Source organism: Robertmurraya siralis (genome assembly GCF_005502275.1).
In the GTDB taxonomy this organism is placed as follows: domain Bacteria; phylum Bacillota; class Bacilli; order Bacillales; family Cytobacillaceae; genus Robertmurraya; species Robertmurraya siralis.
Window position 1 is genome coordinate 226,908 of the sequence record NZ_SWLZ01000004.1, and the last position, 53,356, is coordinate 280,263.

Annotated in this window: 95 protein-coding genes and 1 pseudogene (1 of these 96 running past the window's edge); 95 read left to right on the forward strand and 1 reads right to left on the reverse strand. The window is 30.9% G+C overall.

All coding sequences use genetic code 11. The annotated features are described in order from the left end of the window. Positions 1–71: 71 nt before the first annotated feature. From FCJ93_RS07950 to FCJ93_RS08045, 26 genes and pseudogenes are all read left to right on the forward strand, one after another. The gene (locus tag FCJ93_RS07950) at positions 72–452 is read left to right on the forward strand and encodes a hypothetical protein (protein WP_137743336.1); all 381 of its coding nucleotides are present in this window, start codon (positions 72–74) and stop codon (positions 450–452) included. A 28-nt stretch (positions 453–480) separates the two neighbouring features. Next, positions 481–618, forward strand: a complete 138-nt coding sequence (locus FCJ93_RS24880; protein ID WP_170211246.1) for a hypothetical protein — start codon at positions 481–483, stop codon at positions 616–618. Positions 619–710: 92 nt separating this feature from the next. Beyond that, positions 711–911, forward strand: coding sequence for a hypothetical protein (locus tag FCJ93_RS07955; protein ID WP_137743337.1), 201 nt, complete (start codon positions 711–713; stop codon positions 909–911). Between the two features lie 86 nt (positions 912–997). Further along, complete coding sequence (locus FCJ93_RS24885; protein ID WP_170211247.1) at positions 998–1,162, forward strand: hypothetical protein; 165 nt, start codon at positions 998–1,000, stop codon at positions 1,160–1,162. 12 nt (positions 1,163–1,174) lie between these two features. After that, on the forward strand, positions 1,175–1,945 hold the full coding sequence (locus FCJ93_RS07960; protein WP_137743338.1) for a SprT-like domain-containing protein: 771 nt from the start codon (positions 1,175–1,177) through the stop codon (positions 1,943–1,945). A gap of 38 nt (positions 1,946–1,983) precedes the next feature. Beyond that, entirely contained in the window at positions 1,984–2,430 is a 447-nt protein-coding gene (locus tag FCJ93_RS07965) for a hypothetical protein (RefSeq protein WP_137743339.1), read from the forward strand. 47 nt (positions 2,431–2,477) lie between these two features. Next, on the forward strand, positions 2,478–2,657 hold the full coding sequence (locus tag FCJ93_RS07970; protein ID WP_137743340.1) for a hypothetical protein: 180 nt from the start codon (positions 2,478–2,480) through the stop codon (positions 2,655–2,657). A 281-nt stretch (positions 2,658–2,938) separates the two neighbouring features. After that, the gene (locus FCJ93_RS07975; RefSeq protein WP_137743341.1) at positions 2,939–3,202 is read left to right on the forward strand and encodes a group-specific protein; all 264 of its coding nucleotides are present in this window, start codon (positions 2,939–2,941) and stop codon (positions 3,200–3,202) included. A gap of 271 nt (positions 3,203–3,473) precedes the next feature. Continuing rightward, a complete protein-coding gene (tnpA, locus tag FCJ93_RS07980; RefSeq protein ID WP_137743342.1) occupies positions 3,474–3,875 on the forward strand; it encodes an IS200/IS605 family transposase in 402 nt (133 codons plus the stop codon). Positions 3,876–3,881: 6 nt separating this feature from the next. Further along, positions 3,882–4,748: pseudogene (gene tnpB / locus FCJ93_RS07985) on the forward strand (IS200/IS605 family element RNA-guided endonuclease TnpB); the annotation flags it as partial. 223 nt (positions 4,749–4,971) lie between these two features. Next, entirely contained in the window at positions 4,972–5,607 is a 636-nt protein-coding gene (locus FCJ93_RS07990; protein ID WP_170211248.1) for an HNH endonuclease, read from the forward strand. A 29-nt stretch (positions 5,608–5,636) separates the two neighbouring features. Next, positions 5,637–5,891: a DUF7662 domain-containing protein gene (locus FCJ93_RS07995; RefSeq protein WP_137743344.1), complete on the forward strand. Its 255-nt coding sequence runs from the start codon at positions 5,637–5,639 to the stop codon at positions 5,889–5,891. A gap of 28 nt (positions 5,892–5,919) precedes the next feature. Then, positions 5,920–6,111 (forward strand): hypothetical protein, encoded by a 192-nt coding sequence (locus tag FCJ93_RS08000; protein ID WP_137743345.1) that lies wholly within the window; start codon positions 5,920–5,922, stop codon positions 6,109–6,111. A 71-nt stretch (positions 6,112–6,182) separates the two neighbouring features. Further along, positions 6,183–6,329, forward strand: a complete 147-nt coding sequence (locus tag FCJ93_RS24890) for a hypothetical protein (protein ID WP_170211249.1) — start codon at positions 6,183–6,185, stop codon at positions 6,327–6,329. Between the two features lie 99 nt (positions 6,330–6,428). Continuing rightward, on the forward strand, positions 6,429–7,586 hold the full coding sequence (locus tag FCJ93_RS08005) for an AimR family lysis-lysogeny pheromone receptor (RefSeq protein WP_137743346.1): 1,158 nt from the start codon (positions 6,429–6,431) through the stop codon (positions 7,584–7,586). 22 nt (positions 7,587–7,608) lie between these two features. After that, positions 7,609–7,752, forward strand: coding sequence for a hypothetical protein (locus FCJ93_RS24895; RefSeq protein WP_170211250.1), 144 nt, complete (start codon positions 7,609–7,611; stop codon positions 7,750–7,752). A gap of 166 nt (positions 7,753–7,918) precedes the next feature. Next, entirely contained in the window at positions 7,919–8,101 is a 183-nt protein-coding gene (locus tag FCJ93_RS08010) for a hypothetical protein (RefSeq protein ID WP_137743347.1), read from the forward strand. Positions 8,102–8,247: 146 nt separating this feature from the next. Next, entirely contained in the window at positions 8,248–8,421 is a 174-nt protein-coding gene (locus FCJ93_RS24900) for a hypothetical protein (protein WP_170211251.1), read from the forward strand. Between the two features lie 2 nt (positions 8,422–8,423). After that, positions 8,424–8,615, forward strand: coding sequence for a hypothetical protein (locus tag FCJ93_RS08015; RefSeq protein WP_137743348.1), 192 nt, complete (start codon positions 8,424–8,426; stop codon positions 8,613–8,615). Positions 8,616–8,781: 166 nt separating this feature from the next. After that, the gene (locus tag FCJ93_RS24905; protein WP_170211252.1) at positions 8,782–8,958 is read left to right on the forward strand and encodes a hypothetical protein; all 177 of its coding nucleotides are present in this window, start codon (positions 8,782–8,784) and stop codon (positions 8,956–8,958) included. A gap of 33 nt (positions 8,959–8,991) precedes the next feature. Then, complete coding sequence (locus FCJ93_RS08020; protein ID WP_137743349.1) at positions 8,992–9,219, forward strand: hypothetical protein; 228 nt, start codon at positions 8,992–8,994, stop codon at positions 9,217–9,219. Positions 9,220–9,410: 191 nt separating this feature from the next. After that, positions 9,411–9,629: a hypothetical protein gene (locus FCJ93_RS08025; RefSeq protein WP_137743350.1), complete on the forward strand. Its 219-nt coding sequence runs from the start codon at positions 9,411–9,413 to the stop codon at positions 9,627–9,629. A 19-nt stretch (positions 9,630–9,648) separates the two neighbouring features. After that, on the forward strand, positions 9,649–9,984 hold the full coding sequence (locus FCJ93_RS25235; protein WP_211344096.1) for a hypothetical protein: 336 nt from the start codon (positions 9,649–9,651) through the stop codon (positions 9,982–9,984). Positions 9,985–10,212: 228 nt separating this feature from the next. Then, on the forward strand, positions 10,213–11,259 hold the full coding sequence (locus FCJ93_RS08035; RefSeq protein WP_170211253.1) for a tyrosine-type recombinase/integrase: 1,047 nt from the start codon (positions 10,213–10,215) through the stop codon (positions 11,257–11,259). Positions 11,260–11,310: 51 nt separating this feature from the next. Then, positions 11,311–12,675, forward strand: a complete 1,365-nt coding sequence (locus tag FCJ93_RS08040) for a DNA sulfur modification protein DndB (RefSeq protein WP_137743352.1) — start codon at positions 11,311–11,313, stop codon at positions 12,673–12,675. A gap of 1 nt (position 12,676) precedes the next feature. Beyond that, on the forward strand, positions 12,677–13,654 hold the full coding sequence (locus tag FCJ93_RS08045) for a tyrosine-type recombinase/integrase (protein ID WP_137743353.1): 978 nt from the start codon (positions 12,677–12,679) through the stop codon (positions 13,652–13,654). Positions 13,655–13,929: 275 nt separating this feature from the next. Here FCJ93_RS08045 and FCJ93_RS08050 read toward each other — a convergent pair whose 3' ends face one another. Continuing rightward, positions 13,930–14,142: a helix-turn-helix domain-containing protein gene (locus FCJ93_RS08050; protein WP_137743354.1), complete on the reverse strand. Its 213-nt coding sequence runs from the start codon at positions 14,140–14,142 to the stop codon at positions 13,930–13,932. A 249-nt stretch (positions 14,143–14,391) separates the two neighbouring features. On the opposite strand from FCJ93_RS08050, the gene FCJ93_RS08055 reads away from it, so the two are divergent. The 69 genes from FCJ93_RS08055 to FCJ93_RS08360 form a co-directional block, all read left to right on the forward strand. Beyond that, positions 14,392–14,598 (forward strand): hypothetical protein, encoded by a 207-nt coding sequence (locus FCJ93_RS08055; RefSeq protein ID WP_137743355.1) that lies wholly within the window; start codon positions 14,392–14,394, stop codon positions 14,596–14,598. A 270-nt stretch (positions 14,599–14,868) separates the two neighbouring features. Continuing rightward, on the forward strand, positions 14,869–15,054 hold the full coding sequence (locus FCJ93_RS08060) for a hypothetical protein (RefSeq protein ID WP_137743356.1): 186 nt from the start codon (positions 14,869–14,871) through the stop codon (positions 15,052–15,054). Between the two features lie 94 nt (positions 15,055–15,148). Continuing rightward, the gene (locus FCJ93_RS08065; RefSeq protein ID WP_137743357.1) at positions 15,149–15,403 is read left to right on the forward strand and encodes a hypothetical protein; all 255 of its coding nucleotides are present in this window, start codon (positions 15,149–15,151) and stop codon (positions 15,401–15,403) included. A gap of 24 nt (positions 15,404–15,427) precedes the next feature. Next, a complete protein-coding gene (gene yyaC, locus FCJ93_RS08070; RefSeq protein ID WP_137743358.1) occupies positions 15,428–16,030 on the forward strand; it encodes a spore protease YyaC in 603 nt (200 codons plus the stop codon). Between the two features lie 46 nt (positions 16,031–16,076). Then, complete coding sequence (locus FCJ93_RS08075) at positions 16,077–16,727, forward strand: DUF3920 family protein (protein WP_137743359.1); 651 nt, start codon at positions 16,077–16,079, stop codon at positions 16,725–16,727. 36 nt (positions 16,728–16,763) lie between these two features. Next, positions 16,764–16,940 (forward strand): hypothetical protein, encoded by a 177-nt coding sequence (locus FCJ93_RS24910; RefSeq protein ID WP_170211254.1) that lies wholly within the window; start codon positions 16,764–16,766, stop codon positions 16,938–16,940. 226 nt (positions 16,941–17,166) lie between these two features. After that, positions 17,167–17,331 (forward strand): hypothetical protein, encoded by a 165-nt coding sequence (locus FCJ93_RS24915; protein ID WP_170211255.1) that lies wholly within the window; start codon positions 17,167–17,169, stop codon positions 17,329–17,331. Positions 17,332–17,351: 20 nt separating this feature from the next. Further along, positions 17,352–17,567: a hypothetical protein gene (locus FCJ93_RS08080; RefSeq protein WP_137743360.1), complete on the forward strand. Its 216-nt coding sequence runs from the start codon at positions 17,352–17,354 to the stop codon at positions 17,565–17,567. 50 nt (positions 17,568–17,617) lie between these two features. Beyond that, positions 17,618–17,992 (forward strand): hypothetical protein, encoded by a 375-nt coding sequence (locus FCJ93_RS08085; RefSeq protein WP_137743361.1) that lies wholly within the window; start codon positions 17,618–17,620, stop codon positions 17,990–17,992. A 17-nt stretch (positions 17,993–18,009) separates the two neighbouring features. Continuing rightward, positions 18,010–19,209, forward strand: a complete 1,200-nt coding sequence (locus FCJ93_RS08090; protein WP_137743362.1) for a hypothetical protein — start codon at positions 18,010–18,012, stop codon at positions 19,207–19,209. A gap of 44 nt (positions 19,210–19,253) precedes the next feature. Continuing rightward, the gene (locus FCJ93_RS08095) at positions 19,254–19,655 is read left to right on the forward strand and encodes a hypothetical protein (RefSeq protein ID WP_137743363.1); all 402 of its coding nucleotides are present in this window, start codon (positions 19,254–19,256) and stop codon (positions 19,653–19,655) included. Positions 19,656–19,705: 50 nt separating this feature from the next. After that, complete coding sequence (locus FCJ93_RS08100; RefSeq protein WP_137743364.1) at positions 19,706–20,524, forward strand: DNA-methyltransferase; 819 nt, start codon at positions 19,706–19,708, stop codon at positions 20,522–20,524. A 152-nt stretch (positions 20,525–20,676) separates the two neighbouring features. Beyond that, the gene (locus FCJ93_RS08105) at positions 20,677–21,471 is read left to right on the forward strand and encodes a DNA-methyltransferase (protein WP_137743365.1); all 795 of its coding nucleotides are present in this window, start codon (positions 20,677–20,679) and stop codon (positions 21,469–21,471) included. A gap of 133 nt (positions 21,472–21,604) precedes the next feature. Further along, positions 21,605–22,045 carry a hypothetical protein gene (locus FCJ93_RS08110; protein ID WP_137743366.1) on the forward strand — a complete coding sequence of 147 codons (441 nt, stop codon included), beginning with the start codon at positions 21,605–21,607 and terminating at the stop codon, positions 22,043–22,045. Between the two features lie 58 nt (positions 22,046–22,103). Further along, positions 22,104–22,328: a hypothetical protein gene (locus tag FCJ93_RS08115; RefSeq protein ID WP_137743367.1), complete on the forward strand. Its 225-nt coding sequence runs from the start codon at positions 22,104–22,106 to the stop codon at positions 22,326–22,328. Next, positions 22,318–22,482 carry a hypothetical protein gene (locus FCJ93_RS24920; RefSeq protein WP_170211256.1) on the forward strand — a complete coding sequence of 55 codons (165 nt, stop codon included), beginning with the start codon at positions 22,318–22,320 and terminating at the stop codon, positions 22,480–22,482. Before FCJ93_RS08115 ends, FCJ93_RS24920 begins: the two co-directional genes overlap by 11 nt. 396 nt (positions 22,483–22,878) lie before the next feature. Further along, positions 22,879–23,091 (forward strand): hypothetical protein, encoded by a 213-nt coding sequence (locus FCJ93_RS08120; protein WP_137743368.1) that lies wholly within the window; start codon positions 22,879–22,881, stop codon positions 23,089–23,091. Positions 23,092–23,117: 26 nt separating this feature from the next. Then, positions 23,118–23,426 carry a hypothetical protein gene (locus FCJ93_RS08125; protein ID WP_137743369.1) on the forward strand — a complete coding sequence of 103 codons (309 nt, stop codon included), beginning with the start codon at positions 23,118–23,120 and terminating at the stop codon, positions 23,424–23,426. A gap of 163 nt (positions 23,427–23,589) precedes the next feature. Then, a complete protein-coding gene (locus tag FCJ93_RS08130) occupies positions 23,590–23,946 on the forward strand; it encodes a DUF2493 domain-containing protein (RefSeq protein WP_137743370.1) in 357 nt (118 codons plus the stop codon). A gap of 63 nt (positions 23,947–24,009) precedes the next feature. Beyond that, positions 24,010–24,837 carry an ATP-dependent DNA ligase gene (locus FCJ93_RS08135; protein ID WP_137743371.1) on the forward strand — a complete coding sequence of 276 codons (828 nt, stop codon included), beginning with the start codon at positions 24,010–24,012 and terminating at the stop codon, positions 24,835–24,837. Positions 24,838–24,891: 54 nt separating this feature from the next. After that, entirely contained in the window at positions 24,892–25,248 is a 357-nt protein-coding gene (locus FCJ93_RS08140; RefSeq protein ID WP_137743372.1) for a hypothetical protein, read from the forward strand. 320 nt (positions 25,249–25,568) lie between these two features. Beyond that, on the forward strand, positions 25,569–25,736 hold the full coding sequence (locus FCJ93_RS24925; RefSeq protein WP_170211257.1) for a hypothetical protein: 168 nt from the start codon (positions 25,569–25,571) through the stop codon (positions 25,734–25,736). 210 nt (positions 25,737–25,946) lie between these two features. After that, a complete protein-coding gene (locus tag FCJ93_RS08145; RefSeq protein ID WP_137743373.1) occupies positions 25,947–26,246 on the forward strand; it encodes a hypothetical protein in 300 nt (99 codons plus the stop codon). Positions 26,247–26,290: 44 nt separating this feature from the next. Beyond that, entirely contained in the window at positions 26,291–26,848 is a 558-nt protein-coding gene (locus tag FCJ93_RS08150) for a hypothetical protein (RefSeq protein ID WP_235879435.1), read from the forward strand. Between the two features lie 85 nt (positions 26,849–26,933). Continuing rightward, complete coding sequence (locus FCJ93_RS08155) at positions 26,934–27,350, forward strand: hypothetical protein (protein ID WP_137743374.1); 417 nt, start codon at positions 26,934–26,936, stop codon at positions 27,348–27,350. A 198-nt stretch (positions 27,351–27,548) separates the two neighbouring features. Beyond that, on the forward strand, positions 27,549–27,725 hold the full coding sequence (locus FCJ93_RS24930) for a hypothetical protein (RefSeq protein WP_170211258.1): 177 nt from the start codon (positions 27,549–27,551) through the stop codon (positions 27,723–27,725). Positions 27,726–27,764: 39 nt separating this feature from the next. Then, positions 27,765–27,938 carry a hypothetical protein gene (locus FCJ93_RS24935; RefSeq protein ID WP_170211259.1) on the forward strand — a complete coding sequence of 58 codons (174 nt, stop codon included), beginning with the start codon at positions 27,765–27,767 and terminating at the stop codon, positions 27,936–27,938. Between the two features lie 37 nt (positions 27,939–27,975). Beyond that, a complete protein-coding gene (locus FCJ93_RS08160) occupies positions 27,976–28,344 on the forward strand; it encodes a hypothetical protein (protein WP_137743375.1) in 369 nt (122 codons plus the stop codon). A 57-nt stretch (positions 28,345–28,401) separates the two neighbouring features. Next, positions 28,402–29,271, forward strand: coding sequence for an RNA ligase family protein (locus tag FCJ93_RS08165; RefSeq protein ID WP_137743376.1), 870 nt, complete (start codon positions 28,402–28,404; stop codon positions 29,269–29,271). 39 nt (positions 29,272–29,310) lie between these two features. Continuing rightward, complete coding sequence (locus tag FCJ93_RS08170; protein ID WP_137743377.1) at positions 29,311–30,003, forward strand: HNH endonuclease; 693 nt, start codon at positions 29,311–29,313, stop codon at positions 30,001–30,003. 37 nt (positions 30,004–30,040) lie between these two features. Next, the gene (locus FCJ93_RS08175) at positions 30,041–30,298 is read left to right on the forward strand and encodes a hypothetical protein (protein ID WP_137743378.1); all 258 of its coding nucleotides are present in this window, start codon (positions 30,041–30,043) and stop codon (positions 30,296–30,298) included. A 38-nt stretch (positions 30,299–30,336) separates the two neighbouring features. Next, positions 30,337–30,462, forward strand: a complete 126-nt coding sequence (locus tag FCJ93_RS25650) for a hypothetical protein (protein ID WP_268951578.1) — start codon at positions 30,337–30,339, stop codon at positions 30,460–30,462. Positions 30,463–30,681: 219 nt separating this feature from the next. Beyond that, on the forward strand, positions 30,682–31,068 hold the full coding sequence (locus FCJ93_RS08180; protein ID WP_137743379.1) for a hypothetical protein: 387 nt from the start codon (positions 30,682–30,684) through the stop codon (positions 31,066–31,068). A gap of 134 nt (positions 31,069–31,202) precedes the next feature. Beyond that, positions 31,203–31,460, forward strand: coding sequence for a hypothetical protein (locus tag FCJ93_RS08185; protein WP_137743380.1), 258 nt, complete (start codon positions 31,203–31,205; stop codon positions 31,458–31,460). 14 nt (positions 31,461–31,474) lie between these two features. Beyond that, positions 31,475–31,717, forward strand: coding sequence for a hypothetical protein (locus FCJ93_RS08190; RefSeq protein WP_137743381.1), 243 nt, complete (start codon positions 31,475–31,477; stop codon positions 31,715–31,717). Next, entirely contained in the window at positions 31,714–31,884 is a 171-nt protein-coding gene (locus tag FCJ93_RS24940; RefSeq protein ID WP_170211260.1) for a hypothetical protein, read from the forward strand. Before FCJ93_RS08190 ends, FCJ93_RS24940 begins: the two co-directional genes overlap by 4 nt. A gap of 36 nt (positions 31,885–31,920) precedes the next feature. After that, positions 31,921–32,121, forward strand: a complete 201-nt coding sequence (locus tag FCJ93_RS08195; RefSeq protein WP_137743382.1) for a hypothetical protein — start codon at positions 31,921–31,923, stop codon at positions 32,119–32,121. Between the two features lie 437 nt (positions 32,122–32,558). Further along, entirely contained in the window at positions 32,559–32,966 is a 408-nt protein-coding gene (locus FCJ93_RS08200; protein WP_137743383.1) for a hypothetical protein, read from the forward strand. 142 nt (positions 32,967–33,108) lie between these two features. Then, positions 33,109–33,429, forward strand: coding sequence for a hypothetical protein (locus FCJ93_RS08205; protein WP_137743384.1), 321 nt, complete (start codon positions 33,109–33,111; stop codon positions 33,427–33,429). A 40-nt stretch (positions 33,430–33,469) separates the two neighbouring features. Then, positions 33,470–33,664 (forward strand): hypothetical protein, encoded by a 195-nt coding sequence (locus FCJ93_RS08210; protein WP_137743385.1) that lies wholly within the window; start codon positions 33,470–33,472, stop codon positions 33,662–33,664. A gap of 21 nt (positions 33,665–33,685) precedes the next feature. After that, positions 33,686–34,180, forward strand: a complete 495-nt coding sequence (locus FCJ93_RS08215) for a hypothetical protein (RefSeq protein ID WP_137743386.1) — start codon at positions 33,686–33,688, stop codon at positions 34,178–34,180. 36 nt (positions 34,181–34,216) lie between these two features. Further along, positions 34,217–34,594: a hypothetical protein gene (locus FCJ93_RS08220; RefSeq protein WP_137743387.1), complete on the forward strand. Its 378-nt coding sequence runs from the start codon at positions 34,217–34,219 to the stop codon at positions 34,592–34,594. A 26-nt stretch (positions 34,595–34,620) separates the two neighbouring features. After that, positions 34,621–34,941 carry a hypothetical protein gene (locus FCJ93_RS08225; protein ID WP_137743388.1) on the forward strand — a complete coding sequence of 107 codons (321 nt, stop codon included), beginning with the start codon at positions 34,621–34,623 and terminating at the stop codon, positions 34,939–34,941. A 28-nt stretch (positions 34,942–34,969) separates the two neighbouring features. Next, on the forward strand, positions 34,970–35,167 hold the full coding sequence (locus FCJ93_RS08230) for a hypothetical protein (protein WP_137743389.1): 198 nt from the start codon (positions 34,970–34,972) through the stop codon (positions 35,165–35,167). A 33-nt stretch (positions 35,168–35,200) separates the two neighbouring features. Then, on the forward strand, positions 35,201–35,476 hold the full coding sequence (locus FCJ93_RS08235) for a hypothetical protein (RefSeq protein WP_137743390.1): 276 nt from the start codon (positions 35,201–35,203) through the stop codon (positions 35,474–35,476). 37 nt (positions 35,477–35,513) lie between these two features. After that, a complete protein-coding gene (locus FCJ93_RS08240; RefSeq protein ID WP_137743391.1) occupies positions 35,514–36,125 on the forward strand; it encodes a hypothetical protein in 612 nt (203 codons plus the stop codon). A 157-nt stretch (positions 36,126–36,282) separates the two neighbouring features. Then, complete coding sequence (locus FCJ93_RS08245) at positions 36,283–36,669, forward strand: hypothetical protein (protein WP_137743392.1); 387 nt, start codon at positions 36,283–36,285, stop codon at positions 36,667–36,669. 22 nt (positions 36,670–36,691) lie between these two features. Then, on the forward strand, positions 36,692–36,925 hold the full coding sequence (locus tag FCJ93_RS08250) for a hypothetical protein (protein WP_137743393.1): 234 nt from the start codon (positions 36,692–36,694) through the stop codon (positions 36,923–36,925). Positions 36,926–36,936: 11 nt separating this feature from the next. After that, positions 36,937–37,251 (forward strand): hypothetical protein, encoded by a 315-nt coding sequence (locus tag FCJ93_RS08255; protein WP_137743394.1) that lies wholly within the window; start codon positions 36,937–36,939, stop codon positions 37,249–37,251. A gap of 17 nt (positions 37,252–37,268) precedes the next feature. Then, positions 37,269–37,478, forward strand: coding sequence for a hypothetical protein (locus FCJ93_RS08260; protein ID WP_137743395.1), 210 nt, complete (start codon positions 37,269–37,271; stop codon positions 37,476–37,478). A 55-nt stretch (positions 37,479–37,533) separates the two neighbouring features. After that, entirely contained in the window at positions 37,534–37,932 is a 399-nt protein-coding gene (locus FCJ93_RS08265; RefSeq protein WP_137743396.1) for a beta-sandwich lipoprotein, read from the forward strand. After that, a complete protein-coding gene (locus FCJ93_RS08270) occupies positions 37,925–38,221 on the forward strand; it encodes a DNA ligase LigA-related protein (RefSeq protein ID WP_137743397.1) in 297 nt (98 codons plus the stop codon). The genes FCJ93_RS08265 and FCJ93_RS08270 overlap by 8 nt, the downstream gene beginning before the upstream one ends. Positions 38,222–38,288: 67 nt before the next feature. Next, on the forward strand, positions 38,289–38,657 hold the full coding sequence (locus FCJ93_RS08275) for a hypothetical protein (RefSeq protein ID WP_137743398.1): 369 nt from the start codon (positions 38,289–38,291) through the stop codon (positions 38,655–38,657). A 114-nt stretch (positions 38,658–38,771) separates the two neighbouring features. After that, complete coding sequence (locus FCJ93_RS08280) at positions 38,772–40,025, forward strand: hypothetical protein (protein ID WP_137743399.1); 1,254 nt, start codon at positions 38,772–38,774, stop codon at positions 40,023–40,025. 39 nt (positions 40,026–40,064) lie between these two features. Then, positions 40,065–41,180, forward strand: a complete 1,116-nt coding sequence (locus FCJ93_RS08285; RefSeq protein ID WP_137743400.1) for an AAA family ATPase — start codon at positions 40,065–40,067, stop codon at positions 41,178–41,180. A 58-nt stretch (positions 41,181–41,238) separates the two neighbouring features. Continuing rightward, on the forward strand, positions 41,239–41,778 hold the full coding sequence (locus FCJ93_RS08290) for a hypothetical protein (protein WP_137743401.1): 540 nt from the start codon (positions 41,239–41,241) through the stop codon (positions 41,776–41,778). After that, positions 41,778–44,312 carry an LAGLIDADG family homing endonuclease gene (locus tag FCJ93_RS24945; RefSeq protein WP_170211261.1) on the forward strand — a complete coding sequence of 845 codons (2,535 nt, stop codon included), beginning with the start codon at positions 41,778–41,780 and terminating at the stop codon, positions 44,310–44,312. The genes FCJ93_RS08290 and FCJ93_RS24945 overlap by 1 nt, the downstream gene beginning before the upstream one ends. 8 nt (positions 44,313–44,320) lie before the next feature. Further along, the gene (locus tag FCJ93_RS08305) at positions 44,321–45,337 is read left to right on the forward strand and encodes a hypothetical protein (RefSeq protein ID WP_137743402.1); all 1,017 of its coding nucleotides are present in this window, start codon (positions 44,321–44,323) and stop codon (positions 45,335–45,337) included. A gap of 12 nt (positions 45,338–45,349) precedes the next feature. Next, the gene (locus FCJ93_RS08310; protein ID WP_137743403.1) at positions 45,350–46,432 is read left to right on the forward strand and encodes a PD-(D/E)XK nuclease family protein; all 1,083 of its coding nucleotides are present in this window, start codon (positions 45,350–45,352) and stop codon (positions 46,430–46,432) included. 9 nt (positions 46,433–46,441) lie between these two features. Further along, a complete protein-coding gene (locus FCJ93_RS08315; protein ID WP_137743404.1) occupies positions 46,442–48,313 on the forward strand; it encodes a hypothetical protein in 1,872 nt (623 codons plus the stop codon). A gap of 153 nt (positions 48,314–48,466) precedes the next feature. Further along, positions 48,467–48,775, forward strand: a complete 309-nt coding sequence (locus tag FCJ93_RS08320) for a hypothetical protein (RefSeq protein WP_137743405.1) — start codon at positions 48,467–48,469, stop codon at positions 48,773–48,775. A 10-nt stretch (positions 48,776–48,785) separates the two neighbouring features. Next, positions 48,786–49,139, forward strand: a complete 354-nt coding sequence (locus tag FCJ93_RS08325) for a 3D domain-containing protein (RefSeq protein WP_170211262.1) — start codon at positions 48,786–48,788, stop codon at positions 49,137–49,139. Beyond that, positions 49,139–49,507 carry a hypothetical protein gene (locus FCJ93_RS08330; protein WP_137743407.1) on the forward strand — a complete coding sequence of 123 codons (369 nt, stop codon included), beginning with the start codon at positions 49,139–49,141 and terminating at the stop codon, positions 49,505–49,507. Before FCJ93_RS08325 ends, FCJ93_RS08330 begins: the two co-directional genes overlap by 1 nt. Further along, the gene (locus FCJ93_RS08335) at positions 49,504–50,055 is read left to right on the forward strand and encodes a guanylate kinase (RefSeq protein WP_137743408.1); all 552 of its coding nucleotides are present in this window, start codon (positions 49,504–49,506) and stop codon (positions 50,053–50,055) included. Before FCJ93_RS08330 ends, FCJ93_RS08335 begins: the two co-directional genes overlap by 4 nt. A gap of 107 nt (positions 50,056–50,162) precedes the next feature. After that, positions 50,163–50,642 carry a hypothetical protein gene (locus FCJ93_RS08340; RefSeq protein ID WP_137743409.1) on the forward strand — a complete coding sequence of 160 codons (480 nt, stop codon included), beginning with the start codon at positions 50,163–50,165 and terminating at the stop codon, positions 50,640–50,642. Between the two features lie 307 nt (positions 50,643–50,949). Then, positions 50,950–51,684 carry a DNA-methyltransferase gene (locus FCJ93_RS08345; RefSeq protein ID WP_328591997.1) on the forward strand — a complete coding sequence of 245 codons (735 nt, stop codon included), beginning with the start codon at positions 50,950–50,952 and terminating at the stop codon, positions 51,682–51,684. Positions 51,685–51,739: 55 nt separating this feature from the next. Beyond that, positions 51,740–52,117, forward strand: a complete 378-nt coding sequence (locus FCJ93_RS08350) for a hypothetical protein (RefSeq protein ID WP_137743410.1) — start codon at positions 51,740–51,742, stop codon at positions 52,115–52,117. A gap of 93 nt (positions 52,118–52,210) precedes the next feature. After that, positions 52,211–52,909, forward strand: coding sequence for a metallophosphoesterase family protein (locus tag FCJ93_RS08355; protein WP_268951579.1), 699 nt, complete (start codon positions 52,211–52,213; stop codon positions 52,907–52,909). Positions 52,910–52,925: 16 nt separating this feature from the next. After that, positions 52,926–53,356, forward strand: partial view of a hypothetical protein gene (locus tag FCJ93_RS08360; RefSeq protein ID WP_137743412.1) — the 5' portion only. The gene runs 34 nt beyond the window's last position; only the first 431 of its 465 coding nucleotides appear in the window; it begins with the start codon at positions 52,926–52,928; its stop codon lies beyond the right edge, outside the window.

A 53,356-nucleotide genomic window follows, 5' to 3' on the forward strand; every position in this document is an offset into this window, starting at 1 on the left:
GAGAAGAAACAATAAATAAACTTAATGATAGTTATGTAGATGATAAACATAAGAATAAAGGAGTCAACTATATGTGCAAACATGGGACATATAAAGAGGTGTCTGTCATAAACCCGAATCAGAATAAAAAGGTTGTTGTAGTTGATGCTTGTATCGCTGAGGAAATCCAATTACTAAACAACCTTGATATTATTACTTTGGGATGCTGTTGTGGTCATGGTAAAGCAGGGGAAATTACAGAGTATGTAAACGCCTTTGGCAAATGGAAAGAGCATCACTCACCACCACATGCACTAATCGATTCAACAAGTGTCGAGACCGCTAAAATATATGGCTATCGTCCATTCCCTTACTATTACGCAGATGGGGAACATAACGGAGTCTGGCAAATGTTTTTAAAAACAGGGTGCATTACAGAAATTGATGTGGAAGTATGGCATGAAACGAATTAAGCAATTAATTTAACAGGGAGGAATTAAAGTGGAAAAAATTAAATACTGTTTGTTTTGTAACAAAGATGAAGAATGTGGGAAATTAATAGACTACGGAGTTAATGAAATAAAGTTACCCTATCATGAAGATTGTCATAATGAATTAAAAGAAAAAACAGGTCAGTAATTAACTTAATAATAGATGAATATATCATCTACTCAGTAAGCAAAATGTTGCGTAATCGAAGAATGATGCGACTTAGTGGGGAGTGACACAAAGTGGAAAAATGGGTTTTAGAAAGTGGTTCGGAAACTATAACGATTACAAAAGAACATGATTCCTTTTTTACAGTTCATACAGATCACTGGAGCGATACCTTAACTAATAGTCTTTGGTTTCCTTCTTACCAGTCGGCAAGAAGGTATGTAAGAGAAGAAATGTACATTGAAGGCAGATTTAAAAAAGTGGCAAATAAGTAATGTCGTTACACGATGAAACTGCGAAACAAATTGATAGAAAGTTTTCGCATTGAAATAATCATTTTATTAGAAGAGGTTGATAAGTTATGAAAATTAAACATGGAGATATTGTAACAGTAGTGGATAATGAAACTGGAGAAGAAGTTACTGGTAAAATTATTGAATATACACCTAATAGAATATCACTAGTGATTCAGCTTGATGCTAAGAATGTTCATTTTAAAGAGACTAATAAGAGAAGTTTTTTATAAGGAAGGGTTAGTATGCCAATAGTAACAGTCGAGTGGCTTGAAAATAAAGCCAGAAAACTTGTAAAAAAGCATTGGGGAATAAAGAATATACCTAAAATCGTAATAGATATAACAAGTGAAGATAAATGGAATAAAGATGCAGACGAGCCTGAAACTGAGTCATGGACGACTTTTGGTTTGTATCACAGTAAGACACAAACTATCGAATTTAATTCGAAGGTAAATGAAACTCGCAGTTTAAAACAAATAGAAGACACATTATTACATGAATTATGTCATTGGTATCTTCATACTAATGGTAAAAATTACCGTGATAGAGATAGACGATTTGCTCTAGAATTAATTAGGGTTGGAGCAAAGCCAAGTGGGACAAAGGTAGCAAAACAAGCATACAAAGAAGCTAAACTATATAAAAAATATGAAACATTTGAGATTATTGAAAGAGCAGGCGATATCATATCTCATCGAATACATCACTCTCGAAAAAATGAAGATGATTTTCGGCAGGATTTAAAGAAAACTTTAATAGAGGTATATAATGATAATCAGCGTGATGAAGACGGAGATATTCTTATTGGTGATGTGTTAGAAATAATGTCAGAAAAATATGGGTATAAAATTATCCCTATTGCTGTATATGGACTTGAATTAATGGGTGGAAGATATGGGTACAGTAATCTATCTGAAAGAGATGTTATAGAAGATGCATTGACTTGTTTGGGAATGAAAAACGAAGAAGTGGAAAATGTTCTGAAGAAGGAAACCGAAGAAATAATGGAATAAAAGAAATCTTTTAATGATATTTTAAGGAGGAATTTCACATGAAAACATTATTAGAGAAATATAACAGTTTAGATGCCATAGTGAAATTAGGCAGTCTAAAATCTATGTATTTTTTAATTGAAAAAAATGAATTTGCTGGATTTAAAACATATTCACTAAAGTATTTACACATTGATGAGGAAGCGAAAGCAAATAAACTATCAGAAATAAATGAAGCTATTAGAAATAATGAAATAGAAAAGAATGTCAGTAATTTAGCTAAGCATTTAGAAGTGATCGATAATAAATATCAAGAAGATAAATTTATTGAGTTTGGGACTATTAAATGCTATTTAAAAAACACCATAACTATAGATATTCAAACAAGAAAACACTCTAAAACATTTGAATTTAAACAAGAAGACTTTTTAGATGAGTTGCTAAATTTTCTACAAAAAGAGATAAATGACGAAGCAAAAGAGTTAGTATTGTCTGAGGATAAATAGACCGATAATAAAGTCAAACAATGATCGAAACAAGGAGGGTGATGAGCGTGTCAAACATTAAAGAACAAATGGATGCAAGTGCAGAATTTACAAAAAGCATTAAGATAATGGGACATGTATCTACTAGTAGAATATTAGAGGCAGTTAATAATGCAATATTGTCTGGAGCAAATCCTAATACAATCATTGAATTACTAGACACACTTACTAAATTTAAAAAGAATTAAGTAGAAGAATTACTTTATAAAAAAGAAGCTGACTAAATCAACTTCTTCAATCCACAGTTTCTACATTCACGAAGAAACTGACCATCTTTTACTTTGGAAACAAAATGGCTCTTGTCGCAATAATCGCAGCGTCCACTGTGTTTATCTGGAAGTTCTTTGTAGGTGTAGATTTTGTTTAGGTCTATATTATTATAATCCATAATTAGTTTCACCTCAGAAGGAATTGACTATAGTAATATATCAAATCAATGACTAAAAGACAACTCGAAGTGGGTGGTATTTTGATAGAGGTAAATGTAGATCAAAATGAGGTAAAAAGAATACTTCAACAAAAGCTAGATGAGGCAATTAAAAGAGCAGAGAAAGAGACTGTATTATGGGATACAAAGGAATTAGAAAGGCAGACCTGCATGAGTATAAACACTATTAAAGAGAATTTTTTCTATACTGAAGGGTTTCCAAAGTATAAAATCGGTGGAAAATGGTACTTTCCAGCAGAGGAAGCAAAGAATTGGATTTTAGGATGGGTAAAAACAAGAAAATAAAATTTTAGTTTTAATGTAAATGTCTATATGATTAATAAAAATAAGTTTAAAGGAGTAACATAATGACAAAAAAGAACTCCACAATTTATGAATTAGCCGAGAACACTCGTGACTTCAGTCATGAGATGAATCGGCTTCGGACAAGGTGTGTCTTTTGACACGTCAATTGTCCGACATATGTTAATTTGGTGATTGGCAAAAACGCTAATATTTAGAGGTAATAAATTGAAAAACATTTTACATATGTTATCCTATAATTGAGGTGGATAACATGGCAGAAGTTAAACATGGTAGAGGATATGTGTACTCTATCCAATACCATATTGTATGGTGTGTGAAATATCGCCATAAAGTGTTGCTTGGTGATATAGATAAAAAGCTAAAGGAAATACTCAATCAAATTGCTACAGATAATGGTTTCACGATTTCAGAAATTGAAAGTGATTGTGACCATGTTCATCTCCTAATTGATTGTAATCCGCAACATTCAATTCCAAATATCATCAAAGCGTTAAAGGGTGTTTCGGCAAGGTTGCTATTTAAAGAGTTCCCCCAGCTAAAAAAGAAGCTATGGGGAGAGAATCTTTGGAATCCTTCTTACTTTGTGGCAACCGTAAGTGAACACACGGAAGCGCAAATACGACAATACATCCAAAATCAGAAAGTGAGGTGAAAAGCAATGTTAGTAAATAAAGCATACAAATTCCGTATCTATCCAACCAAAGAGCAGGAAGTATTAATTGTTAAAACGATTGGTTGCAGTCGATTTGTGTTCAACCACTTCTTGGCGAAGTGGAACGAAACATACAAAGAAACAGGTAAAGGATTGTCATACGGAGTATGTTCTTCCGAACTGCCGAATCTGAAAAAAGAATTACCTTGGCTAAAAGAAGTAGATAGCATCGCTATTCAATCATCAATAAAGAACCTCGCAGACGCATATTCACGATTCTTCAAGAAGCAGAATGATGCACCACGTTTCAAGTCAAAAAGGAATAAAGTTCAGTCGTACACAACGAAACACACAAACGGAAATATTGCGATAGAAGGAGATAAGATTAAACTCCCTAAACTTGGACTTGTTCGTTTTGCGAAATCAAAAGAAGTAGAAGGTCGTATTTTAAATGCTACGATTAGACGCAATCCCTCTGGCAAATACTTTGTTTCGTTGTTAGTAGAAACAGACGTGCAACCATTGCCAAAAACAAACAAAGAAGTCGGTATTGACGTTGGGTTAAAGGATTTCGCTATTCTATCTAACGGTGAAGTGTTCGAGAATCCGAAATTCCTACGGAATATGGAACAAAAACTCATTCGTGAACAACGTATCCTTTCCAGACGTGTGAAAGGTTCTTCAAACTGGAATAAACAACGAGTTAAGGTTGCCAGAATCCATGAACGCATTGCAAATGCCCGAACAGACTACTTGCAAAAAATTTCAACGCATATTGTCAAAAACCACGACATCATTGCGATTGAAGATTTGCAAGTGTCTAACATGATGAAGAACCACAAACTTGCCAAAGCAATTAGCGAAGTGTCCTTCTTGCTATAGTGAATGGGATAGGGATGTAAACGCAAGTTTGAATATTCTTGCCGAAGGCAAAAGACTACTATCTGCATAATCGCAGTAACCGCAGGAACTGCGGGGATAGCTTGGTGGTACATCATGTACTAATTCTGCTCAGTAGAGCGGACTACCCAAGAATCTCGTGGCTTTAGCCATGAGAGGTTCAAGTTTTATCATAATATCTTTAGAGGTGGTAAAGGTGATAAAATACAAAAGAGGAAAATGTTGTGAATTATATAAAGAATGTGAAGTTTGCGAAAGAAGATTATATGGTTCAAATTTTCAAGAGGGTGTGAGTCCTTATTGTCACTCATGTACAATTATAATGAATACCGATTTTAATTATCATAAAAATATGACTTTTGATGAGATGAAAAAGAATATGAAAAAGTTGAGAGATACTCATTTAGGGATCGAACTTCTTGAAAATAGCGACTTGAAGCTCATAAAAAAAATTAATTGGTCTTCTTCAATCTATAGATATGTTTCGAAAAGAAAAGCCTTAAGTTTAGTACTGGAGAACAAGGCTAATGTAATTTCTAAATCTGAAATTTATGATATGTCAAAGGCACATCGTCGTAATAAGACTATTAGAAACAGATTTTATTCAAGCTCCAAAAGAATATGTCATTATTGCGGTGAAATTGCTAATACTGTTGACCATATAATTCCTTTATCCAAAGGAGGAATGGATATATTTGAAAATATGATTTGTTGTTGTGATATCTGTAACTTAGCAAAAGCAGATATGTCATACGAAAAGTTTATAAAATTAATAAAAAGCAAGGGGATAAAGGAAGTTAAAAAATACGCACGAGTTCTCAATGTAAAATAAATAATTACTTTTATAGGAGATGAGAAAGAATGGAGTACTATATGTATCATGGAAAATATCTCGAACTTCATAAATACCTATTAAAAGTGAAAGAAGACAGTGTTGTTTTATCCTATGAAGAAATGGAAATTATTTTAGGATTCAAGTTGCCGAATTCTGCAAGCAAATATGTCGAGTGGTGGGATAACAACACTCACAACCACACGCAAGCAAGAGCATGGAGAACTGCCGGATGGTACACCGGAAATATAAAATTAGGAGAAAGCGTAAAATTTTACAAATAAGTACTTTTATATCAGGAGGTAAGTGAGTATGGAAAAATTCTACACATTCTTGGTGAATAACTGTTTTGTTCATGAGAGCAAGAAGTATCTAACCAAAAGTTTAGAAAATGCAATTAAATTCAAAACAATTGAAGAGGCTCAAGATAATGCAATTGAACTACAGCATTTGATTGGAAATGATTATGCAATCCAAGGATATAAGTTGATTGAAGTAAAATAAAAGAGATATTTCATTGTCTCTTTTGTCTTTTAAAACATAATTAAATTCATATAAAAACGGGTGGTGAATATATGATTGTTGCTGGAACAGAATTTTTTCGCTCATTTAAAGAGCGAGAATACATAATTAAGAATCTTAAACAGAAATATAAACATGTGAAATTGTCGATTGCCGGGAATATGATTATTTTTCAGTATGATGATGGAGTAAAACAATGATACATAATTTAATTAAATAAATATAAAGAATATTATTGACAATTATCTTACTGTATTATAATATAAAGATACATTAAGAAACAAAGGGGAAGTGGTCAAATGTTATATCAGCAAATTCTAAATAAATTAGATGAAGAACGAGGATTGGCAGACCAATATTGTACAATTGCCGGTTATAAAAATGGCAACGCACTGAGAAAGAGCCTAAGAGAAAATAGAGAGTTTGGGAGCTTTCAAGGCTTGGTAAATTTAGTCCAAGAATTATTCCCCAATGATGAAAAGCAGCTAATGGCTGAATATGCTATGACACTTGATCCCAATAAGCAAACTGCAAGATACATGCTTGAGTATTGTGAATTAAATAAATTAACATATGCCAAAGAAAAACTATTGAACGATATGTTAAAGTGTAGCAATTCTCAAAGTAAGGAGTGGGCTAGTGTTTATTACATTGAACATAGGTTTTCGAAAGGTGAGATTAATCTTGATGATGCAATGCAGAAGTATGGAAAATTAGCAGTAAAACAACCAGAGACTATTGTAGCTAAAGAAATATATAAGGCTTACTGTTACAGTACTAGTCAAATATTTAACATGGTTTATCCAGTTTTAATCGGCGTTGAAAATTATTTTTCTGAAATTAGAGAAGAATATATAAAAAATAGCCTTATTGGAAGACATAGATTGTTAATTTCCGAGCATTACATTATGATAAATGAAATTGAAAAGGCAAGAGAATACTGCTTAAAATTGATTAATGAAATAGAATGTAAACATTTAAAATCTGTTGCTTATTTACAACTTGGGAATTCATACATAATCAGTAATTTTGACATGTCATATGACTATCTAAAAAAGGCTTTAAATCTGATTGAAAACTACAATATAAATGTAATAACAAATATAAAAAGGTCATTGAGTTTTCTACACAATGTTTGGAATAAAACTAATTCATATTTAGATTGTAGTAGCGAACATCCTTCTGATGTTCATGAAGTAGCCTTTTCCTTATTTAACAACGGGGAGAAAGGAAAGGCAATTAGTATATTAAATCAGCTTGATTTCAGCAAATTGTCTGACAATCAAAAGGCATTTCATTTGTATATATTGGGGAAAATAAGAGGAGATTTAAATGCATTTACAAATTCAATTATTTATTTTAAAAAATCAGGAGATGTGATGTTTAGGCAGTTGCCAATTATTGAACTGAAAAAATTCAATATTCCTGAAAGTGTTTTAAGGGCAATGACTTTTTAAGCTTGAAAGGAGGTGAACACAAATGAAAAAGTCATTGTTGAAAATCATTGCGATTGCAGTGGTAATAGGTGCAGTCGTTGGTTTTACCACGTCTCCAGCAAGCGAAAGTGTAGATCCCGGAACTGGAACTAAACCAAAGGCAATCTTATATTCAGAAAAAGCATAATTAAAATGCTATTGACTACTTAGATCATACATAATATAATGAATTAAATAAAAAACGTTTTAACAAAGTGCGTTGTCGATACTCATACTCGGCAGCGCATTTTCCAATTTAAAGACTTTGATCCGTTTTTTTAAAAAAATAAAATTTGTATCGAAGGGGTAAAATCATGAAGAAAAATTCTCAGCAAACATTAGAGTCTATCTATGTAGAAGTTTTAGAAAATGCTTCAGTTGATGACAACTGTGTATTCTGCTGGAAGGAACAGAATAATTGTGGATGTAACTCACATGGATATGTGGAAAGTGATGTGTTTATAAATTTAGATGAAGAAATTGAATATATGGGGTAAATGGAGAAGGGTAGAAACGTGCAATAGTTGTCGAGCGTTTCTACCTATTTTTTATCACTAAATAAATTAAATATATAGACAAAATTTTAAAAAGTGGTAAAATGATTTTAGATAGATAATTAAGTTAATGAGAGGAGGTTTAATTAATGATTATTGTAGAACTGGATAAGTATAGAATGAATAAACAATATGAAGATTATTATAAAGGATTATCATGTTCTGATGTTTTAAATAAAAAGAAATTAAATACATACGATAAAGAATTAGTTGCTGGTTATATGAAGCTACTAACAAGTCAGATTAAGACAAAGGAGGTGTAATGATGACCAAAATTGAAATTAAAGGAGAATTGATTACAAATGAAGAGTTAACAGACCAAGATCTTGTGATTAAATTTATGAAAGCGCTAAGAACAGAAAATTTGATGTTTAATGGGGCAAGTAAGCCAATAGAAGATATTAAGATTTATGAAAAAATACATAGAGAAAGTGGAAGTGAGCAATACAATGTTTAATAGTAACGATAGGCTGATTGAATTGTTGCAAATAGATAATATTAGTGAAATGGAACTGAGTGAATATGTAGAATTGTTAGAACTATTAGATGCAAGAAGAGAGAGGATATATGGTTTATTGTATTCAATAAAAAGTTAATTTTATATGAAAGTTAAAGGTGATAAAATGAAATATCCATACAAGAAAGGGCATTGTGTATTGTTAGGTGGATTTAGGTATGTAATTAAAGATATTAATGAAAATGCAGCATTTGTGATTCATATATCAGATCCAAATGGGCGAAGAGGTTCATGGATACTGAAATCAAAATTACCGATTCCTTTTGCCAAAATTAATATTTAAATAAAAATCTTGTTTTATATAGAAGGTGATTAGATGGATATAAAAATAAAGTTAAAAATGCACCGTGTATATCATTTGAGAAATGCCACTCATATTTTAGCTACGAAAAATTATGGGAGTATTCACAAAGATGATATTGTTGAAGTTCATAATTACTGTGGTATGGATTATGTTTGTGATATAGGCGCAGAACTAGAAAATGAAATATTGAATGAGATTGATGACAATATCTTACTAGAAATAACATATGGAGTAGTATAAAAGTCTCTATTCCGAATTGAGGTGATATTATGAACAGATTGATTAAATTTTTAAATATGAATCAACACAAGATTAGTCATTTTGAAGGAAATGAGAAGATGTTACTAATACACATGGCGAATGGTGATACTATCGAATTTTATAGTGAGAAAGGTATGGTTGTACATCATTATAAATATTGAGGTGATATTATGGAAGTAAGAAACTATTTAGAATCTTTAAGAACACGACAATTAATGGCATTACTCAATGATGCAAGAACGTGTGGATGGTGCTATGAGTATATTGATGGTGAAGAAGTGGTGATAGATCATTCTGAGATCAAGACAGTTCTAAACACTAGAGAACACATACCAAACAAACCCGAAGCAAAAGCTCTTAGAAGAGAAAGAGCAAAGCGTGAAAAATAATAAGCATGGAGGTAACGATATGATTTATTGGGAAAATGCAATAATTACACTTTCATTCTGCTTAGTGTTTTACATATGTATTAAAGGGCTTTCTGAAAGATATAAATATAAAACAAAAGCATCATCTCATCATGTATTTATAGATGATGATGCACATAATATAATACACGACTGTTATTATGATGTTTTTGGATTGACACCCAACAATATAGAAATAATAGAAATTTATAACTCACTTCCAAAGGAGAACAAATTATTAGCAGAACGATGGGGATGGAATGATACAGAAGTAAGAGAAGAAGTATATAGATTTATTAGAGATTTAATGGATAAAAGTCTAATGGAGGTGAATTAATTATGATTGACAAAATTATAGCATATAGAATATGAAGAAAATGTAAGACTTAAAAAAGAAATTTGAAAATAGATAAAACCTTTGTTTTTTTTAGAACTTACTTAAGTAGGTTCTATTTTTGTTTTGATTATAATTTATTTAATTAAATAAATAATGTTTACATTTTGGTTAATTGTGGTATAATATAATTAAATGGATAACGTATAGATGTGACAAGGAGGGATAATGATGCTCGCAGAAAATGTTGTAAAGATAGGACAAAATGAGATTTACGATCAGATTGAATTATTTTTAGAAAAAAAGAAAATGAAAAGTGGCAGTGAAAAAACAAAAGAAGCATACTATATAGATATTAGAGATTTTTTTAGATATTTGACAAAAGGACAAAAAGACTTAGGGTTCCTATCGATTGAAGATATCCAGTTAGGTTTAGATGACATAGTGAATTATCAATTATATTTAAAGCATCAAAAAGGACTAATAAATAAGAGTATCAATAGGAAACTTTCAACTATTTCGCAACTGTATGCTCGCTTTCAAATGCGTGGAATGGTTAAAGATTTATCGGCATTTGATGAAGCAGATCGTTTGAAAGAAGGAAAAAATCATCATGGCGTGTTAACAGTCAATGAAGTTTTTCAAATGGCTGATTTGGTGTTAAATCAAAAGCGTGGGAGGAAACGATTAACTAAGTATTACTTGTTACTTTTGGCTTTAGATAGCTGCTTAAGGAAATCGGCTCTGTTGAACTTAACATGGGATGACTTTTTGATAATTAACAATGATGAGGTTGAAATAAGAGCGATTGATAAAGGAAATGAAGAACGCAACTTGAGAATTTCAAGAGAATTTTATGAAGAGCTTCAACAATTAAAAAATGAGTCATCCACAAATAAAGTATTTAATATCAGTGAAACTTCTATCCAAGAAATGATGAATTATTTAAATAAAAAAATGAACTTTGAAAAAAAGAGGAATATTGTTTTTCATTCTATAAGAAAGTGCGGTGTGACCTTTCAATATCGAATATCTGGTGGAGATCTACTACATGCTAGAAAAGCATCAGGACATAAAAGTTTAGCCAATCTCCAACTATATCTAGGAGAGACAGATCTTAATGTTTTAGGTGCTGTGAGTTCAACAAAAAATAAGTTAGACGATGAATTGTTTATGAAAGTTTCTCATGAAGAACTGATAGAAGGAATAAAAAAACTAAATAAAGACCAAATACTTTTATTAAATATAAAATTAAATGAGATAAGAAGTAAACAATAAATTAATTTACACTAATAACTATATAATGTACAATTAATTTGAGGTGATTTTATGAAAAATAAGGAAAAGTTAGTTGAGCACCTGATAGATAATATACAGAAAATAAAGCGAGATAAAAGTGTAATTAGTGATATTAAACTTGAGTTAGCTAATAAATATGACATTTTAGCAGGAGATGTCCAAGAGTGGATCAATAAACCTGAAGATAAATTAAATGATTTGGACATAAGAGAATTATATTTATTTGCGGAACAAATTTATTTAAAAACAGGAAATGTTAAAGATTTATCTTTGGAATTGTATTTTACAGATATCGAGAAGGACATGGCAAGGAAATATGAAGCATCTTTATATAGTGAGAGATTAAGTTTTCCAATAACATTATCTGATGCAAGAGTTATTGAAGATGGTGTGTTCGCAGTTTTAATGGATATAAAAACAATTAATGAACTTGTGAATAATCAGTTGCTTATTTATGATTATGAAATTCAACGTGAAGCTGTGTTGGTAAAAGGGAAAGATGGTTCTATTCGCAAGAAGCCCAAAATTGTCAAAAAGAACGTTGATGAGATCACCGAACATCTTTTAAAAGGGACATTGTCTAAAACAGCTCCACCTTTAATATGGAATGCGCTACCTAGAAGTGGCAAAACAGGAGATGAACTTTATTTTGACCCCGCAAAGCAAGAATTGACTATTTTAGAAGGTACAGAGTTAGCAATTGGAGATGGATTCCACAGAATTAATGGTATCAAAAACGCTTTAATGAAGAATACCTCCATTGAGCGCAAACTGTTAGTATACATTAGTAATATGTCTAAAAAGCTATTTAGGGCAGAAATGGCTCAGTTGGCAAAAGCTACTCCCATATCTACAGTTCGTGTTCAAGAGTGGGAATCAAAAAGATATTCAGATAGCATTGTACAGCAGCTTAAGTTGGAAAGTGATCTGAAGGATAGAATTTCTCAAACTAATCGAATTAAAACAATAGCAAATGAATTGGTTTCTTATAACATTTTGGCAGACACGATAGATGAAGAATTTGACATTAGCAATCGTGCAGAATCATATGATGTTGGAGATTTTTTAGTTGAATACTTCAACGTACTAGTTGGTGCATACTCAGAAGATTTTTTAGATAATCCTTCAGAGTCTAGAAAGATTTCACTGTTGGTAGATAATAATATGTTTGTAGGGTATGTCACTTTGGCTGCACGCTTGTATAAGAAGGGGATTAAACCTAGAGAGGTTAGAAAGATAATAAGACAAATTGACTTTTCAAGAACTAATCCTCTATGGAGACAAATCGGAATAATAAACTCTGAAGGTAAAATTGAAAGAGATACAGTTAAAATTAGAAAAAATATAAAAAAATACTTTAAAGAGATAGATATAGAAAGCATGGTGAATTCATAAAATGAATAACATGTATAATATGGAGATTAAGGAAGAGTTTCTTAGGTCGCAATATAGTGAAGATACAGCTAAAATTGCAAGGTATGTTTTTTATTACTCATATCTAATAGAGAAAACATTGAATAAAGATGTTTTTGAATTTACTATTGATGAACTAGGATCTGTAATTGCTAATTCTAATCCAACGAGTATTGTTGTGGCAAGGTCAAGAGGAAGTATAATTTCACAATACTTAAATTGGGCTTATGATAATAACTATAGAGTTAGTAATATAAACCCATTACAGAACATTACAGATGACTGGTACTCCCAATTTATAGATAAAAATATTAAACAATTTATATCCATAAAAGAACTTAATGAAATTGTGTCAGGCTTAGTTAATTATCAAGATAAAATCATTCCAGTATTACTTTTTCATGGAGTATATGGTACACAAAGTTCGGAAATACGTAATTTAAAATTAAGCGATATTCAAGCAGATGGTACTACAGTAAGACTCTATGATGATAGAAAAGGTGAGCGGTTTATTACCTTAGATAAAGAAGTAATTGAAATGTTAATACAAGCTGCGAATGAATCTTCTTATTATCATAAAAATGGACTAACAGCTATTTCAAGATGGGCACAATCTGACTTACTTGAAAGTGACTATATAGTAAAAATGGCTAAAAAAGGTAGGGGTTCAGAGGGTAAAAGAGTGTCGCAAACAATCATCATCAAAAGAGTTGATTTAATTGCAGAATATTTTGGTATGCCTGATTTGACTCCAAAAAGTATTAATCGTTCTGGTATGTTATATTATGCAAGTAAACTTATTGGAGTCAAAGAGAAGTTATCACAACAAGATTTTAATGTGATAGGAGATAGATTTAATTTGACAAAGATGGAGAGTAATGGTCACATATATTATAATTCAACTTACTTGAGCAGTTATATTAACAAAGAGAATATTGATAGACTATATGGCACTAATTAGTAAAACTTAACCCTTAGATGGGTTAAGTTAATACATATAAATAAATTAAATTCATATTAATAAAAAAGGAATATGTATGCTGTTTTCAGTATTAACAATAATGTAGCAATTGTTACCAAGATGTTAATATTGACAAGAACATGATATATTCGACAAAAATAGACAAAGACAAATGTAAATTATTGTAGTAAAATGGAATTACTAAATCTAAGTTAACTACTTGGTTAACCTAAAACTAGGGAGATAGGATGAATCCTGACCCCCTAGCCTACTACTTATATATTCCATTTATACAGATCATCGATATGGCAATCCAACTTTGAAGCGATCAGTCTTGATGTAGGTAAACTCATTAACTTTTTCTGGTTTTTGTAAGCACTTAACTGGTGCTTAGAGATGCCAGTTTTGTCTGCCAAATCGTTTAGAGACATACGCTTCTCATCTAAAATATTTTGTAGTAGGCATTTTCCGACATAAGGATGTAACATCGGACAGCCTCCTATTCACTTGTACAGTATAATATTAGCAATTCTTTCCACCCAATTGCAATGTTTTTTTCTTTTAGGAAGAAAGTTGAAAAATTAGGAAGATAGGATTATAATTAAAAATAGGAACGTAAGTTCGTATTTTAGGGGGGTGAAAAAAATGTAATAGGGAAATTATATATAATGCCATCTATGGGATAGAGATAAAGAATAGAGAAAAATAACAAAAAAACAGAATGGGGGAAGCATTGTTTGAAGACATTACTGTATGGCACACTATCCTTGGTAATTTCAAAATTAACCAAATTAACATTCGAAGAAGCAAAACTCCTATTTAGTGATGAAAATATTAAAACTGTTAATCTAGTATTTGAATTGATGGATAATAGCATACATAGTTTTGAGGTCAAGGATCACTTTATGGAGTGGGAAGAAGAAAATGAAAATGTTGAAGAATAAAAAATCACTTAGCTGGAACTAAGTGATCAAATTTTTAAACTGATTAGTTTATCTCTTGAATAGTCTATTATATTCACAAAATAAAATCAAGTTGTTGAATATAATATTATATAGATATTTTACACTATTTTACTATTTTCAGTCATCACAAATCCAAAAGGATTAAGATGACTTTTCTTTTTAAAGGAGTAATTCATTAATAAATTATGCTTGACATTATTTTATTAATGAATTAAATTAATATTATAAAGACGGAAAGGTGAGAGAAGGTTGTTAGCAAGAGAGTACATAGAGAAAGCTTTATATAGTTGCCAACGTGCATTAAAGGACTTAAAGAACGATGATATTAGAAAAACGCTGGGAGATTTGGATTTTGTAGAAGATAGAGTCAAAGCAGCTAAAATTCTACTAAGGTTAGAATTAAAAGAAAGGGAGGGAAGTATGAAAAATGGTTAAGCTAAGAAAATTAGTTAAAAAAATATTACACATTAAAATTATTGGGATCGCATAATTTTGTAATTAAATTAATAATTGAAAGGAGATATAAAATATGAAATTGAAAATTAAAAAAATCACTGGGAATGATTTATCTGTTGATTTTGAATGCACTTGCCCTAACGAAAAATTCAAAGGAACTCCAATTGAAGATATTATGAAGACAAGAATTTATTTATCTGGATATAATGATGATTATTTTTTTGATAAAGTCAATGCTGAACCAAGATTAATTCGATGTAAATGTGGCAAGGAGTACACTCAACAATGGTTTAGAGATGGGCGAGTTATAATTAATCAATTAAATTAATATTACTTTAAAGGAGTTGTAAAGATGAATGACCTAAAAAAGTTGCGAAATCAGCTATTAGACATTCTGAGCCTACACGAGAATAAGGAGTTGGTTATAGTTTGTGTAGGCTCAGATCGCTCTACCGGAGATTCACTTGCTCCACTAGTGGGAAAGTTCTTAAAAGAGGTCAATTTAAAACGATTCATTGTGTATGGAACACTGGAAGATCCTATACATGCTGAAAACTTAGAGGAAAAAATGAATAGTATAAATGTAAAACATAAAGATGCATACATAATAGGAATTGATGCTTGTTTAGGAAGACTTTCTTCAGTGGGAAGAATAGATGTAAGAAATACTCCTTTGCAAGCTGGTGCAGGGGTTGGTAAAAATCTTCCACCAGTAGGAGAAAGTTCAATAGTGGGCATAGTGAATATTAGTGGATTCATGGAATTCTATGTATTACAGAGTACTAGGTTAAGCCTAGTAATGAGTATGGCTAATGAAATTGTTGAATTAGTAAAATCAGTTGATGAATATCTGTCTGAAGGAGTAGCAGAAATAAAAAAAGCAATGGAGCACAAAAAAAAGAAATATTTTTATATAAGCAAAGGACGCTTTAGAAAATGGCTAGGATTAGTTTAAAAGTTGAGTTTTATTTTGAAAATTAGCAGAAAAAGGAGAGAAATGAATGAAAAACATGTATTCGGTGAAAATGGAATATGATTTGTTTGAAGAAACTTATAGGACTGAAATGTTTAATCATTTGGATGAAGTATTCAATTCTGGCATTAGAGAGAATGGGAATACTAAACTTAGAAATAAGAGTGACATATTAACTGATAATCAAATTCAAATCATAATTGATTTACTACATGAGGATTATCACGATCTCGGAATGACTATTACAATTTATAGAAATAGAATTCAATTATATAAAGATTGGCTCAATCCTATTAAGTTTTATATTAGTAAACACGATATGAAGCTAAGTATTAAGGGGGATATTAGTGGTAATCACTTGGAAGGAATTATTTCTATTTTTCCATTCAACTACAATAAAAAACTATCGAATTATGATAAACAATTGGGTGTTATATATTCTTTGTTGCATGAAATAAGACACGCTTACCAGAGAATTCACAAGAAACATAAATATTACGATAATAAAAGAAAATATATAACTGCCAACAAAAATGGTTACCATTCCCAATGGGTTGAAAAGGATGCTAATAAATTTGCAACCAGATTTATGAATAGATACAAAGACAAGATCAATGGAATATTAAATCAGGATGTTAATTGGTATTGTATTTGGGGAAATTTTTATCGAGTAAAATAATTAAAATAAAAAGATTATCTTATAGGAGGGGTGAAAGTGAAAGGTATTGTTACTGAAAATTGTTGTTTGATACTCAATGATTATGATTATAGAAAAGGAGACATAGTTGAAATTACTGAATTAAATGAATTCAAAGACCATTATGCTATTTATTACGAAGATAAACTGGATTGGATACCTAAAAAGAAGGTAAAACTATTAGTTAAAAGATAAGATTGATAGGGAAAGGAGGTTTAACTATTGCATGTAAATACTATTCGTGGAGATTATATGTATGCGAATTATTCATACAATGGAACATGTCCTCCAGACTTATCAGAAAAGGACTTAGCGATATACCTTGATGGAGGTAATTTATGCTTTGGCGGCAGGTGCTCAATTAATTCCAGTGGAGAGTTCACCTGTGTTGTGTACACAGATTAAGAGGAGGATGAAGAAAATGAAAGTCTATACAAACTTAATGAAGCATAACGATGTTCCAATGGAGGCATGGAGTCTTTATGCAGATGTGACATGTCAAGACTGTGAAAAAGTTCAGACTTTAGCGAACTATAGAAGCAATAGTTCCTGTTGTGTGAAATGTGGAAGTAAAATAAATGTCTAAGAAGGAGGAAAATGTGCTGTATGTTAACTGATTATATTTTAGATGCTCCAATCAGTAATTTTATTAAAATTAGACAACTTGACAAATATATGATTGGTCACAATGGATACATAGCTGGGGGAGCATTTAAAAACATATTTAACAATGAAAAGATCAAAGATGTGGATATCTTCTTTGAGAATGAAAAGGACTACATAGTTGCCAATGATTATTTTCATCCAATGAGAAATATTTAAAAGTTTATGAAAATGATAAAGTAAGAGCGTTTAAGGATGTAGAAACAGAAGTGACTATTGAGTTGATTAAACACAAATTTAAGAGTCCATTAGATATGATTGATGAATTTGACTTTACAATCACTAAGTTTGTTTATTACAAGGAAATCGGAGATGGTAACGAAGATGAAGTAGGTGATATTGAGTGGAAAATAGGATATCATAAGCAATTTTTTGAGCACTTACATATGAAAAGATTAGTCGTTGATCAGCCACTAGAAGAAATCATTTTGCCTGTGAATACATTTAATCGAATGTTTAGGTATGCAAAATACGGATACTTCCCATGTAGAGAGACAAAGGCAAAAATTATCGAATCATTACGGTTATTGCCTGCATTTTCAGATGAGCTTTTGTCTAGAGAATTATATAATGGATTGGATTAATTTAAGGAGGAATAATATTGGATTTACAATTTGAGAAAAAGAAACTGTACGATTATTTAGGAGAAGATTTAGTCGATGCTTTAAAACATTTTAAAGTTTACATCGCTGGTGGAACAATCACTAGCTTATTTACAAATAATGAAATTAACGATATAGACATTTACTTTAGAGATGAAGATTCAATTATTAATTTCCTGAGAGAAATTTGGGAGAATGGTAGATATGTAGTTTCTAACACCAAGAAAGCAACGCAAATTTTATATGAGAATATTAACATTCAAACGATCCATTTTAATTATTTTGACAGTCCAAAAGAAATCTTTGACACGTTCGATTTTACCGTATGCATGGGAGCGTTTGATTTCGCCACTGAACAATTCGTATTTCATCCAGACTTCCTCAAACATAATTCGCAGCGTATTTTAAAATTCAACTCAGAAACAGCTTTTCCAATCGTGTCATTACTTAGAGTACAAAAATATGAGAATAAGGGCTATAAGATTTCTAAACCTGAATTCATTCGAATTGCACTCACTTGTATGGATTTAGACATTAATACATATGACGAATTAAAAGAACAACTAGGTGGCATGTATGGTGTGAACCTAGACAAGTTATTCGAAGATGTGGAGGAAGAAGAGTTTAACTTACCGGATGCAATCGATAAGATCGCTAATATCACATTAAACGATGACTACTTTGTGAAACCAACACCAGTTGAATTCAATGACTTAGATGATATTTTAGATACAATTTCTAAGAAACCCAAAAAATATTTAAATATTAATGAGAAGCATTATGTGATTGATTACAATGGTCTACTTAAAGAAATCTATCATGTACCGGAATATAAGGAAGATGTTAATATTGTTGAGTTCTTCAAGGAAAATAAATTCTACAAATTCGTTAAGAAGGTTGGAGAAAAGTATTTTAGTTTCTATGATAACGAGTTTGAATACATAATTGGTGAAGAAATTGCTGCTAAATTTGCAAACGGATATGGAAAAGGAAATGGACAACTTTATCTCTTTGAGAAGAATCAATTTAATTCTCAGTATCAGCACAATAGAGATTCCGTACTCATTGAAGTAGAAGTGAAACCAGAAGACTTTATTGATGCTGATGAAGGTGATGTGGAGGCAAAGAAAGTTACAGTGATTAGAGAAGTTCCTAAAGATGAGTGGATCAAGTGGGAAAGTGAGTCAGAGAAGTTTTAGAGTTTAATTAAGAATTAAAATAATACAATAGTGGAGGAATATAAATGAATAAACCAGAAGCGAAACATGTAACGTTTTATAGAAATGAAGGTAGTTATAATTGGTTGAATCCGAAAGAGAAATCTGCACAGTATGTATTTACGTTTCCTCAATTGACAAGTGATGAAATAAAAGAGATGGGATTAATTCGAAGTTATCTTGTTGATTTAGAGAAGGACTATAGTTATGAGCCAGACTCATATACAGCACTTGAAGCAGCTTATGAAATTAAATCAATCTATGAAAGTTACTGGATTCATTCGGGATTAAAAGACATTGAAAAATTAGTTGAATACTTAAAATCGATTGAGGAAGAACAAGAAGAATTAAGGCACCGATATGCAATAGAAAATGCCAAGTATCAAATCTACTATTGGCAACAAGAGTTAGAGAAATTACAAGGGTAATAAAATGAGACTTTTATTTGAAATTAAATTAATAGATTAGGAGAGATTAAATGGGGAAAGAATTACTTGGTAGTTTAGAACTTAATAGAATTTATCTGATTGATGCAATAGAAGGAATGAAGTTAATTCCTGATGAAAGCATTGATATGGTTTTATGCGATCTGCCATATGGAACAACGGCTTGTAGTTGGGATAGTATCATTCCACTTGATAAATTATGGGAGCAATACGAGAGGATAATTAAAACAAAAGGAGCAATAGTTCTGTTTGGGAGTGAACCTTTTAGCAGTTCATTAAGAATGAGTAAATTAGATTTATATAAGTATGATTGGATATGGGAAAAGGGTAGGGCTTCGGGTTTTGTTCACGCTAAAAATAAACCTCTGAAAGCACATGAAACAATTTCAATATTCTCTAAAGGAACGACTGTTCATGCTAGTCAATCCAAGAATAGAATGCATTATTTTCCTCAAATGGAAGAGGGGAAACCTTATAAGAAAACAATTACACAAGTTAATACTGGCAAATTAAATCACGAACCATCCAAGTCAAATCAGGAATTTGTCGGTACAGTTAATGAAAACAAAGGCACTAGATACCCTAGAAGTGTTTTGAAATATTCGATGCACAATGTAGGAAATATACATCCTACACAGAAACCTGTAGAACTATGTGAATATTTAATTAGAACATACACTGAAGAAGGTAATGTCGTACTTGATAACTGTATGGGATCTGGAACTACTGCTGTTGCTGCTATTCTAAGTAATCGTAAATGGATAGGGTTTGAAACAGAGCGAGAGTATTATGAATTAGCAAACAAACGACTAGAAAGTATAGAATTAGACGCTGATTTAAGTAAGTTATAGAAAATAAATTAATATACATAAAACTGTGTCATGCAAAGAACGATTTATACATATTTTAATGTAATTTTACACTTTTGTAATACAATAACGAACAAAAATTATCATAAAAGCTGTATTTTATTATAAATTAATTTAATGACGGAGGTTGAAAATTGAGTAAAGAATTATTAGGAGAATTAGAGTTAAATAGAATTTATCAACGTGACGTAATAGAAGGGCTGAAAATGATTCCTGATAATAGTGCAACGCTTGTAATTGCAGATCCTCCTTACTACAAAATAGTAAAGGAAAATTGGGATAATCAATGGGAAAGTGAAAGCGAATATTATGAATGGTGCAGGCAATGGATTAGAGAATCAAAACGCATACTTAAACAAGACGGTGCATTATACATATGGAATTGGTTCGACAATATTTGTTCTTTAGGACACATTGCAAAAGCAGAAGGGTTTACTATTAGAAACCTAATTACATGGAATAGAGGTGGAGGTAGAGAAAGAAATAATTGGTGTAGTAAAAAAGAGGAGTTACTATATCTTACATTATCTGACACACCTTTGTTCAATTTAGAAGAAGTATTATTGCCAGCAGATCATCCTGCTAGAAAAATGAGTAAACAAGCATGGGAACGTGGCAGATACGAACGCAAAGGAAGAAAAAACTATAATGAAGAAGCAGTAAATCCTTCTAATGTTTGGTATGACTCGTTAGTCGCTTCCAATTCTAAAGAGAAAGTTAATCATCCAACTCAGAAGCCACTGAGTATATGCGAAAGAATAGTTTTAGCTAGTAGTAATGCTGAGGATTTAGTAGTTATTCCTTTTTGTGGTAGTGGATCGGAGTGTGTAGCAAGTTTAAAGAATAATAGAAAATTTATTTCATTTGAATTAGAGCATGAATACATTGAAATAGCCAATATGAGATTAGATAGCATTGAATTAAATTAATATACATAATTTCGTTATTTATAAAGTACAAAACTATTAAAATATAGTGTAAAATTACACTAATATACCTACATAAAGAACAAATATTACCATAAAATTTAGTTTATATTTAGAAGTTAGGAGTGTGAACTTAATGCAATTGACTAGCCTTATATATTCCATGTACGAGAAATCGTTTAATAAGCCTATATTTGCTGATTGTGTTTTAATTAATGATGACGTTATTGTCAAAGGAGATGTTTTATTAAAGATGGACTCTAACAATTTGGAGTTATTTATCAAAGAATTCTTTTATAAAAACATGGCGAAAGTTTCAGGAAAGACCTCACAATATACAATAGAGATTAAAAATGATTCTTTGCCACTTAATTTTTATTGTGAAATTACAAATTTTCCAAATGATGATCGTAATGTTAAGTTTAAAAATAAAGACGTTGCAGTAAAATTGCATAAAGTCACATTAGACAGTGATTTTTCATTTACTTTAGGTAATCAAGATTCAAGGGTAAAATGTGATATTATACCAATGTGCGACTCCAAGCATGGTGAAATAGGGGAAGTAATTGTTTTATAAGAGGCAAATACGTTAATGGAATACATCCATTATTTTAATGTAAAAGGAGACAAGATAAATGGATATTAAAAATACTCAGAGTGATTGTCTTTATTGCAGATCAAAGAATCCAAAAACATTAATTGCATGTAAAGCCCCTTATATTTCTGCATGGGTTAAGATATTTGTAAACGAAGAGGATGTAAGGTTGGGTTTGAGTGCAAGAGGGGATAGTAATGCGGGTAATTCAGTGAAAATAAACTACTGTCCTATTTGCGGAAGGAGATTCAGCAATGAACAATAATATTATCATCATAAACATTGACATGTTTAAATTAAGAAAACTATTAACTAATGAAGATTATAGACAAAAAGAAGTGATGAAAAGAAAGCAGTATTTATATGATTACGACTATAAAAGGTTTTTGGAGAGAAGTGAGTCAACAGGTAATGAATAAAGAAAGACTTAAAGACTATATATCATATTTAAAATCCAATCCAGACGCATATGTTGAAATGGTGACTGGTAGGAAGTTACTACTATGGCAGAGATTGATTGTTAAGGTGATGAGTAAAATGGATATAAAGAAAGATAGAGGTTATATAGAATTTAAAAATGGCAGTATCATATATTGCTCGTCTAGCAAGAATAATGTACGAAGTAGAAGGTGTGAGGTGTGCAGTTTTTATTGCTCTAAGTGTAAAGAAGTGCATAAAAACTATAAGATGAGTAATATTCAATTTATAGGTGAGCGTTACCAAATGTGCAAAGAAAGCTATGATGAATTACTAGAATCATACATAAATAGTGGAAATTAAATAAATATTTCATTTGATAAGGAGGGATTCTTTAAATGGAGCAGGTTAAAGGAAAATATCGAGTGGTTTATAAGCATCCATTACAAGAAGTTGATAGGAGAAGGCGTATACTTCAAGGTGATTATGGTGTGTTTGAAGGAGTATGTGAGAATTTTTCCACTCATTTGAGTGCGTTTAGCAATGATGATGGTCAAATGTTGATAGTGGATTATGATGATATCATCCAAATGAAACCATTAAGATCATAAAATACTGATTTTAAAGGGAGGAAATCATGGCTAGAATACCAGAAATTCTAGATGACCAGATATTCATCAAGGCTAACTCACTAACAAACTTAATTAAGAGTAAGAAAGTGAGAAAGCAACTTTTCGATAATAGGATTAAAGTTGAAATCATTAAAGAAACTTATCCAGTCGTTATTGCATTAGGATTAACTTTCAACAAAGATAGAATTAAATTTATATTCCATCATCCAAAAGAATTAGATAAAAACACATTAAATGACATTATCCATTTGGTCAGTGAAGCGATATGGAAACGTCATGATAAGTCGCAGAGATACGAGTATGTAACTTATTAATAAAAGTAAGATTTTAATAGAGAAAGGACTGGATATGAAAAAGTTACTATTTAAAGAAATAAAAGAACTTTCGATATTTATACGTGATTTATTAGTGGTATCAGGATTGTTTTTTTGGTTATTGGTGATTTTATTCAAAATGCAAAATTAAGAGGGTGAAAAAATGCACAAAGTTATTGTGGCGGGATCAAGAGGATTTAATGATTATGAGTTATTAGAACAAGAACTGCACAAATTTCTTAGTGGCAAAAACATTATTGAAACAGAAATTGTAAGTGGAACTGCAAGAGGTGCAGATCAGTTAGGTGAAAAATTAGCAAAAGAATATAATTTAAAATTAACTAGGATGGCTGCGGATTGGGAGACATATGGTAAGAGTGCTGGCTATAGAAGAAATGCTGAAATGGCTAAATATGCCGATGCTTGTATTGTGTTTTGGGATGGAGCATCTAAAGGAACAAAGCACATGATTGACTTAGCTAAAAGGGAAGGTTTGGATTTAAAAATAGTAGAGTATTAATTCCCATTAATTTACTAATTAAATAAAACTCAATATAAGTTAAGATTATATTGAGGTGATTCTATGTTCGTATCTCCAATGTTACTATACAAGTCAGATGAACCATTTGACAATGATGAATATGTAACCGAGTTAAAACTAGATGGTATTAGATTGATATTGTCTAAGTTTGATAATAAAGTAAAACTCTATACAAGACATAATAATGAAGTTACATCTAAGTTTCCTGAGTTGCTCAATATTAACATTCCAAATGGAACAGTATTAGATGGTGAAATTGTCGTCACTGATTCAGATGGGAAACCTGATTTTGAAGCAATGATGGAAAGATTTCAGTCTAAAAAGTCTGAGCATAAAGTAGAATATTGTGTGTTTGATATTATTTATTATGATAGTAAGAAGGTTAGTCTACCATTGTTAGAGCGTAAAGAGTTACTTTCATTTGTACTAAAACCAAATGATGGAATATTTCTTTCCCAATGGATAAGAGGAAATGCAGAAGCTTACTTTGATTTAGTTAAGCAGCAAGGCTTAGAAGGCATTGTAATGAAATCAGTAAACTCGAAATACCAAGTAGGAAAACGTTCAAACGATTGGTTGAAGGTTATAAATTATCAATATGCAACAGTTTATATAAGTGGATTAAGGAAAGATGAATTTGGTTTGCTATTGTCTGTTGAAGAGAATGGTAAATTGAAATACAAAGGAATAATGGAGTTCGTGACTCCTGTTGCAAAGAAGGAATTCTACAAGCAGTATAGAGAATTAATTACGAAAGAAAATGATAAGTTCATTTATCTAGATCCAAAGATAAAATGCAAGGTTAAATTCCGTAATTACACTAAGGCTGGTTTACTAAGAATACCTTCATTTGTTGAATATGTTTCCTAATGCTTACCTTTTGGTAGGCAATACATAAATAATAAACAAGGAGGGGAAAAATTGTTGAATTATAACGAAGTGGTTCAATTCATGAAAGAATTTAAAGTTGATTCAATGAATAGGTTTGGAGAATTAATCATTGATGAGCCTACAAACACATACACAGTTATTAATGACTGTAAGGACATAGAGGATGTTAAATTGCGTGTAGTTTATTCCCTTTGTCGCCCTATAGGAAAAGGACTAGAAGAAAGAGCAGCGAATAGATTACTGAAAAGACTTAATGACTATTTTAATGTCAATTTAACCAGAGATGATATGAGATTAATGTATGGAGAGTTGTGCTATGAGTCAAAGTTAGGTGTTTTTAGAGACTTTATTAAGCGTGGTTTTCCTATGGGTGAGTTAAAAACTAATTAAAAGCATATTACGTGGAATCTGTTGCTGAGAAATTGCCAAGTCATTTTGCACAGCAGAAGCAATATGGATCTCTGAAAGGCTTAATAAATATATTGATATGTTTTTAGTGAAAGAAAAATAATAAAACAGCTCTTTTATGGGAGGTAGGATATGAAGCTTAAAGTAATGCAAAAGTGTGATTGTTACAAAGAAGGATACGAATGTGGTGGATTTGATTACTTTATTTTCATATCCAAACTATTTCAAATCAGATTTTTCAACGATAATGGGTATAAGTTTCTATACATACATTTGGGAGAGAAGTACTGGAGGTGGGATTGGTGAAAGAAGGTAGACATAAATTAACATCTACAGATAAAGAGATTCTTGAATCATGTAAGATGCAAATGAAACTACATATTGAAAAGTTGATGGAGCAAGGAGTTAGGAAGGCTAATATTGAAATTGAATTGAGCTACCACATAAAGAATGTGCTGTATTCAGATTGATAGGAGGAAATGCTTTTGTTTTATGTATATGAAAGTTGTTTAGGTAATTTGTATACTTCAACTGAGGAATTAGACTATGAGGACTTACGTTGTAATAGGTGTGGGGACAGTGACCGATTTCTAGAAGAATTCGAAACTGAACATGAAGCAGAAAAATATATTAGTAGCTTTAAATAAAACGATCATTTTAATAGAAAAGGAGAGTAAAAAATGAACCAAATTTCAAAAGAGGCATTAGATTTCTTGCAAGAAGCAAAAGAATCGTTTGAGAAAAATCCTGATTTTACTACTTATAGAAACAAAAAGGGAAGTTTCATTGCACTGAGAACAGGAATGTCTGATGATTGCATTATGATTTATGAGCTTGGCTTTGCCGTAGGAAATTTTACTCAACAATTGCCAAGAAGAAATATGAAATTGATTGATTACGATGAATATGAACAATTGAAGAAAGATAAGAAAATGTTAGCAAACATAATCTCTGCGGATGTAAAAATCAATAGAATATAATGTTCTATTTTAGATTAATACAGTGAATAAGATTTTATAAGGAGGTGTTTTTAATCGCAAAAACAGATCTAACTATTGAACTTGAACAAAAAATTTTTGCCGCAACATCTAAACAAGGTGTTTTCGGATGCTTTGAAGTGACAATTGGTTGGTGGGGGAAAGAGAGAGTTGACTACATTACATATGATACAAAAGGCATATGGAGATGTTATGAAATCAAAGTGTCAAAGGCAGATTTCTACAGTAAAGCAAAGAAAACATTTATTGGACATTTTAACTATTACGTAATGCCAAAGGAGCTTTATGAAGAAGTTAAAGATGATATTCCAAATCATATCGGAGTGTATGATGGGTATCGTTCACTTAAAAAAGCCAAAAGACAAGAATTGACCGTTGATGAACAGACATTGAAAAACTCTATGATTAGGTCATTATTTAGAGAGTTTGATAAGGTGTTCAGGAGTGGAAATCCAAATGTCATAGATTCATTGAACAGACAAATCAATCATGAACGTAGGGAGAAAGAAAGATACAGAGAGCAATATCGGACTTTACTCAGAGAGGTACAGGATAAGTATGGGCTTAGATGGAATAGAAGTTAAAAAAGGGAAATTATTGCTTGACTTAATTAACAAATTAAATTAATATAAAAATATACAAAATGTAGAGAGGTGGAAATAAACGGAAATGCATAAAGCAAAAGTAATGGGAAGAGTAGAAAGAAAAGTTTATGAATTTAGGTGGAGGTATTTTAATATGCCTCCTCATGTTAATAGTAAGAAAGAGTTTATTGAGCACGAAGAGTTTTGGAGTGGAGAATTAGAAAATCCACCATTGGAAGTAGGAGATAGTCTTTTTATTGAAGATAAATCAATCAGAGTAGATATTTTACACAAGGCAAAATCAACAGATGGGGGATTTGTTTATTGGACAGATTACGTCATTGACATGTTGGAAGACGAGAAAACTAAAAATAGTAAATCTGAAGCAGAAGCACAATTAGAAGAGTATGAAAAGTATTTGGGTGAAAGAAAAGAGAAACAAAAAGTAAACCTTGAAAAACAATCAATAGAAACAAAGAAATGGTATCAGTTTTGGAAATAAATAAATTAAATTAATATTAAGGTCAATAATTAAGGAAAGAGTGAGAAGAATGACATTTTGGGATTTTGCCGATAAGCACCATGATGATATCTTCCTTTTAATTTTCATATTTGGAATACTTTTATTCTTGGGGTTTGTTACAAATTATTTATACAAATAAACAGTTAAAATCGTGGTTTCATTAGGAGGTGAATGAGTATGAAGATTTATATTGTAGAGTGGAAATACGGTGAGGACTATTTTGAGAATATCAATGAAGCAATTAGATTTGCAGAATATGTTTCCGACACAGAAGGTGTTAACTCTTATGTGTTTGTTGAAAAGGATGGCATAAAAGAAGATGAGCCATTTTTCAAAAACGAGGTAGCAATATAGACAATTAAAATCATGTTTTTAATGTAAAGGAGAAGTTATATGGAGAAGAAATTCAACACATTTCAAGATTACTTAGAAAGCAGCTTAGAAGGAATGAAGAAGTATGAACCAAGAGATGATAACTCTTTTTATTATAAGAGGGGAGCTATTGATACTTTGGAAGAAATGTTGAGACAAGTGAAATCAGGGGAAGCAATTTTCCCATATATTTAAGATGAAATTATCTTTTTAATAGAAAGGGGAGTTAAGAATGAATCAAATTGAAAAACAACAATCCAATATTGAAGTGTTACTGGAATTAATTAAGGAAAATCCAGATTTGGAGATACTACCTATGGTTGATAATGAGGTATGCGCAGGAGACGAGTTCTCTCGATGGTTAGGTAGTTGGGGAACAGCTAAGATTGACGAATTTCATATACCGAAGTTCGATGAAGAAAGAATTTATTTCAAGTCTTCAGATGAAGAAAAATTAGGTGACAAGATATTCGATCACTTAGAAGATAATAATCCTTCTTGGTCTGATGAGCACCTTGTGGAACAAACAGAAAAAATGTTATCAGAAATTAAGTGGGAGAAAGTAATTGTTGTAAATATTAACACACCTGATAGATGGTAATTATTATAAAAGAATGCAATTATCGAAAATTAAATAAATACAAAAAGGAGAGATAAGATGAAGAAGTATCAAGATATTGTAAGACATGGAAAGTCTGGAACTCATCTAACTATTGAAGGAAATCCATACATAGTCATTCAAGAGAAATTAGACGGTGCAAACGCTAGTTTTAAATTTGAAAATGGAGAGTTGAAATGCTTCAGTAGGAACACAGAACTAAATAAAGATAATACTCTTAGAGGATTCACTGTATGGGCAAACCAACACTTTATGTCCCATGAAGGGTTAGCAGAGAATTATATTTTCTTTGGGGAATGGCTAGTTCGCCATAAATTATCATATGGAGAAAACGAAAATCAATTTTACTTATTCGATATCTACGATCTTGTGGAAGATGAATACTTACCTTATTCAAAAGTTGCCAATGCTGCTGAAGAATTAGGACTAAACCTTGTTCCTGTCTTTTATGAAGGTGAGTTTCAATCGCTTGAACACATTCAATCATTTGTTGGTAAATCAAAACTAGGTGAAATTGGCGAGGGTGTAGTTGTTAAAAACACTGATTTTAAAAACAAATATGGAAATCAGCAATTTACTAAGTTTGTATCTGATAGTTTTGCTGAAATGGCTAAGACAAAGAAACATAAAGTAAACACTCAGAAGGACGACTTACAGGAATTTGTTAATGCAACTGTGAACAAGGCTAGAGTATCTAAAATCATACATAAATTGGTCGATGAGGGATTGCTTAAAGAGGATTATGCAATTGAAGATATGGGAACGATTCTTAAAAATACTGGCTCAAAAGTGTTTGATGATGTAATTAAGGAAGAATTAGATGAATTGTTAAAATTGCTAAAGTCTAAGATTGGTAGAAAAGTACCAGCCGTTGTTAAGGAAGTTTTAACTGAAGAAGGAAGAATATAAACAATTAAATTACTTTCAAAGAAAGAGGTGATATATTAATTGCTTTATAAAATTTGTAATATTAAAACAAAAAAGGAAAGGAAACTAAAAATCCCATATGAAATCAACCATAAATACATAAGTGGTATCGAACACAAAAACTGTAATGATTGCAATGAATGGCTTCCAATGACAAATGAACATTTTTATAAAAACAGTAAAAATAATATTGATGGTTTCAATCCTTACTGTAAAAAATGCACTTCTATCAGAAGTATGGAATGGCAAAATGAAAATAAAGATAAGCGAAGAGGTTATCAAAAAAAGTATTATGATAACGATGAAGAAAGAAAAGAACAAATTAGAAAAAGCGGAAGAACTAGGTGGGCAAATGGTAAGCGTTCAAAGTGGGTAAAAGAAACTAACTATAACTATCAAAAGTTTAACCAGAGTCACGACATTTCTAAAGAGGAATGGGAGAATTGTAAAAAGTATTTCAATTACAGTTGTGCTTATTGTGGATTAAGTGAAGAAAAACATAGAGAAATTGCGAATCAAGATTTACATAAGGAACATGTTGACCACTTAGGAAGTAATGATTTATCGAACTGTGTACCATCTTGTAGAAAATGTAATAGCAGTAAGTGGGCAAAACTGTTTGAAGAATGGTATACAAATGAGAATCCTATTTATGATGACATGAGATATTACAGAATATTAAAATGGTTAGAAGAAGATTATAAATTGAAATAAAAATTGTCTTTTAACTAAAACAATGGAGGTGTAATTAATGGAACTGATAATTAATGAAAATTTAAACTTTGAAGATGTTAATGAGGGTGACATTATCACAATTGCAAATAAACCATACTTAGTAAAAATGGATCATGGTATTGGGGCGGATGCATTATTAATAGGTCTTAGTGGTAAGAAGGAAGATTCTCTTGTGTATTTTGATATGAAGTCGTTAAGAAATAACCTTACATCTTTTGAGAATGTAAAACATTATAAATCAACTGAATATGAATTACGATTATTTAGAAAGTAAATAAAAGTTATCTTTTAAAGGAAGTTGAGGTGATCATAATGGATAAAGAAAAATTATTAGACTTCCTTCAGGAACAAAAAGAGAAAACAGGAGATATGAATATTAAAGCTATTTACGTTAAACTTCGAGCGCTAATTATGACTGGAGTATTTGATAAAAGCTAACTTTATAATTATTCGAGAAGGAGGCAGTAAAGACGTGAATAAATAATAAAGAATTAAAAGTCAAAATGAGCGATTAAATAGATATTAGGATATTGGAGGAGGTGATAACATATGCAGTCAATTGAAATATTCGGATTTTTTTAAAAGAAAATAAATTACCAAATATATGCATTTAATCAAAAATTTTAGGTGACGACTAACCGTCAAAGGAGAATGAATATGAGTATTTTTTTAACAACATTAAATAGAGATTTGGATTCAGAAATTATTAATGTATTAGAACATTTAGATAAATGTTTAGAGAATTGGAAAGTAAAGGAGTTTAAAACTTTAACTGACACATTGGGAAATCTACATAAAATAAAAATGAATTCAAATGAATCTGCTGATGTAAAATTTTATAAATCTATCCAAGAAAAAATTGAAACAATAGTTTACGATCTTCAGAAAAAGTACAAAGAAGATTTAGATGGTGGAAATTATGATAATTATCGTCACTGGTTAATCTCTTTAGATCGACTTGTGAGTTTACATAAAGATATCGAATATATATTCAATAGAGAATTTAAAAAGAGAATAGAAGTTACATGCAAACTAAAAAGTTGAGATGAGTGTATTTCCGAAGAATAACTGAAATTAATTTTCCCTCCCTCAGCATTACGAAATAAAAAAAATAAGGATAGCGCTTAGAGGGAGGAGTGAATAAAAACTAACATTTATTGGGGATGAAGGTGAAAATAATGTACGCAATCAAAAACGTAGAAACAGGAAAATTTGCAAAACATACAGGTGAAACAATCAATAATGAAGGATATCAATATGTTGAATATCCTTGGAAATTAGTTGATTCAATTGACGCAGCACAGCAATATACTACACTAGAACAAGCTAATGAAATTACTTTTTGGCACTTAGATCATTATAGAAATTGGTTAATTGTTGATACAGAAACAGGAGAAGAGTATAAAAAGAAAACAGGAAAGTATTTGCCTGTGTAAGCTGAGGAGAAAACATGTCTAACAAATCAATGGGAATTAATGAATTAAATGAAATTATGAAATTGTGTTCAGATACCTGTGCAATTCGATATATAAGTTTCACTATTCATCCAAGGGCAAAGTATGTGGTAGATGTGACAATTCATACTGAACAAGAAAGTAAAGTACTTAATATCACAAACAACCCAGATCCAAATTTCAATTTGTATGATGAAGTAGTTAAGTATATTGAAAGTTTAAAGGAGTCAATTTTATGAGAATATACTACTTGCTTATATTGATATTTTCCTTTGGATTGATGGGAGTGTTTGTGCTACTTGGCACAAGTCAACTTGTCCATCCATTCGTAAGTATAACGGGAATTATTGCGTCTATAGTAGGTGGGGTTGGCACATGTATAGATTGGAAAGATAAATCCAAATAAACCAAATGTTTTATATGGAATGGAGGGTAATGAACAGTGATAGTTGAGATCAATTTCTACTCAGAATTTTCATTGGATAAATTAGTGTTTGATGCGACAGATACGGAATATGAGGCTATTAAGACTTGTCTAAAAGAAAACTGCACAAATATAGGTTTAATAACACTAACTGTTGAAAATGGGAAAAAAGAAATAACAATAAGACCACATACGGTAAAATATTTTATTACAAAATAAAACACGAATTTTATAAAGAAGGTGTTAATTTGAAGAAGTGGCAACTAATATTGTGTAGCATTGTTCTTGGAATACTTCCACCATTGTCACTTACGATATTTTTAATTTTTTACCAGATATATATGAATTATTTCAATTCAATCTCACTAGTGGTTTCAAGTGTAGGCTGTATTATTGGAGTGTTTACTACTTTTATGTGGTATAGAGGATTTGAGTGGGTGACTAAATGATTGAAAAATACTTTTCTATAACATGCAATAATTGTGGATCAAATGATACATATTTAACAAGTTGGGATAGAAGTTTTGACCAAAATATTATTGAAATAAAATGTCATAATTGTGAGCAAACAGTTGTTGATGACGAGTTGATTAAAAAAGGAAACTAGTTTTAAAATGAAAGACGAAATTTAATGGGTACAAATGGAGGGAATAAAAATGACGTTGATAGAAAAACAGAATATATTAGATGTTCTTAATAGCTTAGAAGTGATTGAATCAAGTGGTGGAGATGAAGCCTATATTCTTGTTGAAAATAACAAGAAGAATCAAGAACTACTCAATGATGTAGGAATTCCAAGTGAAACTATTAATAAATATGGTGACGAAGAAACATTTTGCGTGTTGGCATTAGCTTTTGGTGAGGGATATTGTGACTTATATGATGGTGGCAAATTGATCGCATTTGATAAGAGTATCGAAATAGAAATGAAATATGGTAAGTCAGTAATGATGTATAAACATGATGGAAAATTTAATTTATCCATTTATACTGATGGTGGGGATGCTTCCATTGTAGAATTGTCAGATGTACAAGTGAAACAAATCAAGGAACTCTTTGAATAGGTTGTGATTAATATAATTAAATATATATTATATGTTTTTGATACTGTTGGATTTAACTTTTTTTATAAATGGTTTTACGGCTCAGATATAAGTTTGTTTGATAATTGTTCGTGGGCAGCGTTTAAGCGGAATGGGAGGAGGAATGAAGTTGGCTAAGTTTAAAGTAAGAGTGACCAGAGAAGATGAATATGAAATTGAATTTGATGAAAAGGTACATAATGAAGAATGGATGGAACAATATAGACAAGTATTCTATAACTATTTCAGTTTAGAAGAGCATGCCGAACATATTGGACAACATAGGGCAAGATTTAAAGATCCGAATATTGAAGGATATGGGTATGTATTAGTAAATGGTGACAATCCAACATGGAGAAGTGACGTTGAACTCACTAAGTCAATTAATATCAAGATTGTTAGTGAGGATGAAAATGTTGAAGTTGATGTTTATGAAATAGATTAGTTAAAACTAGATTTTCAATAGAAAGGGAGGTTGGATTATTGTGCCGTATATTGAAAGTGAAATGAAAACCGCAGAAATTGAAATTATTAAACATGGTGAAAATAAATATAAAGTATCAGTTCAAAATATTGTAGTGGCAGTGTTTTTTAAATATGAAAATGCAGTTCAATATGAACAGGAATTGCAAGAATTGAATCCGTTTGTAGAGTTTAAGAATAAGTGGGCAAGAGATTAAAAACAAAGGAGAATAAAGCAAATGGAAACATTAGATTCACCAGTATTTGAAGTTAAGCAAGATAGTGAATGGTATAAAGCACAGGTAAGACGTAGAAATGATATTAATAAGTTCTTTGATGCATTTGAAGAAAAATATGGAGTTAGAAAAGGGTTTAGTTTTTATCATCCTGATTATTTCGGAGTTTATGGTGACACTGAAACATATGAAGTATTCAAAAATGAATTAGTTAAAAATCCAACTAAAGACAACTGGTATGCCTTCAAGAAACGCTCTAAATATTATAAAGAAATTAAAAGTTTATTGGTTAATATTGAAGAAGTAAGTCCTTTTAAGGCTCATGATGTACTAGGGTTGAATAATGTGGTAGCAGGTCAATGGATAAACGGTAGATGGTTTTATCAAATTAAGAAAGAAGATCTCGTTAAGAGCGATGAAGTGACTCCTATTGATTATAAAGAGTATTTAAAATATGTAATGGATAATATTGAATTAGCAAAATTGCATAGAGGATAAAGTAACGACACTAAAACAACTTCGGGAGGTGAGAAGGTGGATATATTAACAACTGCAAAATTTAGATATTGGAATGGAAAGTCTATTTATACTGCTCCAGAAAGATTAGAAGTTATTATAACATTTAAAGAAAAAGGTAAATTTCTTAAAACTAAATTAAAGAAAACATTAATCTCAGTTAAGAATAGTATTTCATCAGATCCTAACTATGAAACATATGAAGACTATGTGGAGAAGTTATATTCAATTGTAAATGATAGGGAAGAATTAATTAAAAGGATAGAGAGAATAGTGAAAAATTATTTCAAAGACAAAAGGGAAGACATTTTGCTAGATGAAAAACTTGATCGAATTATGAAGCAGCTTAGTAATATTGATAAGTTAGAAATTAAAGTGAAACTAGATGAAATGTAAACTTCATTAAAACTGGAGGTGACTGAATGATTTTAGAGATTAATAAATTAATTGAATCTGACATTGATGAAGTAAGTGAGATCGGATGGATTCTATACCATGAGGACATTGAAAAGGGATTGAGTCCAGAGGTAACTATGAGTCTGATGGAAAAGTTATCAAGTCTAGCTAGTTATAATACAGACACAGAAATTGAAAATGCTCGTGATGAAGGTTATAAAGAAGGATACTCAGAAGGCTTCAAAGAAGGAAAAGAACAGGGAAAATTTGAAGCTGAGACAATTAGTGATCCACGAGAAGTCAAGAAAGTATTCGAAGGATTAACTAAGTACATGTCTGCAAAATGATGATTTTAAAGGAGAGGAGATTAAAATTATGGATGATTATGTAAAATTTCGCAAACCTTTATTCCTAGATGGAGAATTAGTATTCGAAACAAACCAATCATACAAAGTACTAAGTGAAGATAAAGAAAATCTATATATTCAAGATCCAAGAGGAGTAAAACAAGGTAAATATAATTGGGTTAGTCAATTACCTAAGAATGCAACAGACATATATTGTTGGGTTTAATAAAAATATACTTTTATCTCAGGAGGAATGAACGTGAGTCAATCAAACAAACTGTATTATGTTGAAAATTTTAAACGTGCTTTGAAAGACAATCCAGAACAATTTGAATCCATTCTTGAAGCGATCATCCAAAGCCCTTACCAAAATGAAAACGGAGATTTATGGGTAGATGCACCAACAGCAGAATCAATTTTATTAGACATATATGAAATGGCAGTAGATTCAAAACTATCAAATGTTAATGAATACGACCGAGCATTTATTAAGGACGAGGAAAAGCGCAGGGCTTTGTTGCAGGTTGTGTTTTAAACACAAGAGTAATTAAGTCAATTAGGGAGGGAAAATGATGAATTATTCACTAACAAAATCAACAATGGAGCGTTATGACATTAGAATCACGAATGAAAACGGTTGGAGATGTGCATGGGCGATTATTTCAATCAGTAATGATGGGGTGTTCAACGTCCAGTCGGATTGTGGGAATTTCTCATATAGTTGGGGTTCGTTTGGAAATTGCTTCAAGTCATTTTTAGTAGATATATGTAGCAAAGATAGTAGTTATTTATACGGTAAGATTCATAGTCGTGAACGTGATGGGAAGATTGATGTCGAAAAAACTATTAACAATATGAAAAAGCGTGTAATTGAAAGTCGTAAGGAAGCTGGATTGAGATTTTTAGGTAAAAACGATTTGACAGAAAGCGAAGCAAGAGATTTATGGGATGCATTAGATTGTGTGCAGAACAGTCATGATGAAATTACAGCAGATGCTTTTTCTTCAATTTTCTATTACGAACTCCCTAGTAAAGAGAGAGGAAAAGTTTTTTCAGATGAATGGTGGTATGACGATATTTTAGTTACTACTCCGGATCGAGAAGCAAAAACATTTTGTGAAGTTGTTGCTCCTGTATTCGCTGAAATACTTAAAGAAGAACTAAAGGTTAAGGAAGCTGTTTAAGCATGGAGTTTCGTAGTCGAATGAAAATACACACTAAAAAAGAAGGTGAAAAAATGGATCTCGAATATTTAAAAACATTGGAAAGAAGAAGAGACGAAATGATAAGAGACTTATGGTAGGCTTTGTTGAATAGAAGAAAAAGACGGGAGGGATTTTGATGGATGAATTAGATTCAAGGGTTTATTACGGAATAAAAGATAATCTCAGAAAGGCAGTAAAGAATATTGCGGATGATAATTTGAAGTGGAATAACATGCCTATTATTCTGATCGATTTCCATAGCTGGGATGTGTTTTATTTCGAAGATGAATACCAAGCAAAGGACCTGATTTATGAGAAGCATGGTACTGGATGGGATGACCCTCCAAATGGAGATGATGAAAAACTTATTTTGTATAAATTCTGTACAGAACAAGAAAAGACTGAACTAGAATGGACCCATAGAAATTACAAATTCTATAAGGAACTCAATGGGAAAAAGATATATAGAGAAAAGACATTTGTTAATTTTGAACCGGAATTAGTTATTAATATAAATGTTTAAGGGATAAGTAGGAGGAGTTAATTTGAATTTTAAAAAAACGGAAATTCTAGAGCGACTAGAAAACCTTTATACGTTTGGTTTTACGCGTGATGGAAATATTTTAGTTAAGCAAGAAGATTGGTTTTGGCTGCAAGAAAAGGTTGAACATCAGCAGCAGGAAATCGAGAAGCAAAATGATGTTGAATTTGAGTTAAAAATTGGACTTCAAAATCTAAAAGAAGAAATTGAACGGTTGGAAAAATGCTTTAAAAAATAGGAGGAGTTAATTTGGATAATTTGAACGTTATAAAAAATCGCTACGCTTATAGTGATGATCGAAAGTGTTGTGATTTGCAAACTGTATTTGAAACAGATTTAGAAGATCATAGCGCTGATATTGCTTATTTAATTGAAAAAATTGATTCCCAACAGAATGAAATTAAGAAATTAAATGCAGAAAAACACGAAGCAAACTGTTTCATAGAAGAAATAGAAATTAAAGTACAGGAAAGATTAGAACAGCTTGAAAGACAAAGTGACAAAATTCGTCTGGACGAACTGTCAGCTTTTCAAGGTTGGCTCCTTTGTGGTGATGAATATTAAGAAAAGAGGAATAATGTATGTCAAAAGCGACTCACGTTGTTAGAAATGGTGATAGAACAACAGGGCTATTATGGGACAGTGAAAAGTTAGGAAAAGTATTCGTTTTAATGGATAAAATTGATCCAAATTTTGATTTAGAAATTTATGATATTAAAACAAATGAATTAGTAAATCAAGTAGATTTAAGAGAATTTCTGCTTAAAGCACTACCACACAACCAAAAATAAAATAATAGTTTTAACGTAATGTATTAATTAAATAAAAATCGAAAGGTTGATGAAAATGAAAAAGAAAATATTGAGCATTCTACTATTGCTTATGACAGTTACTTTAGCTGCATGTACTGAAGCTGATACCGTCTCAGAAAATTTATCAAAGTCAGCAGATTCATTTCAAGTGCAAAGGAAAGTTGTTTTCTTCAACGGAATTACGGATCGAGACTTATTGGTTATTGAGGGATTATGTTCTCTTGGAAACCAAGACAGTGACAGACGTATGACTGTTACATGTAAAGTAGGTGAGAAGGAGTATAAAAAACACTATCTAGGTTTGAGTGATAACGTAAGCTTCTTTGCTGAACAGCTTGACGCAAAAGAAGAAGACCCTTTTCACTATAAGGTTATTATTCGTCCCGAAACAATCATTCCAGACTTTGACATTCAGACAAGTAAAGATGAATAAAATTGAAGAATTAATTCATAGACGAAGAAGACAGATTCTTATTCACTCTTACCTTTATTACGAAATGAACACCAATCTTATTGATGACCATACATATGATTTATGGACAAAACAATTAGCAGAGTTACAAAAGCAGCATCCAAATGAATCTAAAAATATAGATTTTTATTATGATATATTTGTAGACTTTGATGGCTCTACAGGGTTTCATTTACCTAAAGAAGCATGGATGCATGATGTCTGTTTAAGATTAATAAATGAACACAAAAGAAGAACAATAAATCAATAAAAATCATTGACATTAAATAATTAAATATATATAATCAAAATATATCTTGTTTGAAAGGGGTGATTATTTGAAAATATATAAACTACCAGAAAAAATTTACAAGCTATATCAGCAGCAAGTGAAAGGCAATGAAAACATTACATATGATCAAGCTGTTAAAAAGTTATGTAGAAACATTCAACTTGTAAAAGAAAAAGCTCCAGAACGAATTGAACGAAAGCTACTAAATGTAACATTTAAATATGGCAATTTACATATTACCACAAGACTTGGAAAAATCATTAAGTTGGTTAATCATAAGGATTACAAGCAATATTCGGACGATTGGATTTTTCCTAAAAGGCGATATATTGAACTTAATAAAGAGCTAGGCATCGAAGATTGTAAGTTTTCTAAGAAAAATTCGTATATTCGTTCACATAAACAAATTAAATAAATTTAATAATAAGGAAGAGGTGGCACTAATTAATAACAATGGTCGTAGTCCTCCTGATAAATGCTACATGTTAATTGCATAATTAAATTTATATGATATGGAGGAATTATACATATGGGGAGATTATATAATACTTTTGAATTCATTGGGAACATTCACATTCCAAATGACAGTTCAAAGTTTCATGATATTCGAGAAAATGATTCTGGATGGGAAGGACATCGCTTAAATTTTGCTGTTAAAGAATCTAATACAAATAGTGCTTATGTTGAAATGTTCGGAGGATATTCAAAATCAAAGCCAAACATGGTTTATACGTTCAGTAAAGGTACTGAAAATGAAAAAGGTAGCAAGTTGGAAATCCCTTGGGAGGAACGCTTGAAACCTGAAACAGTTGATATGGTGGCAGATTTTAAAAAGTTAATTATTGACTTTACAACTGATCAAGATGTAAAAGAAGAGGTCAATAAATTATTATATGAAATTAGAAGCATTGAGTACAAAGATGAGAAGACTGATGAAGATAGAGTAAAACTTGCAGAATTAAAGCGACAAGTTAAAGAAAAATCTCCAGAACGTTATGAATTTATACATAGTTATGACGCTATATTATTGCTTGCTGAAAAATTAGAAGAATATAAGGATCATAAATTCAAACTAACTGGAAGTATTGACTTAAGTGAAAATAAAGGGAATTTTTATCGCAAATTCCTCATTGAAACATTAGAAATTGTTCCAAGTGATACTCCTTCTAAATTAAGAGCAACTATGGATATTTATTTCACGAAAAAATCAATTGATGAAAAAGATTTTAAGAAGGAACAGAAAGTTTATATTAATGGTCATGTTATCGGGTATGAAAATAAAGCTAAAAAAGATCAATTTTTCCCTCAACAATTTGTTATCAATGCTCAGAAAATAGATTTTGAAAATGAACAACAAGTCAAACTATTCAACTACTTGAAGAATAAATTCAATGTTAGTGGAAAGGGAGTTTTTCACTTACAATGGGAAGTTAATATTTTCCGAGGAGCTGACAGAGTAGAATTTACGGAAAAGGACTTAACTATTCAACAGAAGGAAGAAATCGAACTCGGTCTGAGAAAACTTGAAGATTTTGCGCCAAAAGGTGGAGTATTAGGTGACACTGTTTATGAAAATAGACTCGTTAAACCTATTTCAAAAAAAGTTGATGATGATAACAATTTTAGCTCTGGTGCAGTAGAAACAGATTACAAGGAAGAAGATTTAGAATTTGTATTTACTACTCCGATTGCTAAAAAACAAGAAGAAACTAAAGAGGAAGTAAAATCTGAGACAACAACTAAAATTGATATTGAATCTGAACTAGATAATCTGTTCGGATAAATAAGGAATTAAAATAATACATATTAGGAGTTGGTTGTATTGGCTAGAAAATTCGGAAAGAAAAATGTAATTAAAATTGATCCTTTAGCCTATAATGTTGGTTTATTTGGGCAAAGTGGTGTTGGTAAAACAACTTTAGCTGTAGAATATTGTGAAAAATTGGCAGGGGAAGACGGTTATATTCTATTAAATATTGGTCGAGAAGATGGGGTAGATGCTATTCCAGATGCAATTTATGAAAATATTCCAGATTGGGAAACATTTGAGGAGTTCGTTGATGATGTAGTTGAGAATCGTAATACAGATTATAAGGATCTAAAGATTGTTGTTTTCGATACATTAGATGAGTTATTCAGAATCGTTGAACCTGAAGTTATTCGATTACATAATAAGCAACATCCAGAAAAGAAAGTTACCTCAATAAAGGCTGCATTTGGGGGATATCAAGCTGGAGAAGATAAAGCAGTAGATTTAGTAATTGAAAAAATTTGGGAATTAAAAGATGTTGGTGTTAACTTCTTAGTCGTAGGACATACCAAAAGACGTAGCCAAACTGACGTAGTTACGGGAGAAGAATATGAGACTCTTACTGCAAAAATGGCTAGTAAATATTTTGAATCTATTAAAACAAAACTTCATGTACTTGGCGTTGCTTCAATTGATCGTTCAATTGAGAAGCAAAGGGTAAAACAAAAGATTGGTAATGATAAAATTGTAGGAAAAATCACAGGAGAAAGTCGAATTATTACTTTCCGTGATGATAACTTTAATATTGATTCAAAATCTCGTTTTACTGAAATTATTCCAGAGATTGAATTAGATGTTGAGCAATTTATTGAAGCAATCAACGATGCTATTAAAAAGGCACACGACAAACAAAAGAATAAAAAATCGTTATCTGAAACAAAAAAGGAACAAAAAGTTGCAAAAGAACAAGAGATTAAAAAAGCAGTAGAAGCAAACAAACGAAATAGAGTTAATTCAGAAGAAAATGAAGAGTTGGCAGATGTGATTAAATCCAAATTTACAAAGGCAACGGATGAACAAAAAGTACAAATTAAAACTATTATGGATGAATATGGATTTAGTAACTTCAAAGATACAGATACTATTCCAACTGAAGCATTGAGAAAAATTGTAGATTTATTAGCTTAATAACTTAATAGGGAGGGATGGAAACATCTCTCCTTTTGACATATGAGGTGGTGGCAATATGGGAAGAAAAGTAAAATGTAAGATTTGTAGAAGAGAAGGAAATTCCAATACTTTTTATAAAGTTACTAATGAAAAAGGTGTAAATTCTTATTTTTGTAACAAGGAAGAATATGATCTTCGTGAAAAGGAAAAGAACGATAGATATGAATTACTAAAATATGTAGCAGAAGATATTTTACAATATGAAGATGGTCAAATTGTACCTCCAAGTATGGTAAAGAGAATTGAAAAATTACATGAATTTTATACTTATGAAATTATTCATGAGTCATTCCGAATGAATAAAGATGGTATTCAATATTGGATTAAAGTTAAAGGTTTTACAAGTGAATTCGGGATGGCTAGTTACATCATGAAAATCATAGAAGGTAGTATCAATGATATATATAAGCAATGGAAATATAAACAGCAACAATCTGTTGTTCAAGAATCTCATTTGGTTGATGTTCAAATACTCAATGACACCAAAGAAAATAAAATAATTAATAAAAACAATGATAATGGTATTTTGGATTTTCTAGATGAGGGGGATATTTAATGCAATCCTTGGATTACTATGATAAAGCATTAGTGGAGAATCGTGACATGCAAGAGGCGAACTTCATTTTTTGTTTGTGGAAGAATCCAGATCTTTACCATGATTATGAAAAAGAGGTTAGAGCTGATCGAGATTTATTAACACCGGATGGTAGATTCTATTATACTTTAGGATTTGAAATGTTCCAAAAAGGCTATAAGAGTTTTGACGATGCTAGTATTTATAGTTACATAGAAGATAAAGAAGTTTTAAAAAATGGATTTGCTAGACGTGGTGGATACAAAACTGTAGACGAAATAAAAAGAATTCTTAATGAGGAAAATGTTGAAACTTATTATGATGAACTGGTTAAGAGTAATATGCTTTTAAGTCTACATGATAAGGGTTTCAATGTAATAAAAGAATTATCCAAATTTAAGAAAATGACCAGTTCTCAAGTTTATGACTATTTTGAATATCAATTAGATAATGTATTTCTAGGTAGAGGTTCTGGTGTCAAGATTGAGGATTTAGATTTCGAGGATGGTTTTATTGAGTCTGTTGATTCAGGAGAAGAGATGGGACTAAGTTATGCTAGTGCTGCACCATTATTAAATTATCATACTTTAGGGATTCATAGAAGTAATGTTCAAATTTTTGGTGGTTTTAGTGGAACAGGTAAAGCACAAGATTTAGATTCAAAGATCATGACACCGAACGGATATGTGAAAATGAGAGATGTAAAAGTAGGGGACGAGATATTCGGAGAAGACGGAAAGATTCATCGTATTTTAGGGGTTTATCCTCAAGGTAAAAAAGATATGTATGAGATAACATTTAGTGATGGTTCTAAAACAATTACGTGTGATGAGCATCTGTGGAACGTACAAAACCCAACATTAAGAACTAAAGGGGAATTTAAAACTGTAACTCTTAAGCAAATAATGGAAGAGGGACTATATAAAATATACAAAGGCAAAAACTATAAAACGTGGATTCATTATATACCAATGACCAAACCGTTACAATTCAAAACAAACAATAAATTGAATTTACCACCATATTTATTAGGAATGATTATAAGTGAAGCTAATCTAAATAGTAGTTCAGTTGTAATTAGTATTAATAATGAAGAAACAGACCTAGTTGATTATCTAAATGAATATTGCGTAAGTAACAATATTCATTTAGTAATTAATGAAAAACGAGATGGTGTGACAGATTATAGATTTACAAAAAACAAAGGAATGAATACAAACCATTTAAAAAATGAATTAAGGAGATTAGGGTTACATCCCACGTTGTCTGATACGAAGTTTATTCCGAAAGATTATTTATATTCTAATGTGGAAGATAGAATAGAATTACTATCTGGTTTAATTGATACTGACGGAGAGGTTAATGGTAGTAATTATAGTTATTCAACAACCTCGAAAGGTTTAGCTGAAGATGTGCAGTTCCTAGTTCAATCACTAGGAGGAACAGCTAAAATAGAAATTAGAGAAACTCATTATCCATATAAAGGGGAAAAAAGAAAAGGTAAACCTTCGTTCAGATTGCACATTAAAATGCCACGTGAAATTAAGGCGTTTAAATCTAAAAAACACAAATGTAAATTTAGAGAGGGTCAGACAACTTCAAGACGTTCAATTAGGAACATTAAGTATATTGGTAAACGAGAAGCACAGTGTATTAGTACAAGTAATCCAACTAAACTATATTTAACGGACGATATGATAGTCACACATAATACAAGTTTTTGTATCAATACATATATACTTCCAATCTTAGATAGAGGTGAAAAGGTAACTATAATTGCGAATGAAATGAATAGACGTGCTTGGCAACATATTTTAATGGCAACAATCCTTTCGCAAAAATTAGATTACTATGGATTACCAAGAAAGAAACAAAAAATGGGACACTTAAATGATGAACAAAAAGAAAAGATGGAAGAAGCGAGGGAATATTTTAATAAACACTACAAAGGTAGAGTTAAGTTTGCCAAAATATATGATTACAGTATCGATGATGTTAAAAGAATCATTAGAAAAATGTCCAAACAAGGGTTCGGCTATGCCTTATATGACACGTTCAAGGCTGGAAATTCTGCGGCTGAACAAGTTCGTGGAGAATTAATTGAAGCATCCAAACAATTGCTTCAAGTTGCAGAAAAAGAAGATGTTGGAATCATTATTACAATGCAGTTGGCAATATATATGGAAAATACTAGATACCTTACTGCTGCAACATTATCTGATGCTAAAGGAGTAAAGGAGGTTGTTTCTGAGTTGGTCTTAACAAGACCGATTTGGGAAGACGAGTTTAAAGGTTGTAAATATGACATTAAGCCTTACAGATTTAAAAAAGATTCAAATGGAAAATTTACAAACATCAAAGAAGAGATCGTGTTAAAACCTGATAAAAAATATAGACTAGTATTTTTAGATAAGACAAGGAATGATGAAGGTGAAATTGTATTATTATATCAATTTGACGGAGCATGGAATAAATGGATTGAACTAGGTTATTGTACGCCAAAGCACCAAAGGTAGGTTTTTGGATGAATGTATCTAATTTAAAGAATCATATAATTGAAAATCCAGAGTACATAGAGTTGATCCTTGAAGAAGTAGGATTTCATAATATATCAAGAAGGGGGAACGAAATAAGGTGTGCTAGGGAAAGTGGTAGAAATCCCACCTCTGTCAAAGTAAACATTGACACTTTATCCTCAACTTGTTTTTCTACGAATCTAAAAGGGGATTTGATCACCCTAGTTCAATCCAAAATCTATACCACTTTCCCAAATACAATTAAAAAAATAGCTAACATTATTGATTTTAAAGACAAGGAAAAACAGGAAGAATTTGTTCTACCTTTTGGTGGATTCTTCAAAAAAATAGCAAGACTAAGGGATGATGATGCTTTTGATATAGAAACCTATTCAGAAGACATACTCGACAGATTTGAGTTAACTCCAAACCTTTTATTCTATGAGGATGGTATTTTACCAAGTGTGCAGCAAGAATTTAAGATTGGTTATGACTCTGTCACAAGCAGAATTGCAGTGCCATGGAGAACTTTTTCTGGAGAAATTGTAGGAATCATGGGTAGATTAAATAAACGTGAAGTATCTGAGGATGAAGTCAAATGGTTTCCGATACTCAGTTTCCCTAAGTCAAAAACACTATATGGGTTTGTTGAAAATTATAATCATATAAGAGAAAAAGAATTTATTATGATTGGTGAAAGCGAAAAATTCACTCTCCAAACGCATTCTAAAGGCTTGAATGTAGGAGTTTCATTGGGTGGGAGTTTCATGAGTGAAGTTCAGGCTAATCATATTAAGTCGCTTTTCCCAAAAGTAATACTAGTGGGAATGGATGAGGGATTATCTCAAGATCACAGTATTGAAATTGCAAGACAACTTAAATCGGATAAATATTATAGGAATAAGGTGGGATATTTATATGACAAAAAAAATGATTATTTACCGAAAGGTAGTAAGCTTGCACCAAGTGATTTAGATAAGAATTCATTAAAGAAATTAATTGAACATTGCACTGTATGGGTATAAAGGAGTGATAATTTGAATGCACAGGAAAAGTTAAGCGAGTTAAAGGAGAAGGGGATACCTGTCTATTCCTTCTCCCGTTTAGGGAGTTTTTATAACTGTGAATACGAGTATTTTAATACATATGTTGAACAAAAAAAAGGAATTGAAAATGTCTACACGTTAATTGGTTCAGAAATTCACGATAATATGGAGAAATTTTATGGTGGAGAAGGCGATAGAGAATCATTCAAAAATAATTACGAAAATAAGTTAATTGAACTTGAAATGTTAGGTGTTAAATTTCCTAACGATAAAATTGGGGACAGTTATAAATCCGATGTTAGACACTTTATAAGTAACTTTACACCAATTGAGAAAAAAATGATTCAAGAACAATTAATTGTATTTGAAATTGCTGATGGAATTTGGATGCAAGGTTATATTGATTCAATTATTCCTAGCGATAAAGGAAAACCATTTGTGGATGTTATTGACTGGAAAACATCGAGTAAATTTTCAGGTAAGAAACTTGATGAAGCTGGCAAACAATTACTAATGTATAAGGTTGGTCTAGAATCAACCACTCCATATAAGGTCGATAAAGTCATGTGGTGTATGGTCAAATATGTAAATGTTTGTTGGAAACAGAAGAATGGAAAAATCAAAGAAAAAATGAGCAATCGCAGTAAATGGGTTAAGGAAATCAGAAAACAATTAGAGAAGGATATGTATTCTCTTCAATTAGAAGATTTTGAGATTGAATTATTACTAGATCAAGCAATTGATGAAAATAATTTAGATTGCTTACCGAAAGTAGTACAGGAAAAATATTGGCTTGAAGACTGTTTTGTAGAATACGAAATTACAAATGAAAAAGTTGATGAATTTAAAAAATATGTAATTGAAACTGTACAAGAAATCGAAAGTAAAGATAGGAAAAATGAAGATGAATGGAAATCGATTGAATTAAATAAATATAACTCTTTTTATTGTAGTACTCTTTGTGGTCATCGAAAGAGTTGCAAATTTTATAAAAATTTCTTGGAAGAAAATGCTGATGGATTTACAAAAAAGGAACAAAGGGATGGGTTTAATTTGGAAAATTTATTTGGGTAGGAGATAATTATGCGAAAAATATTCTATGATTTCGAAGTTTTTTCAAAATCAATTGATCCGATTACAGGAAGAGCATTTTGGTTAGTTGTATTAGTTGATTACGATTCAAAAAAGGGAAAAGTGATTGTTAATGATTTAGAACAATTACATAAATACTATAATTATTTTAAAGATGATATTTTCATTGGCTTCAATTCACGAAATTATGATTCGCATATTTTTAAAGGATTATTATTGGGAATGGATGCCGGTTACATAAATGATAAATTAATTGAGGAAGGAAAAAAAGGATGGGAGGTTGTTCGAGACGGTTACAAAGTGCAATTCAATAATTTCGATATCATGCCCAATCCGCCTGTAAGTTTGAAAACTTTAGAAGGGTTCATGGGAAGTAATATAAAGGAAACTAGTGTCCCATTTAATTTAGATAGACCTTTAACTGATGAAGAAATTAATGAAATAATTAAATATTGTGTTCACGATGTCAAAGAAACTATCAAAGTATTTGATGCAAGACCAGAAGAATTTGAAAGTCAACTCCAGTTAATCGATGCATTTGAATTAGAAATGAAGCAATTTAATAAAACTAAAGCTCAATTATCTGCGCATATTCTTGAGGCAAAAAAACATCCAAATAGGGGAGATGAGTTTGATTTTATTCTCCCTGATACGTTGGTTTTAGACAAGTACAATTATGTAAAAGAATGGTATGAAAATCCTGAGAATAAATCTTATGATGAGATAGTAGAAACAAAGAATGGTAAAGGAACAAAGAAACAAAAAAGACAATTAAAAACTGAAATTGCCGGAATTCCACACGTGTTGGGATATGGAGGTATTCATGGTAGCCGAGATAACTACGTTGGAGAAGGAATTATATTATGTGCCGATATTGCATCAATGTATCCTGCACTTATTATTGAATATAATTTAATGAGTAGAAACGTGGAAAGTGTAGAAAAATATCGTCAAATAAGAGATGAACGTTTGAAATTAAAAGCAGCTAAAAACCCTAAACAACAACCACTTAAGATCGTTCTTAATGCTACATTCGGTACTTTCAAAGATCAATTCAACCCATTGTATGATCCATTAATGTCAAATTCAATTACTATAACTGGTCAATTATTAATTGTCGATTTAATTGAAAAAGTAGAACCGTATTGTGAATTAATTCAGAGCAATACTGATGGAATTTACATGAAAGTAGATAATTATGAAATGGTAGAGAAAGTTAAAAAAATTGCTGCTGAGTGGGAAAAGAGAACAAGGTTAGAGTTAGAATGGGATGAGTATGTGAAAATATATCAAAAAGATGTCAATAACTATGTATTGATTGATAAAAATGGCAAATACAAATCTAAAGGTGCTTATGTTAAGAAGCTAAACGATCTCGATTACGACTTACCAATCGTTAATAAGGCAATGATTAATTATTTTGTAAAAGGTATCCCTATTGAAGAGACAGTTTTACCGTGCAATACGTTAAGAGAATTTCAAAAAATTGTCAAACTATCATCAGCATATAAGTATGCTTTGAAAAATTGTACATTCTCCAAAAAGAAAGTAATGAATGAAAAAACTGGTAAAATGAGAACTGTTACAAGTTGGGATGAGAATGGTGAAATTCTTCAGGATAAAACTTTTAGAGTATTTGCGTCAACAAGAGAAGAGGATGGTGCAATCTTTAAACAAAAAGAAAATAAAAATCCTGAAAAATTTGCCAATACTCCAGAAAAATGTTTTATCAATAATGAAAATATATTAGGAGTCACTGCCCCTGACTACTTAGATAAGCAATTTTATGTTAATCTTGCTCAAGAAAGAATCGATCAATTTTTAGGAATTGACAAAAAATCAAAGAAAAAGCAGAAGGAATAATTTGAATAAAACAATGATTTTATTCTTATTAAATAATTAAATATATATTGACATCGGTAAATAAAGGTTGTATTATCAAATTATATAAATTAATTAAATAAATACAAAAGGTAGGTGATGACTTCCTTTCTTGAACTTTTGAAGGGGAGAGATATGAATAAAAAACTTACAATTGGACTAGTTACAGGATTATTAATTAGCAATGTGGCAACAGGATATGCTTTTACAAAAACATACAGTGAAAAAAATAATATTATTAAAGAACAAGATTCAGAGATAAATAAATTAATAGACGCTATTATCGAAAAAAACGTGTCATTAGATGATTTTAAAAATGAATTAAATACATATAAAATAGAAAATAAAGAGCTGTCTAATACTATTCAAGAGCAACAAAGTGAGATTAATACATTAAAGAAAAACTTGAGTAAGATGAAAAAGAGAGAGAAGGAGTCACCCTAGTTCTCAAGTGGTGAGTAGAGGGAAACTCAATGAGGGAAGAGTTTTAAATGTATTAGCAACAGCTTATGTTTCCTTTTGTGACACAGGCTGTATTGGTAAGACAGCGACAGGAATTGATGTTTCTAAAAAAATTGATTTTGACGGATTGAGAATCATTGCGGTAGATCCAAAAGTGATTAAACTGCACTCAATTGTTAAAGTTGAAACTAAAAATGAAACATTTCTAGCTTATGCTGGCGACACAGGGGGTGACATAATTGGTCACAGGATTGATATTTTAGTGGCAGTAAGGGACACATCAAAAGCCTTTGCTTTTGGGAAAGAGACAGTGAAATTAACTGTATTAAGGGAGGGGAAAGGATAGTGCGAATTCACTTATTTGATGTTGGCGAACAAGCAGTAATTAATCAAAATGCCATAAGTGGGCTACCAGATTTGGTTGGCTCATTAGTCACAATAGAGGAGCAATTATCGCATGGTACATATGATTACATAGTTCATTCTGAAGATAGACCATCCGCAAAAGTTAGAGAAAAAGAGTTAAACAAAGTAAATAAAGATAGATATATATTTACTCTCATTCTAGGTGATAAAATTTCAAAAGCAAATGAAGAAGAGGGGGAAATTAAACTTATTGATTATCTATATGAACAAGTTGAAATTAAGTTTCCAGATGGTAGTTATGAAGTAATCTCAGTGAACAGTGTCTTGAACAAGGATGATTTAGAATGAAATTATTCATTTTCATGGGAGCAAGTGGATCTGGAAAAAGCACAATCCAACATTCACTCCCAATTGAATTTATGACCAATTGCACAACAAGACCTCTTAGGAAAGGGGAGATTGATGGCTACCATATAAAAAATGTCACAAAAGATGAATTTCTAAGACTTGAAAAAGAAGGTTATTTTTTTGAAACAAATATCTACTCAGGGAATCATTATGGCACACCGCAAAATAAAGTCGATGAATTGCTGAAAGGGAAACCGTTTCATTGTACTAAAGACATAAGAGGTGTCATGGCTCTAAAAGATAGATTGGGAAATAAAGCAGTATCAATATACATAAAACCACCTTCTATAGAGGAACTAAAGAAACGTATGTTAGAGCGTGGTGACTCAGTAGAAGATATTCAAAAAAGAATCAAACATTTATTACATACAAAAGAAATGGAAAATGAAAAGTATGCTGACTATGTGATTGAAAATAATGATTTAATGGAAGCAAAGTTGGAGGCGCACAGAATTGTTATTAAAGAGTTAGTGAAAATAAATAATTAAATAAATAAAACGACCCTTTAGTTTGAAAGGAGGTGGTTAAAATGTAATAAAATAATGGTATCTTGTCACCTTAGTCATTAGATAATAAATTTAATGGAGGAATTAATATGAGCTATTCAGAGAGCAGAGAGACTTATGTTGAGAGAGAATTAAACAATTGGAAAGAGAATTATATAGTAAGACCGGAACAAGAATTTTTATTGAAGTCAATGTTTGAGTTACAGCATCAGTATAAAATCACACCTGATGAGCATGTTAAAGCTAAAAGAGATTTAATTTATACAATTCAAGATGTAATGCGAAGTTTGAAATTAGTTCCAGTATTAAACAAAGATAGATTCAAAGTATTAGTAGTTGTGGATAGCGATTATGAGAAAGTAAGAGTTTATGAGATGTTTCAAAAAATGTTTGCAGATAAAATTCTATTAGATGAAATAAATGCAACTGTTAATAGAACTCATTCTCCTAAGATCAATACTAAAGATTTTGAGATTAGAATTGAAAAAGATAATAAAAATTTATTTCGAGGCGGCATGAAAGTAGATTACATATTAAATCTATCCGGAAAAAAGTGTATTAATTACTAATTAAATATACAGAGGTGGTCGTAAATGAATTGACTACCTCTTTACATAAATAAAACCTTTTAATGGAATTGGTGGTAGTGTTTTGTTTCATTTTTTTTAGTGTTTTACTAGGAGTATTGATTCTCTTCTTAGTTGTTGCTTTTTATCCTATTAGAAGAGAAAACCAGAAGTATTAGCGTATGGAATTACCATAATAATTGCAATTGTTTTTGCTTGCATTGTAGGGTATGGAATATTAACAGAGGTCTTTGGATTTTAAAATTTGTATTTTATTTAGAAATTAAATTAATAAATTGGAGTTGGTAGTTTGATTGAATTGAATAAAATTTATAATGAGGATTGTTTGGAAGGTATGAAAAGAATTGAAGGTAAATCAATCGATATGATTCTCTGTGATTTACCTTATCAAGTAAGTTCTCAATCATGGGATATTCAAATACCATTAAAAGAACTTTGGGAACAATATGAGAGAATTATCAAGAATAATGGTGTAATAGTATTAACTGCAACAAATCCATTTGCGAGTATTTTAGTTAATAGTAATTTAAAAATGTTTAAATATGAATGGATTTGGGATAAAGAACAGGGAACTAATCAGTTTCTTAAAGATAAACAACCACTTAGAAAACATGAACAAGTATTAGTGTTTTATAAAAATCAACCCACATATAATCCAATAATGATTCAATCTTGGAGAAGGGAAATAAAAATTAGAGCAGAGGGAAAAGATCCAATTACTGGAGTCGAGTCTAAAGAAAAAACTAATTATGATAGTAAAGGGTTAAAGTATCCTACAACAATATTACCTATTAATAGACCACATTGGAGAGAAGGTAGGTTTCATCCCACACAAAAACCAATAGCTTTATTTAAGTATTTAATTGAAACCTATACAAATGAAAATGATATTGTTTTGGACAATTGTATGGGAAGCGGTACTACTGCTGTAGCGTGTATAAATACACATAGGAATTTTATTGGTTTTGAACTAGATAAGGAATATCATAGATTAGCAGAAGATAGAATACATAGTCTTGTATGATTATTACATATAATTAATATAAAAGTATGTTTTTAATAGAAAGGAAGTGAACAGATTGGAGTGTAATTTATCAGAATGTCAGTGGTACGCTTTTGGTTCTTGTTGTCCAGAGAGCGAAGAAATTTTCCATGAAGCAGTTCCTAATAGTAAAGATTGTCCACATTACTTTGATTTAAAAAGTGCTGCCGAAGCTGAAAGAAAAGACATGATAAAAGGAATTAAATATGTATTTAACGAAATCGGCAATCCTTTGAAGCAAAAACACGTTGAAGAATTAAATGAAATGGATGGTATTAAATTATGGAATACTTACGATATGGCATTTAAGCTATTAGAATCACACTTAAGATGTAAAACTCTCGATGAGATACTGGATGAGGTCAATGAGCATGGTGTCGAATGGGTAAGAGAAAAGTATAAATTAATTAAATAAATATATATATATATATATAACGGCGAATTTATAAGAATATAAGAAAAATAAATTAATATTGAATGAGGTGATGTTATCAAACGGTATCTCGTTATTAGTGATATTCATGGCTGCTATGAAGAGTTTAATAAATTATTAGGATTGGTAAAATACAAGTCGGCTGAAGACCAGTTAATCCTGCTTGGAGATTACATAGATAGAGGTAAAGATAATAAAAAAGTAATTGAATTTATACAAGAATTAGTGAGATATGGAGTAATAGCACTTAGAGGAAATCACGATCAGCTATTCCTAGATTATGTGAAAAGACCACATATTTACACAAATGTTTATAACTATCTTCAAAATGGTGGACATACAACATTAAAAAATTACATAAAAGATTTCGATACATATGTCTGGTGCGATGAATCGTATCAACAGTGGGCAAAGGAAATCATGCTGCAATATGGTGATGATGTGGAGTTTCTTGATTCATTACCTTATTATCATGAAACGGAAGATTACATATTTGTTCACGCTGGAATTAATACTCATTTAAAGGATTGGAAAAACACTACGAATGAAGAGTTTATATGGATTAGAGGTCGATTCTTAAATTATGATCATGGATTAGATAAAACTGTAGTTCATGGACATTCGCCCACTATCAATATTCATAATAGCTACGATATTTATTTCGGAAATAAGAAAATAAATATTGATGGCGCATGTGCTTACGGTGGTCAGTTGAATTGCTTGGAGATTAAGGATGGGGAATATAGACAGTATCATGTTAAGAAAAATAATTAAATAAGGGGATGATTGAATGCGGATTTCTCATTACAAAACTATAACAGAAACAAGAGAAAAAGAAACAGGATATACGGCTATTTGCAATATGTGTGGAAAAGAAAATATTTTTGAAGAAAATGACGATTCTTTGAATGATGATACTCAGCATATTGAATTGCATTTTGGTTATGGGTCTAAATTTGATATGGAAAGATGGAGTTTTGATTTATGCGATGATTGTTTAATTGAAATTGTAAAACAGTTCAAATATGTCCCTGAAGGATTTTATGAGGATTCAAGTCTGAATCTTACACCCGAAGAACACCAAAAAATATTTGATAATTGGAAAGAAACGGGTGAATGGGAAGAATTGAAATTTAAGAGTTATGAGGAAATAGTTGCATTGAACAATGGTTGGTATCCTGTTGATTTGATTAATGAAGCTATTAAAAAATATTATCCAGA

Coding starts and splice junctions, on each gene's coding strand:
- FCJ93_RS24885 (WP_170211247.1), top strand. CDS start 998: ATGAAAATTAAACATGGAGATATTGTAACAGTAGTGGATAATGAAACT.
- FCJ93_RS24945 (WP_170211261.1), top strand. CDS start 41,778: ATGCAATCCTTGGATTACTATGATAAAGCATTAGTGGAGAATCGTGAC.
- FCJ93_RS08050 (WP_137743354.1), bottom strand. CDS start 14,142: ATGTTACATCCTTATGTCGGAAAATGCCTACTACAAAATATTTTAGAT.
- FCJ93_RS08290 (WP_137743401.1), top strand. CDS start 41,239: ATGGGAAGAAAAGTAAAATGTAAGATTTGTAGAAGAGAAGGAAATTCC.
- FCJ93_RS07995 (WP_137743344.1), top strand. CDS start 5,637: ATGGAGTACTATATGTATCATGGAAAATATCTCGAACTTCATAAATAC.
- FCJ93_RS08245 (WP_137743392.1), top strand. CDS start 36,283: ATGGATGAATTAGATTCAAGGGTTTATTACGGAATAAAAGATAATCTC.
- FCJ93_RS08335 (WP_137743408.1), top strand. CDS start 49,504: ATGAAATTATTCATTTTCATGGGAGCAAGTGGATCTGGAAAAAGCACA.
- FCJ93_RS08180 (WP_137743379.1), top strand. CDS start 30,682: ATGAGTATTTTTTTAACAACATTAAATAGAGATTTGGATTCAGAAATT.
- FCJ93_RS24935 (WP_170211259.1), top strand. CDS start 27,765: ATGGAGAAGAAATTCAACACATTTCAAGATTACTTAGAAAGCAGCTTA.
- FCJ93_RS08130 (WP_137743370.1), top strand. CDS start 23,590: ATGCACAAAGTTATTGTGGCGGGATCAAGAGGATTTAATGATTATGAG.
- yyaC (WP_137743358.1), top strand. CDS start 15,428: ATGAATGACCTAAAAAAGTTGCGAAATCAGCTATTAGACATTCTGAGC.
- FCJ93_RS24930 (WP_170211258.1), top strand. CDS start 27,549: ATGAAGATTTATATTGTAGAGTGGAAATACGGTGAGGACTATTTTGAG.
- FCJ93_RS08165 (WP_137743376.1), top strand. CDS start 28,402: ATGAAGAAGTATCAAGATATTGTAAGACATGGAAAGTCTGGAACTCAT.
- FCJ93_RS08305 (WP_137743402.1), top strand. CDS start 44,321: ATGAATGTATCTAATTTAAAGAATCATATAATTGAAAATCCAGAGTAC.
- FCJ93_RS08225 (WP_137743388.1), top strand. CDS start 34,621: ATGATTTTAGAGATTAATAAATTAATTGAATCTGACATTGATGAAGTA.
- FCJ93_RS08320 (WP_137743405.1), top strand. CDS start 48,467: ATGAATAAAAAACTTACAATTGGACTAGTTACAGGATTATTAATTAGC.
- FCJ93_RS07950 (WP_137743336.1), top strand. CDS start 72: ATGTGCAAACATGGGACATATAAAGAGGTGTCTGTCATAAACCCGAAT.
- FCJ93_RS25235 (WP_211344096.1), top strand. CDS start 9,649: ATGATTTATTGGGAAAATGCAATAATTACACTTTCATTCTGCTTAGTG.
- FCJ93_RS24905 (WP_170211252.1), top strand. CDS start 8,782: ATGAAATATCCATACAAGAAAGGGCATTGTGTATTGTTAGGTGGATTT.
- FCJ93_RS08035 (WP_170211253.1), top strand. CDS start 10,213: ATGCTCGCAGAAAATGTTGTAAAGATAGGACAAAATGAGATTTACGAT.
- FCJ93_RS08075 (WP_137743359.1), top strand. CDS start 16,077: ATGAAAAACATGTATTCGGTGAAAATGGAATATGATTTGTTTGAAGAA.
- FCJ93_RS08280 (WP_137743399.1), top strand. CDS start 38,772: ATGGGGAGATTATATAATACTTTTGAATTCATTGGGAACATTCACATT.
- FCJ93_RS08155 (WP_137743374.1), top strand. CDS start 26,934: ATGCATAAAGCAAAAGTAATGGGAAGAGTAGAAAGAAAAGTTTATGAA.
- FCJ93_RS08185 (WP_137743380.1), top strand. CDS start 31,203: ATGTACGCAATCAAAAACGTAGAAACAGGAAAATTTGCAAAACATACA.
- FCJ93_RS08045 (WP_137743353.1), top strand. CDS start 12,677: ATGAATAACATGTATAATATGGAGATTAAGGAAGAGTTTCTTAGGTCG.
- FCJ93_RS24895 (WP_170211250.1), top strand. CDS start 7,609: ATGAAAAAGTCATTGTTGAAAATCATTGCGATTGCAGTGGTAATAGGT.
- FCJ93_RS08010 (WP_137743347.1), top strand. CDS start 7,919: ATGAAGAAAAATTCTCAGCAAACATTAGAGTCTATCTATGTAGAAGTT.
- FCJ93_RS08260 (WP_137743395.1), top strand. CDS start 37,269: ATGTCAAAAGCGACTCACGTTGTTAGAAATGGTGATAGAACAACAGGG.
- FCJ93_RS08145 (WP_137743373.1), top strand. CDS start 25,947: ATGAACCAAATTTCAAAAGAGGCATTAGATTTCTTGCAAGAAGCAAAA.
- FCJ93_RS08115 (WP_137743367.1), top strand. CDS start 22,104: ATGGATATTAAAAATACTCAGAGTGATTGTCTTTATTGCAGATCAAAG.
- FCJ93_RS08095 (WP_137743363.1), top strand. CDS start 19,254: ATGAATAAACCAGAAGCGAAACATGTAACGTTTTATAGAAATGAAGGT.
- FCJ93_RS08000 (WP_137743345.1), top strand. CDS start 5,920: ATGGAAAAATTCTACACATTCTTGGTGAATAACTGTTTTGTTCATGAG.
- FCJ93_RS08025 (WP_137743350.1), top strand. CDS start 9,411: ATGGAAGTAAGAAACTATTTAGAATCTTTAAGAACACGACAATTAATG.
- FCJ93_RS07960 (WP_137743338.1), top strand. CDS start 1,175: ATGCCAATAGTAACAGTCGAGTGGCTTGAAAATAAAGCCAGAAAACTT.
- FCJ93_RS08015 (WP_137743348.1), top strand. CDS start 8,424: ATGACCAAAATTGAAATTAAAGGAGAATTGATTACAAATGAAGAGTTA.
- FCJ93_RS24920 (WP_170211256.1), top strand. CDS start 22,318: ATGAACAATAATATTATCATCATAAACATTGACATGTTTAAATTAAGA.
- FCJ93_RS08205 (WP_137743384.1), top strand. CDS start 33,109: ATGAAGTTGGCTAAGTTTAAAGTAAGAGTGACCAGAGAAGATGAATAT.
- FCJ93_RS08005 (WP_137743346.1), top strand. CDS start 6,429: ATGTTATATCAGCAAATTCTAAATAAATTAGATGAAGAACGAGGATTG.
- FCJ93_RS07965 (WP_137743339.1), top strand. CDS start 1,984: ATGAAAACATTATTAGAGAAATATAACAGTTTAGATGCCATAGTGAAA.
- tnpA (WP_137743342.1), top strand. CDS start 3,474: ATGGCAGAAGTTAAACATGGTAGAGGATATGTGTACTCTATCCAATAC.
- FCJ93_RS08120 (WP_137743368.1), top strand. CDS start 22,879: ATGGAGCAGGTTAAAGGAAAATATCGAGTGGTTTATAAGCATCCATTA.
- FCJ93_RS08240 (WP_137743391.1), top strand. CDS start 35,514: ATGAATTATTCACTAACAAAATCAACAATGGAGCGTTATGACATTAGA.
- FCJ93_RS24890 (WP_170211249.1), top strand. CDS start 6,183: ATGATTGTTGCTGGAACAGAATTTTTTCGCTCATTTAAAGAGCGAGAA.
- FCJ93_RS24940 (WP_170211260.1), top strand. CDS start 31,714: ATGAGAATATACTACTTGCTTATATTGATATTTTCCTTTGGATTGATG.
- FCJ93_RS08080 (WP_137743360.1), top strand. CDS start 17,352: ATGTTAACTGATTATATTTTAGATGCTCCAATCAGTAATTTTATTAAA.
- FCJ93_RS08100 (WP_137743364.1), top strand. CDS start 19,706: ATGGGGAAAGAATTACTTGGTAGTTTAGAACTTAATAGAATTTATCTG.
- FCJ93_RS08190 (WP_137743381.1), top strand. CDS start 31,475: ATGTCTAACAAATCAATGGGAATTAATGAATTAAATGAAATTATGAAA.
- FCJ93_RS08125 (WP_137743369.1), top strand. CDS start 23,118: ATGGCTAGAATACCAGAAATTCTAGATGACCAGATATTCATCAAGGCT.
- FCJ93_RS08265 (WP_137743396.1), top strand. CDS start 37,534: ATGAAAAAGAAAATATTGAGCATTCTACTATTGCTTATGACAGTTACT.
- FCJ93_RS08315 (WP_137743404.1), top strand. CDS start 46,442: ATGCGAAAAATATTCTATGATTTCGAAGTTTTTTCAAAATCAATTGAT.
- FCJ93_RS08020 (WP_137743349.1), top strand. CDS start 8,992: ATGGATATAAAAATAAAGTTAAAAATGCACCGTGTATATCATTTGAGA.
- FCJ93_RS08340 (WP_137743409.1), top strand. CDS start 50,163: ATGAGCTATTCAGAGAGCAGAGAGACTTATGTTGAGAGAGAATTAAAC.
- FCJ93_RS08110 (WP_137743366.1), top strand. CDS start 21,605: ATGCAATTGACTAGCCTTATATATTCCATGTACGAGAAATCGTTTAAT.
- FCJ93_RS08160 (WP_137743375.1), top strand. CDS start 27,976: ATGAATCAAATTGAAAAACAACAATCCAATATTGAAGTGTTACTGGAA.
- FCJ93_RS08200 (WP_137743383.1), top strand. CDS start 32,559: ATGACGTTGATAGAAAAACAGAATATATTAGATGTTCTTAATAGCTTA.
- FCJ93_RS08135 (WP_137743371.1), top strand. CDS start 24,010: ATGTTCGTATCTCCAATGTTACTATACAAGTCAGATGAACCATTTGAC.
- FCJ93_RS08175 (WP_137743378.1), top strand. CDS start 30,041: ATGGAACTGATAATTAATGAAAATTTAAACTTTGAAGATGTTAATGAG.
- FCJ93_RS08230 (WP_137743389.1), top strand. CDS start 34,970: ATGGATGATTATGTAAAATTTCGCAAACCTTTATTCCTAGATGGAGAA.
- FCJ93_RS08065 (WP_137743357.1), top strand. CDS start 15,149: ATGAAATTGAAAATTAAAAAAATCACTGGGAATGATTTATCTGTTGAT.
- FCJ93_RS08270 (WP_137743397.1), top strand. CDS start 37,925: ATGAATAAAATTGAAGAATTAATTCATAGACGAAGAAGACAGATTCTT.
- FCJ93_RS25650 (WP_268951578.1), top strand. CDS start 30,337: ATGGATAAAGAAAAATTATTAGACTTCCTTCAGGAACAAAAAGAGAAA.
- FCJ93_RS24900 (WP_170211251.1), top strand. CDS start 8,248: ATGATTATTGTAGAACTGGATAAGTATAGAATGAATAAACAATATGAA.
- FCJ93_RS08040 (WP_137743352.1), top strand. CDS start 11,311: ATGAAAAATAAGGAAAAGTTAGTTGAGCACCTGATAGATAATATACAG.
- FCJ93_RS08215 (WP_137743386.1), top strand. CDS start 33,686: ATGGAAACATTAGATTCACCAGTATTTGAAGTTAAGCAAGATAGTGAA.
- FCJ93_RS24915 (WP_170211255.1), top strand. CDS start 17,167: ATGAAAGTCTATACAAACTTAATGAAGCATAACGATGTTCCAATGGAG.